The sequence below is a fragment of the Corynebacterium sp. HMSC08F01 genome (assembly GCF_001807545.1).
GTDB lineage: Bacteria > Actinomycetota > Actinomycetes > Mycobacteriales > Mycobacteriaceae > Corynebacterium > Corynebacterium coyleae.
Window position 1 is genome coordinate 1 of sequence record NZ_KV789274.1, and the last position, 57,671, is coordinate 57,671.

The window sequence follows — 57,671 nt, forward strand, 5'->3', positions numbered from 1 at the left end:
GAACGACGTGCAGCAGGTGCAGATGACGTTTCTGCTGTTCATGAACTTTATGGTGACGGCGCCGATCATGGCTATCGGCGGCATCATTATGGCGTTGCGCCAGGATGCGGGTATGTCGTGGCTGGTGGTCACGGCGGTGTTGGTGCTCACCGTGGTTGTCGGTATCACTGCGGCCCTGTTGATGCCGATGTTCCGCAAGATGCAGTCGAAGCTGGACAACATCAACGGTCTGCTGCGCGAACAGATCGCCGGCATCCGTGTGGTGCGTGCGTTCGGCCGCGAGGAGTTCGAGGCGCAGCGTTTCACGGAGGCCAACGAGGACATCTCCAAGCTGAGCCTGAACATCGGGCGGGTGTTTGTGACGATGTTCCCGGCGATCATGTTGATCCTGAACCTGGCCACGGCGGCTGTGTTGTGGTTTGGCGGGCATCGTGTCGACGACGGCCTGGTCGAAGTCGGCTCCCTTACCGCGTTTATGCAGTACCTCATGCAGATCCTCATGGCGGTGATGATGGGCGTGTTCATGCTGATGATGCTGCCGCGCGCGATCGTGTGCGCCACCCGCATCGAGGAGGTGCTTGGGCATGAGGTGAAGGCGCCGGCGACGGTGGGGTCGTCGATAAGCAATGGCGTCGTGCGCTTCGAGGATGTGTCGTACACCTACCCCGGCGCGGAAAAGCCAGTGCTGGAGGGGATCTCGTTTGAGGCGCGTCCGGGCACGACCACGGCGATCATCGGCGCGACCGGCAGTGGCAAAACCACGCTGGTGGGACTGCTGCCGCGGCTGTATTCGCCCACGTCAGGGCGTGTGCTTATCGACGACACCCCGGTGACCACCATGTCTCGCACGGATCTCGTGCGGGCGGTGGCGATGGTGCCGCAGAAGCCGTGGCTGTTTTCGGGAACGGTGGCGTCGAACCTGCGCATGGGCAACCCTGAGGCGACCGACGAGGAACTGTGGGCGGCGCTGCGGACCGCGCAGGCGTCGTTCGTGGAGGATCTGGACATGCCGATCTCCCAGGGCGGCACGAACGTTTCCGGTGGTCAGCGCCAGCGTCTGTGCATTGCGCGGATGCTGGTGGCGGATCCGAAGGTGTATGTGTTCGACGACTCGTTTAGCGCGCTGGATGCCACCACCGAGGCAAACCTCAACGCCGCGATGCGCGAGACGGTTCAGGACCGGGCGGTGATTGTGGTGGCGCAGAAGGTGGCGTCGATACGCAATGCGGACCAGATCCTGGTCATGGAGGCCGGGCGCATCGTCGCCCGCGGAACCCACGAGGAACTGCTGGCGGAATCCGAGACCTACCGTCAGATCGAACGCAGCCAGGCGGAGGTGGACGCATGAGTGAGCACATGACCGAGTTGTCTGATGAGCAACTCGCCGAATACGAAGAGAAAATGGCCGGCGACGACTACTCCGGCAAGGCGCCGCGCAAGGCGAAGAACTTCTGGCCGTCCGCGAAACGCCTGCTCGGGCTGCTCGCCCCCTACAAGGCGGCGCTGACGGCGGTGTTTGTCATGAACGCCCTGTCTGTCCTGTTGGGCGTGCTTGCACCTCGCGTGATGGGTCGTGCCATGGACGTGATCTTCTCCGGCGTGGTATCCAAGCAACTCCCGCCCGGCACCACCAAGGAGCAGGCCGTCGAGGCGATGCGCGCGGCCGGGCAGGACCGGTTCGCAGACATGGCCGGCGCGATGGAACTGACCCCGGGCAGCGGCATCGACTTTGACCGCCTGCGCGACCTGATCGTGCTGGTCCTGGCGCTGTATTTGGCTTCTGCGGTGCTGATGTGGGCCCAGGGCGCGATCCTGAACAACCTGTCCATCCGGGCGGTGTTCAGCCTGCGCGAACGGGTTGAAGCAAAGATCAACCGCCTGCCGTTGTCCTACTTTGATACCCGTCAGCGTGGCGACGTCATGTCGCGCACCACCAACGACGTAGACAACGTTCAGCAAGCCCTGCAGCAGTCGTTGTCCTCGCTGTTCAACGCGATGCTGACCGTGGTGGGCATCCTGGTCATGATGTTCGCCATCTCCTGGCAGCTAGCGCTTGTCGCCCTGCTGGCGATCCCGCTGACCGGTCTGGCCATGGCGGTCGTAGGTACGCGCAGCCAGAAACAGTTCACCACCCAGTGGAGGGCCACCGGCGACGTCAACGGGCACGTGGAGGAGTCCTTCTCCGGCCACGACGTGGCGGTCATCTTCGGCCGCACCGACCAGCTGCGCTCCCAGTTCGACGAACGCAACGAGGAACTCGCCGGCGCTGCCCAGAAGGCGCAGTTCCTGGCCAACTCGATGCACCCGATCATGCAGTTCGTCTCCTACCTGTCGTACGTGGCCATCGCGGTACTCGGTGGTGTGAAGGTCGCCTCCGGTCGCCTCACGCTTGGCGACGCCACCGCGTTCATCCAGTACTCCCGCCAGTTCAACCAGCCGCTCGGCGAAATCGCCGGCATGATGCAGATGCTGCAATCCGGCGTCGCGTCCGCTGAGCGCGTCTTCGAGCTACTCGACGCAGAGGAGGAACCCGAAGACCAGGCCCCGGACCGCAAGGGCAAGCGCGTCGAAGGCCTGGTGGAGTTCGACGACGTCTCCTTTGGTTACGGGACGGATCGCAGCGACGCTCCCCCGCTCATCGAACACCTGAACTTACGCGTCGAACCGGGCCAGACCGCCGCGATCGTCGGACCGACCGGCGCCGGCAAAACCACGCTGGTGAACCTGATCATGCGGTTCTACGACGTCGACGCGGGTGCGATCACCATCGACGGCACCGACATCCGAGACATGCCACGCGCCGCGCTGCGCAGCCGGATCGGCATGGTGCTGCAAGACGCCGTGCTGTTCAAGGGCACGATCATGGAAAACATCCGCTACGGTCGCCTCGACGCCACCGACGAGGAAGTCATCGAAGCTGCGAAGGCCACCTACGTGGACCGTTTCGTGCGCGCACTGCCAGAGGGGTACGACACCATCGTCGACCAAGACGGCGGGTCTATCTCCGCAGGTGAGCGCCAGCTGATCACCATCGCGCGCGCGTTCCTCTCCCAGCCTGCGCTGCTGATTCTCGACGAAGCCACCTCCTCGGTGGACACCCGCACCGAGGTGCTGGTCCAGCAGGCGATGAACGCGCTGCGCTCCAACCGCACCTCGTTCGTCATCGCACACCGCTTGTCGACGATCCGCGGCGCCGACACCATTCTCGTCATGGAAAAGGGCGCCATTGTGGAGCAGGGCAGTCACGCTGAGCTCGTCGCAAAGCAAGGCGCGTATTGGAAACTGCACCAATCGCAATTCGGAGAAGACTAGAAAGTTCTCCCAGCGTTCACCCAGACGTCACCTGGATTGAACCCCGCCCGTATACGGTCACTCGGGTGATCATGAACAGCAACGCAGCGGGCGGAGGCATCGCGCTTAAGGAAGCAGCACCGGAAAACCCGGAGAACACCGCCACCCGGAAGGATGACGCTCCCAAGGATCCACTGGGCTTTTTGCCTCTCGACGGCGCCGCCAAGCAGGCCGCGAACTGGATCGCCGTAGCGCTCGGTGTTTGGCTGCTGCTCAACGGCGTGGGCATGATCGGCGACGGCTTCAAAATGGTTGCCGGCGACCAGGCCAAGGAACTGTTCTCGTTTGCCGAGAACCCGTTCGTCGGCCTTGCCATTGGTGTGGTGGCCACGGCGATTATTCAGTCGTCGTCGACCACTACCTCGATCGTGGTCGGCATGATCGCCGGCGGCCTACCGCTGAGCATTGCGGTGCCGATGCTCTTCGGAGCCAACATGGGTACCTCGGTGACCTCCACCCTGGTCGCGCTCGGCCTGGCGGGTAACAAGACCCAGTTCAAAAACGGTTTCTCCATGGCGACCGTGCACGACTTCTTCAACCTCATCGCCATCTTGATCTTCTTCCCGCTGGAGATCTTCACCGGCTTCTTGTCGCGCACCGCGTCGGCGATCGCGCCGTCGCTGAGCGGCCAGGGCGAAGGTGTTGTCGCCGGTGCCTTCGAGGCCATCGGCGACGGGCTGGATACCATCACCGAACCGCTCGTTGCCCTGGCTGGCAGTCTTGTTTCCCCGCTTGGCGACATGTGGGGCGGCATCGTCCTGTCCATCGTCGGCATCGCACTGATTCTGTGGTCCATCCAGTTCATCGGCAACCTGCTCAACGCCCTGCTGGTGGGCAAGGCCCAGGAGATCCTCTACGCCGCGCTGGGTAAGAACTCGTTTGTTGGTCTGCTCTCCGGCGCCGTGATCACCACCCTGGTGCAGTCCTCCTCCACCACCACCGCGCTGACGGTGCCGCTGGCGGCCTCCGGCAAGTTCGAGGTCCGCACGCTGTTCCCGTTCGTGGTCGGCGCGAACATCGGCACCACCGTCACCGGCCTGATCGCCGCGTTCGCTGTCTCCGGCGCGGACGCCGAAGCCGCCATGGCAGGCGCGCTGGTGCACACCCTATTCAACGTGTGCGCCGCAGCCGTCATCCTTGGCATCCCGTTCATGAGCAAACTGCCGCCGGCCGGTTCTGACTGGCTCGCCGGCCTCGCCGTAAAGAACAAGCTCTACGTCTTCCTCTGGATCGGCGGAGTGTTCTTCGCCATCCCGATCCTCGCCGTTTTCATCTCCAACGCGCTCACCTAAGGAGCAGTCACATGACCGACGCGAACCAGACACCAGACCTGTCGCCAATGGCACAGGAACTCATCCAGAACGAAGCCCCCGACAACGCCCTTGTGGCCCTGCTCAACGAGCTCGAGGAAACCGCCGCTGAACTTCGCGACGAGCTCGCCGCCCGCCACGCCACCAACCAGACACTGCTTAGCGACGACACCGACGCCGACACCGACCACGTGCGCTACAAGAAGGTCAACCCGAACGTCACCCCAGAGCAGGAAGAAGAGCTGGAGAACTTCCCCGAGTACTGGGCCAACGCGAAGGGCTCCTGGTCGAGCCTGTTCAAACTGCTTCGCGAGTTCCGCGTCGAGATGCGAAAGGGCCACAACGATGCCAACGATGCGTAAAACCCTCACCGCCGCGCTCGCGGCCGCGACGGCGCTGACGCTGGGCGCTTGCGCCGGTTCCGGCTCTGGCACTGGCTCCGGTTCCGGTGCCGGCGAGGCGTTCACCATCACGGGGTCGTCGACAGTCGAGCCCATCACCCGCTACATGCTCAACCGCTACGACTTCGACGCCGAGGTCGAGGCAGTCGGTTCGACCGATGGCTTTGACAAGTTCTGCGCCGGCGACGCCGACATCAACGACGCCTCCGTCGCCATTCCCGGCAGCGAATCCTCCATCGACTACCAGGCACAATGCGCCGAGGCCGGCGTGGACTTCTTCGAGTTGCCGATAGGTCTGGACGCCATCACCATCGTTAAACACGCCGACAACGACTGGGCCACCGACCTGACCGTCGAGCAACTCCACGACATTTGGTCGAAGGAATCCACCGTCACCACCTGGTCCGACATCGACCCATCCTGGCCGAACGAGACCATCAACCTCTACGGACGCCCCGCCGGCTCCGGCACCCTCGGTGTCTTCGAGGACATGGTGCTTGGCGACGACACCATCCGCGACGACTACCAATCCACCGACGACATCCAAGAACTGTCCACGTGGGTCTCCGAAGACGTCAACGGCCTGAGCTTCATGGGCATCGGCAACTACCTAGCCACCGAGGGCACAGTGCGCAACAAGATTGACAACGTGCTCGTCGACGGCATCGCCCCCACCGCCGACGAAACCAAGAGCGGCAACTACCCCCTGTCGCGCCCACTGTTCATCTACGTCAACGCGGAATCGGCGAAGCAGGACAACGTCGGCGAGTTTGTCACCACCTACCTCGACAACGCCGAAGCCGTCATGCCGCGCGTGTACTTCTACCAACTGCCCGAGGAGGTCTACGACGCCACAAAGCAGCGCTTCGCCGACGGCACCACAGGTATCGACGAACAGTGGCACGCATTGAACTAACATCACGTCCATGAGCACCCCTTACGGCAACTTCCGCATCGGCGACCAAGAGCGCATGGACGCCATGGACATCCTCGGCCGCGCGCTCGGCGAAGGCCGGTTGGACATGGCCGAGTTTGACAACCGGTGCCAAGCTGTCGCCGAGGCCCAAACGCAGCAGGACCTGCAGCCGATTTTGGGGGATTTGCCGACGGGCCGGGGGCGTGGGGTCGTCGATAAGCAAGTGTCCGACGATGCGGTCCTGTACAGCCAAGCCGAAATCATGCAGGCACGCCGCTCCGGGCGCCGCACCCGCGCCGGCGTGTTCTGGCTCGGCACCATCGGCTCCATCGGCCTGGTGAGCATCTTCGGAGCCGCGGGATCAACTGCGCTGTCCGGCCTGTCGATCCTGCTCATCCCCACCCTGTTCATCCTGCTCTACGTAATGAAGGTTGGGCCCGACTCCTGGTACACCCCCAGCCTGCGCCAACTCGAACAACAGCGCCGCCAAGAAATCAAACGCCGCCAACTCGAAATCGAAGCCGCCCAGGTCCACCAGCAGGCCCTCATGCGCGCGCAACGCAAAGACCAAATCAACCAAATGACCAACGACGCGCTCAACATCGCGCAAGACACCGTCAATCGCTTCCGCCGGAAGTAGACCCGGCCTACAGTGGTAACCCATGAGCGAGCCACTGAAACCGCACCGCCACTTCGACCAGGCGGAAAAACTCAAGAACGTCTTCTACGACATCCGCGGCCCCGTCACCGCCACCGCTGAAAAAATGGAACGTGACGGGCACACCATCCTGAAACTCAACACCGGCAACCCCGCCGTCTTCGGTTTCGAGGCGCCCGACGTGATCATGCGCGACATGATCGCCAACCTGCCCACCTCCCAGGGCTACACCACCTCCAAAGGCATCACCTCCGCCCGCCGCGCAGTGGTCACCCGCTACGAAATGATCGAAGACTTCCCGCACTTCGACATCGACGACGTCTACCTCGGCAACGGCGTGTCCGAACTGATCAGCATGGTCACCCAAGCCCTGCTCAACGACGGCGACGAAATCCTCATCCCCGCCCCCGACTACCCGCTGTGGACCGCCGCCTCCACGCTCGCCGGCGGCAACGTCGTCCACTACCGTTGCGACGAAGAGGACAACTGGAACCCATCCCTGGAAGACATTCGCTCGAAGATCACCGACCGCACCAAGGCGATCGTGGTCATCAACCCCAACAACCCCACCGGCGCCGTCTACTCCCGCGAGATCCTAGAAGGCATCGCCGACATCGCCCGCGAGCACGAGCTCATGGTCCTTGCCGACGAAATCTACGACCGCGTACTTTACGACGACGCCAAGCACATCTCCATGGCCGAAGTCGCCCCCGACCTCCTCTGCATCACCTTCAACGGCCTGTCCAAGGCGTACCGTGTCTGCGGGTACCGCGCCGGATGGATGGTCGTAACCGGCCCGCGCCGCCGCGCCAAGGGATTCATCGAAGGGCTTGATCTATTGTCGGGTACCCGCCTGTGCGCCAACGTGCCCGGCCAACACGCCATCCAGGTCGCCTTGGGCGGCCGCCAGTCCATCTACGAACTCACCGGCGTCGGCGGCCGCCTGCGCAAACAGCGCGACATCGCCGTCCGGAAATTACGAGAGATCCCCGGCATCTCCGTCGTCGAACCCAAGGGTGCGTTGTACTGCTTCCCCAAAATCGACGCCGAAATGTACAACATCCACGACGACGAACGCTTCATGCTCGACCTCCTCAAATCCGAGAAGATCCTCATGGTCCAAGGCACCGGCTTCAACTACCCCACCCCCGACCACTTCCGCGTGGTCACCCTGCCGTGGGCGTCCCAGTTGGAAAACGCCATCGAGCGACTGGGCAACTTCCTGGTGGACTACCACCAGCACTAGGGGTTGTTGGCCTCCGGCCGTCCCTTCCGACGCTCCTTCCCGAAAATAGTTCCCGGCCGGGGAACTATTTGGGGGCTTCGACCCTTTCTCGCCGGCATTCCCCCAGGTCGGCACGCCGTTGAGACAAAATAGTTCCCGGTTTCGCGCTGATGCCGGGAACTATTTTGCACGCCCGCCTGCTACGGGTGTTAAGGCGCGTTCCCTGACACATTCCACAAAATCTGTCAGGGCCAACTTCTGACCAGGCGCGATGCCGGTCGCTGACAGATTCCGCCGCAATCTGTCAGCCGCGAGGGGTTGTGAGTGGCCGACACCTACCCCGACTTACAGCAGCACAAACCCCTTGACCCCAAACGGACGCTGCCATAGTATCGACGAGGAATTGTCCCCGAAGGAAGGAGTAGGCCGTGCTCATGTTCCGTGTTTCCGCCTAACACGAAACAGAAAGTTGAATGAGCATGCCTATTTCCCTAAATAACGTCTCCCTCGAGTGGCCTAACGGAACCTCCTGCTTCTCGGACTTGAATGCCATATTTTCAAGTCACCTGACCGGCTTAATCGGCGATAACGGTTCCGGAAAAACGACTCTGATCAGGGTCATTCTCGGCGAGCTACAGCCGAGCACGGGTTCGGTCGAACGCCCGTCGAAAGTCGCTTACCTACCTCAGGATCTTGGACTGCAACCGGACACTACGGTTTCGGACGTCTTTGGGGTTACCGAAATCATCGAGGCAATCAACGCCGTCGAAGGTGGCCAGTTCAATCCCGAATTGTTCGAGCTCATTGGTGACCGGTGGGATGCTGCTGAAGAGACTCAGGCTGTGCTGTCCGCTCACGGCCTCCCGCTCAACTTGGACAGGCCGCTGTCCACCATGTCCGGTGGAGAGGCTGTTCGTGTTGCACTAGCTGCGCTCATGTCTGACAACCCCGATTTCATCGTGATGGACGAGCCAACAAACAACCTCGATTCGGAAGCAAAAGCCCAGCTGATCCATTCTCTTTCCAAATCCACTGTTCCTGCAATTGTGGTGAGCCACGATCGCGACTTGTTGGATTCCGTGGACGAAATTGCAGAACTTCACGACGGGAAGCTACGTCTTTTCCCCGGCAACTACTCCGCCTACCGCGAAACTCTGGCCAGCGAACAGGACGCAGCGATGCGGGAGGTGCGGGACAAGAAGGCGGTTCACAGTAGGCAGGTTCGGGAGCGTGAGGCGATGCAAACTCGCATTGCCCGGGACGCTCGTCGCGGAAAGAAGTTCGCGGCTAACAAACGCAAACCTGGCATGGCGATGGGGCTGGACAAGGATCGGTCGGAGAAGACTGCTGCTCGGCGTGGTGCGGCTCATGCCGAGTCTGTGGAGTCGTCTCTCGCTGCGTATCGTCACGCACAAGACAAGGTTCGCGACGATCAACATGTGTTCATTGAGCTTCCCGGTACGGCGCTTCCGAACGGAACCCGTGTTATGGAAATCCCAGGGCTCACTGTTGTGGGCCCCGAGCGTGTCCGGATCACTGGGCCGAACGGCAGCGGAAAGACGACCCTGCTCAACTCTGTTGCAGACGGTAGCGCGGGGTATGTGATTAGGAATGTGGGGTACCTCCGGCAACGCATTGTTCTTGACCCCAACCGGTCAGTTTTGGAATTGGTCTCGGAGGCCAACGCGTCTGCTGACCCGCAGTATATTCGGGACCAACTCGCGCAACTGTTGTTTCAGAATGAGACTGTGCACGCGCCTATTGGAACGCTTTCGGGTGGTGAGCGTTTCCGCGTTGAGTTTGCCCGCGTTCTTCTTTCGTCGCCTGCTCCGCAGCTATTGCTTCTCGACGAGCCCACCAACAACATCGATATCTCAACCGTGAACTGGCTTGTCTCCGCTCTTGAGAGTTATGCAGGTGCGGTTCTTCTCGTCAGCCACGACGAAGACTTCTGTGAGCGTATGAACCTTGACAGGGAAGTTTCCATCGATGATCTGACCTGATGGCCCCTGCAGCTCCCGCAAAATAGTTCCCGGCCGGGGAACTATTTGGGGGTATCGGCCCCTTCTCGACGACATTCGCCCAGGTCGGCACCCCGGCGAGGTAAGAAAGTTCCCGGTTTCGCACTGAGGTCGGGAACTATTTTGCACGCCCGCCGGCTACGGGCGTTGAGGCTCCGTCCCTGACAGATTCCACAAAATCTGTCAGGGTCGATTTTTGACCAGGCACGATGCCGGTCACTGACACATTCCGCCGTACTTTGTCAGCCGCGAGAGGTTGTTAACGGCCCCGCCGGCAGACAGCACCCCACCTACACCGGGCGGAAGGTATCCGGCGAGGCGGCCTTCCAGTCGGCGGTCCAGGATGACGGCGGGTCTTCGAGCAGCTGGCCCGGCCGCAGCCATTCGTAGATGGAGGCGTAGGAGCGGGACTCGGTCGGGGAGATGTTGCGGCGCAGCATCTCGGGGGTGAGATCCGCCGGGTCGGTGACTCCCATGGAGGCCATGAGGCGCACGGCGGTGTTGACGGTGGTCTTGTGGTAGTTGTACACCGCCTGGGACTTGTCCTTGACCACAACGGCGCGGTTGCGGCGCGGGTCTTGGGTGGCCACGCCGGTGGGGCATTCGCCGGTGTGGCAGCGTTGTGCCTGGATGCAGCCGACGGCCATCATCATGGCGCGGGCGGAGTTGGTGTAGTCGGCGCCTTGGATCATGCGCATGACGATGTCGGAGCCGCCGGCGACTTTGCCGGACGCGCCGAGTTTGATTTGGTCGCGCAGGCCGGTGCCGACGAGTGCGTTGTGCACGGTCATCAAGCCGTGGGTCAGTGGCATGCCCATGTGGTCTTCGAAGTCGATGGGGGCGGCGCCGGTGCCGCCTTCGGAGCCGTCGACGACGATGAAGTCGGGTGCGGTGCCGACCTCGCGGATGGCCTTGCAAATGGCAAGTACTTCTCGACGACTCGACACACACAACTTGAACCCCGCCGGTTTACCGCCGGACAGTTCGCGCATCTTCGCGATGAACTCGATCAACTCGACAGGGGTGCTGAACACGCGGTGGGCTGCGGGGCTGATGCAGTCCTTGCCCATGGGCACGTCGCGGATTTCGGAGACTTCCTTGGTGATCTTGTCGGCTGGCAGCACGCCACCGATGCCTGGCTTGGCGCCCTGGCTGACTTTCAGTTCGACCATCTTGACCTGGTCGTCGGCGGCGCGGTCGCGGAACTTAGCGGGGTCGAAGTCGCCGTCGTGGGTGCGGGCGCCGAAGTAGCCGGTGCCCATCTGCCAGACGAGGTCGCCGCCGAATTCCTTGTGGTACGGGGAGACGCCGCCTTCGCCGGTGTTGTGGGCGAAGCCGCCCATGGCTGCGCCTTTGTTCAGGGAGCGCACGGCGTTTTTGGACAGGGAGCCGAAGCTCATGGAGGACACGTTCAGCATGGAGATGGAGTACGGCTGGGTGCAGTCCTTGCCGCCGATGAGGGTGCGGGGCGGTTCGGAGGGTTCGTCGACAGGCGCGAGCGTATGTACGAGGTGTTCGTGGTTGGTGGCGTAGACGTCCTGGACGGTGCCGAAGGACGTTTCGCTTTGCATGCCCTTTGCGCGTTCGTAAATTGCGTTGCGCTGATCGCGGTTGAAGGGGCGGCCGTCCCAGTCGCGTTCGATGAAGTATTGGCGCAGTTCGGGGCCGATGTCGGTGAGCAGGGTGCGCATGTGCCCGAGCACCGGGTAGTTGCGCAGGACCGGGTTTTTGGTTTGGGTGAGGTCGTGGATGGCCACGCCGCCCAACGCCGCTGCGACGCTGCCGAGGGCGACCTTGGCAAAGTTTCCTGACTTGTCCTTAGGCATGCGCCCCATCATGCCTTAATAATCTGTAGTTGTTGACAGGCACGCGGTTTCGTCGACTAGAGGGTGCGTCCGGGCGCCCGCATTTCCCATCCGGCATTGCGCCATTGTTGCACGTCCAGGACGTTTCGGGCGTCGATAAGCAATTGCTTTTCGACGACCCCAGCAACCCACTCCGGATCCATCTCCCTAAACTGCCCCCATTCGGTAGCGAGGATGGTCAGCTCCGCGCCGCGCAGCGCCTCTTCGAGCGTGTCGGCATAATCGAGGGTTGGGAAGACCTTGCGGGCGTTGTCCATCGCCTGCGGGTCGAAGACGGTGACGTTCGCGCCGGCCAAGGAGAGTTGGCCCGCCACGGCGAGGGCTGGCGAGTCGCGCACGTCGTCCGAGTTCGGCTTAAACGCCGCGCCTAGCACCGTGATGTTGCGGCCGATCAGGCTGCCGAGTTCCTCGCGGGCCATGTCGACCACCCGCTGGCGGCGTCGCATGTTGATCGCGTCCACCTCGCGTAGGAAGGTCAGCGCCTGGTCGGCGCCAACCTCGCCGGCGCGCGCCATGAACGCACGGATGTCCTTCGGCAGGCAGCCGCCACCGAAGCCGAGGCCGGCACCGAGGAACTTCCGGCCGATGCGGTCGTCGTAACCAATCGCGTCTGCGAGTTGGGTCACGTCTGCGCCGACGATCTCGCAGACCTCGCTCACCGCGTTGATAAACGAGATCTTCGTGGCCAAAAACGCGTTCGCCGACACCTTCACCAACTCCGCCGTCTGCAGGTCGGTGACGATAAACGGGGTGCCGTTGGCCAGCGGCGTCGCGTACACCTCGCGGGCGATTTCCTCCGCGTGGGAGTTCTCGCTGCGGTGTCCTAATACGATCCGGTCGGGCTCGATGGTGTCCTTGACGGCGTATCCCTCGCGCAGGAACTCCGGGTTCCAGGCGATCTCCACGCTGGCGTGACCGCCAGCGTCGGCGGCGAGCTTGTCGGCGCGTTCCTGCAGCGCGGCGGCCGTGCCGACCGGCACCGTGGACTTACCCAGGATCACGTGGTGGCCGTGCAGTTTGGGCACGAGGTCGTCGATAACCGCCTCGACATAACGCGTATCCGCCGCATACGACCCGCGCTGCTGCGGTGTACCCACCCCGATGAAGTGCACGTTGGCAAAGGCGGCAGCCTCGTCGTAATTCGTCGTAAAGCCTAGGCGACCTGCGTCGATGTTGCGCTCCAGCACCTCTGGCAGGCCAGGCTCGTAGAACGGAACCTTGGAGTTCTTCAGCGCCTCGATCTTGTGCTCGTCCACGTCGACGCCGAGCACCTCGTGGCCCAACTCCGCCATGCACGCCGCATGCGTCGCGCCAAGATAACCGGTGCCGATCACAGTCAGTCGCATGGTGGCCATTATGCCGTGGCGATGCGGAGGCTGCAGGGTGAACTTGCAGTACTGGAAATTTGGGCGTTCCGTACGACGTCTATTTTTCAAAATCGACGGTTTCTGCAAAATAATCAGGTGAAGATCCGGCTAGAATTTCAGAATTGAACACTCTGACCCGCAAAGGAGGTTCCAATAATGGGCAACTACAAGAACCTAAAGACGGTGTTTCACAGCTCTCGAGACGGCAGGCAGGCTGCTGAAGCTGAATACGCCGCCAGGTTTACGTCACCAGCTGCGCTGCATTGGAACTTCACAGTGGGCAACCACGATCTCTTCGTGGTACTCACCGCGGAAATCCAATCACTCCTTGAAGAAGTCTGGCGTGCAGAACTCCGGGTTTCCCACAAGTGGTCCACGCTTCCAGGCGCAGCCGCTAGCCATTACCTGACAGGCCTACTCATCGAGGAAATTAAAGCCACGAACCAAATTGAGGGCGTGCAGTCGACCCGTAAAGAAATTGCGGAAGCTCTCACTCGTCCTTCAACTGGACCGCATAAGCGGTTCCGCGAAATGGTTGCCTTTTACGAAACGCTACTCACCCCTCACGCGCGACCCGAGTTTCCAACGACCCCCACATCCCTCCGTGTTGAATACGATAAGTTGCTCGCGGGCGAAATCGACGAGGATGATCGCCCCGATGGACAGCTGTTCCGATCAGGACCAGTGGAGATTCACGACGGCATCAAGGGGGTGCACAAAGGCCCTGTCGGTGAAGACAACATTGAAGAACGCATCCAAACGTTCTTACAGACCCAAAGCAGTGAAACTCATGTCCTCATCAACGCGCTGATAGGTCACTTCATGTTTGAGTACACCCACCCGTTCTACGACGGCAACGGTCGTATGGGACGTTTCTTACTCGCATTTAAAGCTCTCGAGGTTCTTTCCCCACCAACCTCGATGTCGCTTTCCCACCAGTTCTCACTCCAGAGGAAGAAGTATTACGACGCTTTCTTAGAGACGGAGAACGCGATGAACTACGGAGAGGCAACTTTCTTCCTCAAAGCCATGCTTGAGATGCTAATCGACGCCCAGCGCGACTTAGAGGAATCACTGGACCAAAAACATTTCCAGTTACATAGCCTGCACGAAGTCCTCTCTTCTGTAGACCGCGACGAGTACGAATGCGACTTGCTCTACTTGTCTGCGCAAGCGTATCTATTCAGCCCGGATCTACCCTTCTCCCTCAAAGACGCAGTATCAGCAATAGGGCGGTCTTGGAACACGATCCGGCCCGTAGCCGAAAAGCTGGAAGCGGAGGGACTTATCCAATCAGCTTCGAAGAGTCCGCTGACACTCGAGCTCACCGCTCAAGGCCGAGAATACTTACGCCTATCAGAAAGCTGAGCTACCGGAAGTTCAGATACGCCTTCGACGGGGTCGGACCGCGCTGACCCTGGTACTTCGAGCCCAATGCGCCCGAGCCGTACGGGGTATCGGCCGGGGAAGTCATATTAAACAGCGCGAGCTGGCCGACCTTCATGCCGGGCCACAGCGTGATCGGCAGGTTGGCCACGTTGGACAACTCCAGGGTGATGTGCCCGGAGAAGCCAGGGTCGATAAAGCCTGCAGTGGAGTGGGTCAACAGGCCCAGTCGGCCCAGCGAAGACTTGCCCTCGAGGCGACCAGCCAGGTCCGCAGGCAGGGTGAAGCATTCCAGCGTAGAGGCGAGGACGAACTCGCCGGGGTGGAGGACGAAGGCGTCGTCGTCGGCAACTTCGACGAGCGTTGTCAGGTCCGGCATCTCCTGCTTCGGATCAATGTGCGTGTACTTCGAGTTATTGAAGACTCGGAAGAACTTATCCAGGCGCACGTCAACCGAACTCGGTTGGACCATCGCAGGGTCGAAGGGGTCGATGCCGAGGTGGCCGGAGTCGATGGATTCGCGAATGTCGTGATCTGAAAGCAGCACGCCTTGAGAGTCTACTTCCCGTTTTTGGGCCTCGACTAAGCGGTGCTAAAGTCGTGAAAGCTGCCGGCGTAGTTTAGTGGTAGAACATCAGCTTCCCAAGCTGAGAGTGCGAGTTCGATTCTCGTCGCCGGCTCCAAGGTCAAACAGTATTTTCGGGGGATTCTGTCAAGCGGGCGCTGCACAAATGCATGCACTCGGACAAGGGGGACGATAAACCCCGCAGACAACCATGTCGAGCGGGGGTAAACCCCGTTGAGTGGGGAACATGCAGGGTTACACAGCGCACCACTCGGCTGTTTGAACTCCGTCACGGTCGGAGTGGTGTCGGCGCCGCCCGGCGGTAGGGGGTAAGGCTACTAGTCGGTCGGCCTTAAGGTCATGGACAAGAAGGGCGAGCCTTAGCGTTGCATTGTGCATCTTGCCAAATTCAGCTGAGACAGCGTAGCGGTTCTCCTGTTCTCATTAACTGACAGCAGAGTTATCCACAATCAACCTGTGGATAACTGGAAATAGCCGTGTCCTATCCAGCATCAACACGTCTTACTGCCATGTAATTCCACTTTTGTAGGCATCCATCAAAGCGGCTGGTAAGTTTATCGGCGACGGAGATCTTCGGATCGAAGTCACTTCCTCTCCTAGCGGTACGAAGTCCTTACCGCTAGTGCGGTGGGGACATGAACCGTTAGGGGAATGTCCACTCCGAGCTTCGAGAGGAGGATGGGACCATGCCTAGACCGATGCACGGCGACAAGCCAAGCAAGGGAAAGGCCCGGACGTTGATTGAACAAATCGTTGTCCGGGCCTTAGGTGACGTTGTAGGCGATTGGCTCCTCGAAGTGCTGCAACACTTCCGAGAGCACCTACAAGGTTAGTCCTGGAAGCCCTCGCGCTGCTTTTACGGCTCGCGGGGGTTTCCCTTTATTGGCGGACATGAAAGTGGTGGCTCCATGTCGTCCTTCACTTTAGTGTGGTTTGCAGTTTCTGCAAACACTTTGAGCGGCATGTCCCCCCGCAATTCCCCTGAATCGCCCGCATTTCCTCGAAGTTTTAACCGGACTCGCTACCCTCAACCCTGACTAAGGCTGAGGTGAAGAGTTTGGTTATGCGCCTAGCAACGAACGGGTGCAGTTCGAAGTGTGCCCCGCCGTCTTTGCGATTGCGGAAGTCGATTCGCACGATGTCGGCTGCGTCACCACTGAGGGTTGCGCTATCAGTACTGACCTCGATGCCAAAGATATCCCCTTCCGGCGTTCACTGGCGGACATGGGGTTGAGCAGCGCCACGACGGCTTAACGGAAGTACATCTGCGAGTAGTCGATGGCTCGGCCTGGATGACTCAAGCGGAAATTGCCGCGCTCTTCGATGTAACTACGGCTACCGTGAGCACTCACCTGAAGAACATTTACGCCGAAGGCGAGTTGAGCGGGGACCGAACTATTAAAGAAATTCAAACAGTTCGTTCAGAAGGGGGACCGTGACGTTCACCGGACACTACTTCACTACAACCTTGACGCGATTATCGCCGTCGGCTACCGGGTAAAGGGTCCGAGAGGCAACCAGTTCCGGAGATGGGCAAACGAAGTACTCCAGGAATACGTGCTAAAGGGCTTCGCACTCAACGCCGAAAAGCTTAAAGATCCTCGCGGTACGGACTACTTCATATGGCGGAGTGGCTGGAGAAGACCGATGCGTTCATCGAGTTCAACGGCTTCCTGCCGCTTGAAGACCGAGGGAGGATCACCCGCAAGGAGGCTAACCGCTTAGCCAAAGAACGGTACGAACGAGGAGTAACACACCAATCCTCAATTTTCACGCTTCCGTCGTGCACGCCGTGACGGGCTTCTCCGACAGCAGGATCGCGCGGTAGCCGCCACCATCAACCGTGTAGCGCAGGATCTTCCAGTCGGGGTTGTATTCCTGCGCGAGCGCGAGGTCTTCGGGGTTGTGGTTGTGGGCGGTGATGGTGTCGTCGCCAAGTGGTGTGCTCACGCGGAATGTGAGCGTGGTGCCGTCGTGGGCGAGGATGTCGATGGGGAACCAGCAGTATTTTTGGTTCATGGCGCGCAGCACGGGGATGTAGTGCTGGTTGTGGCCGCGGGTGCGTTGGTCGCATTCGCGGTACGTGCAGGTTCGGCGGGTCGCGGGGCGTTTGGGCAGCGGCACGGCGTCGTCGCCAACGCGTACAGCGGCGGCGCTTGGCGAGTATTCGAATGTCGCGCCGGTGTTGGCGACGAATTCGTGGCCCTGCGCAGCGCTATCAAACTTTGCGACGACCACCTCACCCGTCCCATCAAGCGTAAACGCAAAGGTCAGCCCGTCCATGCTGCTGAGGGTGGCTGGGGTCCAGTCGGTGGGCATGCCAAAAGACATGGTGCTCCTTGAAATATCGCTCTTCCGGCGCGGCGGTTGCGCGTGCCGGCGGATCTTCCCTCGGGAGCACCGTGCGCGATGAGCGCGGTTGCTAATCGACGAGCCGAGGGGCCTTATCCGTCAGATTTCTTGATCCAAAACGACACAATATAGACCAAGCGGTCTAGTGTCAAGTGGTGCGGCACCCGCTCCCCTACCCACAGCGGACGATGGGCTGCGGGTCGTAGACGGTGGTCTGGGTTTCACGGGAGAGTTCGTTGCCGGCGAGGTCGTAGATAATGCGGGTATCCGAGGTGGTGAACCCGGGTGCGCCGCCGGACGGCGAGCAGTTCGGGCCGGACACGTTGACCGGCTGCGGGCTGGTCTGGGCCCAGCGGCCGCCGTTGATGGACTGCACGTTGACCGTATTCACGCCCATGAGGCTGACGGTGAGTTGGCCGCCGCCGACGTTGGTGGCGATGCGCACCGGGTAGGGGCTGTCGTTGCGGAACTGCAGGTCGATGGCGCCTTCGTACACGGTGGCTTCGCGGCCGGCCGGGTAGCGGGAGATGTAGTAGGAGTGCGGGGTGTGGGCGACGTCGGTCATGCCGGCGAAGTAGGCCGCGTTGTACAGGGTGGTGGCGAACTGGGAGATGCCGCCGCCGACGGCGGTGTCGGCACGCCCGTTGAGGATGATGCCGGATTCGACGTAGCCCTGGGCGGTGCCGCGGGGGCCGGTGTAGCCGTTGAGGGAGAACGTCTCCCCCGGGTTCACAATCGCGCCGTTGACCGTGTTGGCCACCAGGGCGATGTTGGTGCCCGAAGCACCCGAGTAGCCGCCGGTGGTAAACGAGCCGACCACTTCGTTGAAGGTGGCGTTGTTCGCTTCTTCGGTGGTGAAGTCCGCGGGTACCGGCTTGTAGTCGGCGTCCCAGGAACGCCCCTTGGAACCGAGGACGCGGTCGTTGAAGCCGGCGAGGGTTTTCTCCCAGTCCACAGCGGTGCCATCCACGGAGGGTTCGACGCCGCCGCCGGTGAGCACGCGGGCGTTTTGCATCTCCACTTCGGTGTCGGCGAGCTGCTCGGCAAGGATGCCCTGGGCTGCCTCGACGTTCACCTTCGGGGCGATCTTGCCGTCGACGTTGGGGAAGCTGACCACCTCGCCAAGCCGCTCCTGCGGGATAGCGGCCTTGTGATCATCGCGACCGGTCACGGTCAGCGGGCCGTCCAAGGCGGCGCGCACGGGGCCGTCCATGGCGGCGCTCATCACACCGTCGTCGATGGCGGGCGGCACGGAGGTCGGATCCACATCGATGCCGTCCGGGTTGAGCCAGCCGGTGGTGGTCTCCTCGCGCAGCAGGTCGCGCTCCACCTTCTGGCCGTTGATCGGCTTGGTGGTCTCGGCCTTGCCGGCTTCGACGCGGATGGTGCCGTCGGTGGGGTCGAAGTGCAGTTCGTCGCTGATGCGGTCGAGGGTGCGGTTCAGGGCGGTGTCGTCGATAAGCGGAACCGCGTCGACCTCGTGGGTGGTGAACAGGCCGCGCAGGCGCGAAATCGGGTTGGCGGTTTCGATGCCGGCGGCGTCCACGGTGGCCTGGTAGTCGATGTCCAGGCCAGACTTCGCGGGCACGAACGTGGACGTCTTGTCGCCGGCGCGGACCTCGACGGTTGTGTCAGCAGCGCTGCCGAGTTCACCCTCGAGCTTCGCGCGAGCCTCGTCCGGCTTCATCGCACCGATGTTCACGCCGCCGACGGTGGTGCCGCGCGGGACGTTGCCGCGGTGCATCGCCAGATCCGCCAGGTACACAGCAAGCGCGATGGCGAGGATGCCGAGCAGCACACCGAGCGCGATCTTGCCGCCGCGTCCCTTGCCACTCGCCTTGTGCGAGGTTGCCTTCACCGTAGTCACCCAAACAAGGGTAATGCAGACGTTTGAAAAAGCGGGTTAGAGGTTGTCGTCGATAAGCAATTGCTGCACGCGGGTGGCTGCCTCATCGATGCGGTCTTCGGCGATGTAGCCGTTGCGTACGCACCACACGACGTGGTCGATGATGGCGGGCAGATCCTTACCCGTGGACCACAGCGCCTGGTCGGCGCCGGAGGCGATGGCGCGGGCGACGGCGTCGCGGGTGGGCGCGTAATCGAGGATGCCGCGCATGCCGGACAGGTCATCGGTGACCACGACCCCGTTGAAGGGCACTCCGCCGGGGTAGTCGCCCTCGCGCAGCACGCGGTAGGCCTCGGGGTTCATGGAGCTGGGCACGCCGTCGGGGCCAAGGCCCGGCACGATCATGTGGCCCATCATGACGCTGGCGCGCGGGAACTGCGTCAGCAGCGGGCCGTAGGGGCGCATGTCTAGGTCGCGGACCTGGTTCAGCGGCGGGGTGACGGCGAGTTGGTGGTGCGTGTCGCCGGAGGCGCGCCCGTGGCCGGGGAAGTGTTTGAACGTGGGCGTGACCTGGGCGTCGGTGAGCCCCTGGGAGAACAGTGTGGCAACCCGCACGACTTCGGCCGGGTCGCCGTGGAAGGCGCGGTCGCCGACGATGTCCAGGTCGGTCACGTCGAGGTCCAGCAGCGGCGCGTAGTCCACGTTGATGCCGTGCGCGCGCAGGGAGCGGCCGATGTCCCAACCGGTGCCGCGGATGACCTCCGGCGGGGTGCCGGCCAGCGCGCGCGGCGGCATGAACTCGCCGAGCACGTTGGTGTGGCGCTGCACCCGGCCGCCCTCAAAATCGATGGCGACGGAAAACGACCTGTCGTACTGTTCCCGCAGCGCATTGATGTTGCGGCCCGACTCGGTGAGCAGCCGCGGATCCGCCCAACTCGGGATGATCAGCCCACCGGCGCCCTGGTCGAGCGCAAATCGCGCCTGTTCGTAGTTGGTCACGCCGACCACCATCAGCGACGCCACCCGTGCCCGCAGGTCCTCGGGCACGCGTTGTTGCGCGGGGCTTAACAGCGCAGGAGCTTCTTGCTTATCGACGACCCCACCCTCCGACGCCGTCGACGTCACCGTCACCACCTCTGGGGTCGGGGTGGCTTCCTCCGCGGGCTCGGGGGCGCTACACGCGGCAAGCGCAACGCACGCCGCGAGCGCAACGGCGCGCGTAGTGTGCGCGGCGCGTGCGGCGAAGGCTCGATTCCGCATGTGATTGACCCCTGTATTGCGTGTGAAAACGCCCCTACTCTACTCGCTGCTGGTAGCCTTTTCCGACATGTCCCATACCGTTGACCTCCCCGAGCCACTGAAGCGCCACGCCGCGTCCCCTGTCGTGGCGAGCGCCGTCGTTGGCATTGTGCTCGGTGTGGTTGGTGTGCTGGGTATCGCGGCGGCGTCGGGCCAGTCGACGGTGCCGGAGAATACGGCTGTTTCCGCTGATGATGCGGTGCTTGGCGGGCCGGAGTACGGCTCGCGGAAGTAGGGCTGGGTGGGGTCGTCGAGAAGCGCCCATGTTCTTGGGTGGCTGGTCCTGACCCTGCTTGCGCTGGCGCAGCCGCCGGGACAGGTCGCGGCCGACACCAAGTTTGATCTCGTTGCCAACCCGGCGCGGTTTTTGGCGCGGGCGACGCAGGCGTACACGGATGAGTTTCCGCTAGGCCAGGTGCAAAACCAGGCGTACGGGTACCTGTTTCCGCAGGGCGCGTTTTTCTGGTTGTTTGGGTGGTTGCCGGACTGGTTGACGCAGCGCGCGTGGTGGGCGTTGTTGCTGGGTGTGGCATATTCGGGCACGTTGGTGCTGGCGCGGCGCATCGGGATCAGGGGCACGTGGCCGCCGGTGCTCGCGGCGTTGCTGTACGCGTTGAGCCCAAGGATTTTGACCACGCTGACGGCGATTTCTTCGGAGGCCTGGCCGGTGGCGCTTGTGCCGTGGACGTTGGTGCCGCTGGTGCAGCGTCGCCCGCAGGTGGCGCCGGCGGTGGTGGCGGTGGCGTGCATGGGTGCGGTCAACGCAACGGCGACCATTGCGGCGTGCCTGCCGGCGTTTGTGCTGCTGGTGGCGCTGCGCCGCTTCCGCGAGGCCGCACGCTTCACGCTGGGTGCGGTGTTGGTGTCGGCGTGGTGGATCGGCCCGCTTCTGGTGCTGGGCATGTATTCGCCGCCGTTTACAGACTTCATCGAGTCCGCGCATGTGACCACCGCGTGGCTCAACCCGGTGGAGATCCTGCGCGGCACCACCAGCTGGACCCCGTTCGTGGACACGGAGCGCGCCGCCGGTCACCTGTTGGTTGCGGAGCCGGTGTTCATCATCGCCACCTGCCTGATCGCCGCGTTCGGCCTGGCGGGCTTGGCACGGCGCGACATGCCGTGGCGCTTCCCGCTGCTTGCGGTGTTTGTGGTGGGGTTTGTGGTGTTGGGGTCGTCGCCAATGCTTGCACCGCTTTACGACGACACCCTCGCCCCGCTGCGCAATCTCCACAAGTTCGACCCGCTGGTCCGGCTTCCGTTAGTGCTCGGGGTGGGGTTTGTGGCTTCGCACGTGCGTCGCCCGCAGGCGGTTGGGGTGGCGGTGGCGGCTGCGGTGGCGCTCGCGCCCGCGTGGTCGTTGCGCCTGCTGCCGGAGGGCACCTGGTCGGAGGTCTCCGAGGACTGGGTGGCGGCAGGCGAGTGGTTGGAGGAGCACGCCGCGGGCACGCGCACGCTGGTGGTGCCGGCGCCGTCCTTTGCGCGCCAGCATTGGGGGTGGACGCGCGACGAGCCGATCCAGGCCCTGACCAGCACGCGCTTTGCCTTCCGCGATGCGGTGCCGCTGGTGGATCCGGAGGCGATTCGTGGGCTGGACGGCCAGGTGGCGGTCGCAGATCAGCAGGCGCTGCGCTCTATCGGCGTGGGCGCGGTGGTGGTGCGCCGCGACCTCGAGCGCCAGCCCGTCACGCCGAACCTGGGCGAGCCGGACGCGAGCTTTGGGGAGGTGGATATCTTCCTGCTGGACCCACACGCGGACATCATGGACACCGACCGCGCGCCGATTGCCGTCGACGGCGGCGGCGAGGTCCTCGCGCTGTTGTGGCGCGAACTCGGCTACTTCCCGGCGCGCCTGACCGGCGAGGCCCCCGACATCGTCACCGATACCCCGGCGCTGGCGGTGCGCAACTACGGCACGATCCACGGCCAATCGGGCCACCTTGCCGCCGAGTGGGAAGACACCACCGTGCGCAACCGGGTCAAGGACTACCCCTCCGCCGGCACCCGCACCGGGGTGGACATGGACGGGTTCGCGCGGGCGTCGTCCTCACGCGCGGACGCCGGCGCTTTCGGTGGTCCGGTGCCCGCGAACTCGCTGACCGCAGCCTTCGACGGGCTGGCGGAAACCGCGTGGTGGCCCGCGCCGGGCGATAACGACGCATGGATCGAGTTTCAGACTCAGCAGCCTCAGATTTCGCTCACCGCCACCGCGGACACCACCGTGCAACTCTGCGACGGGCACGACAATTGCCGCAACGTCACCCTGGTCAAGGACCAGCCACGCACCATCACGCGCGGCGACGCCACCCGCCTGGAACTGACCGAACCGGTGGGCATCCGCGAACTCGACGCCGGCATCCGTCGCATCGTGGAGGTCCCCGGCACCGCCGACCGCTACTTCTTCCAGCGCCGCTTCCCCGACACCGATGTCATCCAGCGCCGCTTCACTACCGCCGTGGACAGCGAGTGGGTGCTCTCTCAACCTGCGACGATCGACGGTGAGCGCCACGTCGGCCGCGTGTTCCTCGAGGCCGGCACGCACGAGATTGTCACCCGCGCCGAAACCGTCATGCTCTCGCGCGCGCCGCTGCCCAACCACACAGGCGAGCGCATGATCCTGACCACCCGCGCGTTCAACGAAGGCCTGCGCGCCACCCTCGGCGGCGTCCCGCTCGAGCCCATGCGTATCGACGCCAACGCCCAAGCCTTCCGCGTCCCCTCCGACGCCGCCAGCACGCCCACCGCCGAGTTCGACATGTTCTTCACCGGCGACGGCGCCTACCGGTACTCGCTCGTCGCCGGCACCTTGCTCAGCCTGCTGGTCACCGCCCGGTGCCTGTGGGTGCCGTGGCGCCGCTTCGAACGCTTCACGCCCCCGCCCGGCGGGAACTGGCTGCCGGGCCTGGCCGTCATCGCCGTGGCACCCCTACCCGGCGCGGCCGCCGTGGCGCTTGCGTGGCTGGTGCGCCGCTTCACCGTGATCCCGATGCCGCACCTGGCCGCCGCCACCATGACCGTGTGCGGCCTCGTGCTTGCACGTGCGCCCTGGCCGGCGGCGAACTACGCGGGCTCGTCGACCTTCCTCGTTCTCGCCGCCTGCTTCGCCGTGGCCTGCCTGACCAGCCGCGCGCCGGGTACCTCCACCAATTCGTAAGAGATGTAGGCGACGGCGGTACTCAGGAGGGTGGTCGTCGCAAAGATCAGCAGGAAATGCCCCGAAAACATGGGCACGCCGAGTACGGGGAACACGAAGTACAGCACCGCCATGTGCCACAAAAACACCGAGTAGGACCAGTGGCCGAGTGTGCGCATACTTTTCGACGACAACACCGTCCCCTCAAACCTCTGCCCCAGCGCAAAGGGCGCGACCAGCAGGGCGGCGAACACCGCACCGAGTACCACCCGCACGTTGAACTCCAGCGGGCTCGGGTGCTCCAGGCCGCGCGGGCCGATCACGCCCGCCGCCCACGCCACCGGCAGTGCCAGCAGCACCAACGGCCAACGCGGACCCGCGTAGCGCACCCCGGCGCGCTCTACCTCGGCGAGCACCAACCCGACGGCGAACCACAGCGCATACGACGGCGGCCAGATCTGCAGGTTCAGCACCGCCGGGTCCCCAATGCCGGAGACTGCCCACGGCCACACGAACCCGACCGCCACCGCCACCGCCAGCGCCACGCGCCGCCCACGGGTGCCCAGTCGCAGGTACAGCGGCAACACGATGTAGAAGGCGACTTCGATGCACAGAGACCACATTTGGGTGAGGCCGTCGATAAGCGCGTGCGGCACATAGACCTGCACCAACAGCACATTGGCCACCACCTGGGCTGCGTTGACCCCCGCGAGCGGCGGCAGCGCGAGCAGCACCACCGCCACGCACACCACGTACGCCGGCACCAGCCTCGCCGCTCGCCGCGAGTAGTAGCCCGGCCGCATCCCACCGCGCGCCAACAAAAACGCCGACAGCGCGAAAAACACCGCCACGAAGTAGTCGAAGCGCTCCAACACCGCCGATCCGGTCCCCGTCTGAAAGGCGACGTGCGTGGCCACAATGCCGTACGCGGCCACGGCGCGCAGGCCGTCGAGCTCGGGCAACACAGCGGGTCTTGGATTCACGATGGGGCAAAGTCTAGTCGCCCGGTAGGGTTAGGCGGGTGAACCTGCGTCGTCGATTAGCCATCTGCCTGGGCATCATTGTCGTCTGCGCCGCGCTGAACATCGCCTCCCCCATCGTGATTGCACAGCAGCGCACCCTGCAGCCCGGCGAGCACACCATGCTTTTCGACGACGCCCGCTCCCGCACCGTCACCCTGACCAAACAGCCCAAATCCATGCTGGCTGAGGTAACCGTCGACGGCGATGTCGTAGACAGTTTCCTTATCGACCCCTCCACGACCTTCCCCGCCAAAGGCCGCGCCGGGCTCGGCCCGCTGCTGCCCTACCAGCCGGAACGGCGCACCTACCCACTGTTCGACACCACCTCCGGCCAAGACGTGCCGATGGATTATGTCGGCCCCGGCAACGTGCGTGGCATCCAGACCTATAAGTACACCGCTGCCCTGTCCAACGATTGCGTGCGCACCGTCGACGTCGAGCGCCGCACCGGCCGCATCCTGGATGAGGTCTGGGATTGCCCGCCCGAACAGTGGGTGCTTGCGGAGGAAGCCAAGACCGCAGCTGTCGACGCCGCCCGCCACGACGTCGCCTGGCTGCGCGGCCTGCAAGTCATGGCGGTGCTGACCCGGTTCATCGCGGCCGCAGCGTTCATCGTTGGCCTGGTGGCCTATGCGCGCCGCCGCTAGCAGGTGGTGGGCGCTTTTGTACGGCGCCCTTTTGGTTCTGGCGCTGACCTGGCCGTTTCTGGTCCCCGGGGAGGCATTCGCACTGCGGGACATGATGGTCTTTGACTCGATGTCGCTGACCCGCGCCTCGTTGGGGTGGGGTGACCTGCCCGCCCGCAACGTCCCCCAAGACGCCCTGCTTGGCGTCCTGCCGTATCCGGTGTTGTTCCTGCGTGTGTTCATGGTGTCCGCCGCCGCGGCCGCCGCGTGGGCGGGGTGGAAACTCGGCCGCACCCCGCTGGGCCAGGCGGCGGCGATGACGGTGGCGGTATGGAACCCGTTCGTCGTAGAACGGCTGCTGCAGGGACAGTGGTCGCTTGCCGCCGCGGCCTGGCTGCTGCCCCTGGTGGCGTTGGGGGTGCACCCGATGTCCGGGCTTGCGCACTGGCTGGCGTCACTGACACCGACCGGCGCCATCGCCGCCGCGTGCGTGGCCCGCAGCCCCCTGACCACCGTGCTGACCTGCGCCCCCTGGGTGGTCGCGGGCATCTTCGCCGGGGCAGGTGGCACCTCATCAGCCATCTCCGCGGAGGTGTTCGCCCCGCGCGCCGAAGGGCACACTGGCACCCTCGGCGCGATGCTGGGCCTTGGCGGGATCTGGAACGCCCACGCCGTGCCCGCCTCCCGCGAGGCCGGCTTCGCTCTGTTCGGCATCGCACTGTTCGTGCTGCTTGCGCTGGCGTGGCGTGAAGTACCCCGCCGCCTACTCGTGCTCGCCGGGGTCGGCTTCTGCATCGCGCTCGCATCTTGGGCGGGCCTGCTGGGGCCGGTGGTCGCGCACGTCCCCGGGGCCGGCCTGCTTCGCGACGGCCAAAAGTGGCTCATCCTCACCATCCCCGCCCTGGTCACCGCCGCCGGCGCCTTGAGTCCCCGCCGCGCGCTCGCCGCTGCCACCTTCGCACTCCTGCAGGTCCCCGACGCGCCCGTCGCCGTCGCCGCACTCACCCCCACCACCGTCGAGGTCCCCGCCATCAACCACCACGGCCGCGACGTCCTCTTTGAATCCCGCCCGACGCTCACGCTTATCGACGACCACCCCACCGTCGACCCCGCCCCCAAAGCCATGAACGTGGTCGAATCCGGCGCGCTGACCGTCGACGGCGTCGTCGTCGACGCGCCCTCGCCGCGCTGGGTCGCCGCCCAAGCCGCCATCGACGACACGGATGCACTGCGCGAGATGGGTATCGGGGTGGTTGTGCGTTCGGATGGGCGGGTCGTCGATACGCAAGCGCCCGCGAACCCGCTGCCACCTGCGGGGATCGCACTGTTCGCACTGTGGCTCGCGGTGCCAGCAACGCTGCGCCGCAACCGATAGTTGGAACCTCCCATGATTGAAGGCTTGCATGAATTGCGGCGTTCACCTAAAGTTAACTCCAGATGAACAAAAGGTTACGCACCGCAGAATCAAGGAGGTATAGCCGTGGCCAACAACAACATCGATTTCAGCATCATCCGCGAGCGCGCCCTGCGTAACATCCGCGAGGACCTGCTCGTCGAGTTCGCCGGACAGTACGACGCACTCGAGATCAACGACGCCTTCGACGCCGTCGTCCGCGCACACAAGCGCACCGCAACCGTCGAAGACTTCATCCCCGTCCTCGTCGAAGCAGAAATGCGCGACCGACTCCGCGACGGCGAACTCTTCCCACAGGCCGCCGCATAACTCACAGCAAAACCCAACGCCCAACCCCTTTGCATCGGTTGGGCGTTTTGCTATGTTCGACACTTAACACTGTCGGTAGCGGAAGCACACCGGCACCCAGCGAACGTCAACCCCACGCGCCCGGGGAAAAGGGAGCACACACCGGCGCCTTGTGGCCGTATCAAGGCTGAAGCGGTTCGATTCCGCTCACACGCACAACGCATGCGGCCTGCACGACGCACACGGGCACAACCCCCACCACAGGGTTGCACCGAGCACGATTTACTACCACGACGTTGGGGGTGACCCGGACACTTTCGTGAGGGTTGGGAACGGGGACAGAACTTTCAAGGAGGCACACATGCTGCTCGCAGAAGCACTCGCACGCCGCGCCGAGGCGCAAGACCGCCTGAACAAACTGCAGGAACGCCTCGTCCAAGGCGCCATGATCCAGGAAGGCGACACACCCGTCGAGGACCCCGCCGAACTGCTCAAGGAAGCCGCCGAGCTGCTCCAAGAGATTGAGACGCTTGTGCGCCGCATCAACCACACCAACGCGCAGACCGCCTTCGAAGGCGCCACGCTTACCGACGCCATCGCGCGCCGCGACGCCCTCCTGCGCTCCCGCCGCCTCTACGCCGCAGTTGCCGACGCCGGCACCATGACCAACGCCCGCTACTCCCGCTCCGAGGTGCGCTTCGTGCCCACCATCGACGTGAAATCGCTCCGCGAGATGGCCGACAACGCCTCCAAGGCCTACCGCGAACTGGACACCAAGATCCAACAGCTGAACTGGACCACGCAGCTCATCTAAGTTCTGCCAGTAACTCCCGCGAGCACGGCCGCGAACCTACGGCCGGTCTCCTCCCACGAAAAGCGCTGCGCCCACCGCCTGGCATTGCCCGCCAGCCCGGCGCGGCGCTCAAGTGTTTCGCGGGTAACGTCGGCGAAATCTTCGCCCGACTGCACGAGCCGGCCGGTTTCGCCGTCGCGGATCGAATCCGCCACCCCACCCGCCGACGCGTACGCCACCGTGGGCACACCATGCTGCGCGGCCTCAATCACCGCAATACCCCAGCCTTCCTTCCGCGACGGCAACAGATGCACATCCGCCCGCTCCAGCAACGCGTGCTTGTACGGCTCAGACACATGCCCGTGGAACACCACGTCGCCACGCCCCTGCGCATACGCCCGCAGCTCGTCCTCCCACCAGCCCGAACCAACCACATCCAGCACCGCGCCCGGGATGCGCGCCGCCGCGTCGATCGCCTCCTCGATCCGCTTGTGCGGCACCAGCCGAGAGAGGGTGAGCAGGTGGGTGCGGTGGTCGTCGTAAAGCGTGGGCACATGCGCAGGCACCGGATCGACGCCATTTTCCACAATCTCAATGTCACCCTCGCGCACGCCAAGCGCCACCAAATCGCTTCTCGACGCCTCCGACACCGTCACATACCGCGCCCGCCGATACACCCGCGGCGCCACCTTCGACTCCAAAAACCACCCCAACCGGCCAATGACCGGACCCGCCACCGGCCACTGCTCCTTATGACAATGATGCGTCAGCAACACCACCGGCCTGCGCGTAAACAAGCGGGCGAAAAACGGAATGCCGTTCTGCGTATCCACCACCACATCCGGCCGGTTACGCCAGATAGAAAAGGGCGCCGCCAGGTACACGCTGAACTTCCCGCCGGCACGCTCGTAGCGCACCCCGTTACGCCTGGACCGCCGCGGCGCATCCGTATGCTTCGCCGTTCGATACACCACCTCGTGGCCCTGCTCGGCCAAGTACTCCCCAACGCGTTCAAGGTAGCGCTCCGAACCGCCGCCCTGCGGGTGGGTGGAGTCGCGCCAACACAACAACAACACCTTCACGGCGCAATGACCTCGAGCCCAACTTCACGGGCGGCCTCGGCGAGCCTGTCGTCGTACGTCAACACCGCATCCGCCTCCACATCCAACGCAGCCTGTAAGTGAATCGCATCCAACGTACGCAAATACGGCATCGGCAACATACTCGCCGCTCGTAGTGTCCCCCGGCCAAGTTCCGCGATCGAAATTCCCCGCAAGATCATCGTAGCCTCCCCCTGCGGCCGGCCGAGGCGCACCGCCAAGCGCCGCAGCTCAATCTCCAACAAGTCCGACGACACCACCTCGTATTCGCCTGCCTCGAGCCACAGCCGCATCGCGTGCGTGTGCGGCTCCAACTTGAGCAGACAGCCCATCGCCGACGTGTCGGCGTACACCCTGCGCATGTCAGTACCTGTCCGCGCGCATATCGTCGAGCGCATCCGCCAGCGACTCGCCCTCCACCTGCGGTACCGGAAGGTCGAGCCAACCACCCACCCGGGTCGCCGGACGGGTAATGGCCAGGCGTGGCTGCGGGTCGTCGAGAGGCATCAGGCGCCCGACCGGCTCGCCGTTGTTCGTCACCACGAAACTGCGCCCTGCACGCACCTCACGCAGGATCTTCGCCGAATCATTGCGCAGCTCGCGCTGGGAGATCCTGCGCTCCACCAGCGATTCGTCCCATTCCGGATGTGCCATACGCCGAAGCGTAGCACGGTTGCTACAGTGCTAACATTGCGCGAATGCACCACACCCGCCGGATGGCCACGCTCCGCCGCTCACTGCGGCTGCTGCGCTCGTTTCCCTACGAGCAGTTCCGCCCGCGCGTGTTCTACTCCTCCCTGGCGCGCGATACGCGCATGCTTATCGACGCCCTCGCCAACGACCTTTCCCTACCCCCCATCACCAACCACTCCGTCCTCGACGTCGGCGGCGGACCCGGCTACTTCGCCGAAGCATTCGCAGACTGCTTCTACGTCGGTCTAGAGCCCAGCGTGTCCGAGCTGTCCGCCGCCGGCCTGTCCGGGTTTGGCTCCGTACGCGGCGACGGCGCAGCCCTGCCATTTGCCGACGACTCCTTCGACGTCGTGTACTCCTCCAACGTCGCCGAGCACATCCCGAACTGGCAGACCATGGGCGAAGAAATGCTACGCGTAGCCAAACCCGGCGGGCTTGTGGTGCTCAGCTACACGGTGTGGCTCGGGCCATTCGGCGGGCACGAGACAGGCCTGTGGCAGCACTACGTAGGCGGGGAGTACGCGCGTCGTCGATACGCAAAAGTGCACGGGCACGAACCGAAGAACCGCTTCGGCGAAACACTCTTCGCCGTCTCCGCACGCGAAGGCCTCGAATGGGCCGAAGCCACCGGACGCCTCGCCGCCGCCTTCCCCCGCTACCACCCAGCGTGGGCGTGGTGGGTCACCCGCGTGCCGGTGCTGCGCGAGTTCGCCGTCTCAAACCTCGTCCTCGTCCTGCGCGGCTAATACTGGGGCCTCAACAGCAGAGTGCGCTGTATTCGATCCATCTTCTTCATCACACCGAGTGTTTGGGGAGACATTGCATGGACCAAGGCATACATGTCTGCCAACCGTTCCTGGTGGTCAACGTTAAGAATCTGTTCCTGATGACTTACACGGTTCCGGAGCCGACGCAACTGTTCTAAAGCAACCGCCACCGCATACCCATCCTCAACTTGGGCGGGAACTGGAGGTGAAATGCTCGAGCGGTGCCTTTCAACAAGCTTCGATGTCAACCCTGGGAAACCACTCACCAGTGCATGAATCCAAAGATTCTCTTTTGCTGAAAATCCTGTCGCGAAATCCGCACGATTGGCCGGCGGATGCAACGGGAAAAGAGCACTTAGATTCCCAAACGAGAGCTGCGAAACCCTGTCATCCAATGTCACCGGAGCCTTAAATCGGGGATGATTCCGAGGTCTGCGCCGAGCGCTACGTTCCGCTGCATTCCGTGCGTCCGTTGCCATGCGCTCCACTACTTTTCTAAGTGGACGAGCCGGGTTCTCAAGCCAATCTTCAGTACTGCTTTGCGCTTGGTTCCACGACCTTAAAGATGCGTCAATACGATTTCTCAGCACAGGCTCGAAGACCGAAAGCGCCTCATACCAAGCCGAAGCAATTGCACTTTGCCACAGATACAAGGATTGAACTGAGCGATCAGAGATGCTGTCCGCGCTTCTCCCAGTCTCTCCCACAATAACCATGCGGTATGACCGAACACGAGCGTCACTCAATCCCCCAAGCATTTCACCCACCATGCCGTGAGCATAACAAAATGCCCGCCTCGCGGCGGGCATCCTGCAAAATTAACAACAGATCTTGTCTGAAGTTTTCCACGGGCGATGTTACAGCATCACCCGTGGGCGGGCAAGGGGTTACTTCGCGGCGTGGATGCGCTCGTCGAGCTTCTTCAACTGGTCGAAGATCTCCTGCGGGATGCGGGAGCCGAGGCTCTCGAGGTAACGGCGGGAATCCGCGACGTCTTCCTTCCACAGTTCCGGATCGGCGGTGAGTGCCTCGCGGATGTCCTCGATCGGGGTGTCCAGGCCTTCGAGGTCCAGGTCCTCGGCGCGGGCGGTGTAGCCAACGACGGACTCTTCGGCCTCGACGTTGCCCTCAATGCGGTCGATGACCCACTTGAGCACACGAGAGTTCTCGCCAAAGCCCGGCCACAGGAAGCGACCGTCTTCGCCGCGACGGAACCAGTTGACCAGGAAGATCGACGGCATGCGGTCGCCGCCCTTCTTACCCATGTCGAGCCAGTGCTGGAAGTAGTCGCCCACGTTGTAGCCCATGAACGGCAGCATCGCCATCGGGTCGTGGCGCAGGGAGCCGACGTTCGCCTCGGCAGAGGCTGCGGTCTGGCCGGAGGAGAGCATCGCGCCGATCATGGTGCCATGCTCCCAGTCGTGCGCCTGGGTGACCAGCGGGACGGTGTCGGGGCGGCGGCCACCGAAGAGGATGGCATCGATCTTCACACCCTGCCAGTCCTCGAACTCCGGCGCTGCGGTCGGGCACTGCTCGATGGCCACGCAGTAGCGGGAGTTCGGGTGGGCGGCCTTGCTGGTGGAGTCCGGGTTCCAGTCTTCGCCGCGCCAGTCGATCAGGTGCGCCGGCTTTTCGCCGTCCATGCCTTCCCACCAGACGTCGCCGTCGTCGGTAAGAGCGACGTTGGTGAACAGCACATTGCCCGGCTCCATGCTCTTCATGGCGATCGGGTTGGAGGCGAAGTTCGTGCCAGGGGCGACGCCGAAGAAACCGTTCTCCGGGTTGACGGCGTATAGGCCGTCTTCGCGCAGCTTCATCCACGCGATGTCGTCGCCAACAACCTCTGCCTTCCAGCCCGGCAGGGTCGGGGTGAGCATGGCCAGGTTGGTCTTGCCGCAGGCGGACGGGAACGCGGCGGCAACGTGGTACTTCTTACCCTCCGGGTTGGTGAGCTTCAGGATGAGCATGTGCTCAGCCATCCAGCCCTCTTCCTTCGCCATTACAGATGCGATGCGCAGGGCGTAGCACTTCTTGGCCAGGATGGCGTTGCCGCCGTAGCCGGAGCCGTAGGACCAGATTTCCTTGGTCTCCGGGAACTGGGAAATGTACTTAGTGTCGTTGCACGGCCACGCCACGTCTTCCTGACCCGGCTCGAGCGGGGCGCCAACGGAGTGGAGGCAGTGGACGAAGTTGTCACCCTGGATCTTGTCCAGCGCCTGGGTGCCCATGCGGGTCATGATGCGCATGGACATAACCACGTAAGCGGAGTCGGTGAGCTGCACGCCAAGCTTCGGGTCCGGGTCGGAGATCGGGCCCATGCAGAACGGGACAACGTACATGGTGCGGCCACGCATGGATCCGGCGAAGTGCTCGAGCATTTCTTCCTTGAGCGCTTCGGGCTTCATCCAGTTGTTGGTCGGGCCGGCATCTTCTTCGTTTTCGGTGGCGATGAAGGTGCGGGACTCGACGCGGGCGACGTCGGAGGGGTTGGAGCGCGCCAGGTAGGAGTTGGGGCGCTTTTCCTCATTGAGTTTGATGAGCGTGCCGGCGGTGACGAGTTCGTCGGCCAGGCGGTTCCATTCCTCGTCGGAGCCGTCTGCGAAGACCACCTTCTCCGGCTCGAACAGGTCGACGGCTTCGTTAATCCAGTCGATGAGGTGTTCGTTGTCGGTGGGCGCTTGGCCCTCCAGTCGCTTGACTTCGGCGGTCATGTGCACTCCTTGTGTAACTGGTTATTGCCAGTGCGTGGCGCACGGCAACCCCAATAATCGTTGCGTTTTGTCCCAAGAGTATCGAAATGTGTGTTCTTCAAGCCAAACCTTGGGCACTTCCACAGCATAGTGGATATAACCAGTACGCCCGAGCACTCATAATACTTTGGGCGGGGGTAACGCGCTACCCCCGACAGGGGTGCATGCGTATCGACGACACGGGGGTGACAACCCGGCCCCTCACCCCTCGCCGGGACACTTGCGTTTGACCTGTTCATATGGACAATAAACACGATGAATAATTCTGAAAACACGCGGTCGGGCACGGGCGAGTTGCCCGCTGGCCGCCCTTTGCAAACTGATTTTGAAACCGGCCTGGATTACCCGCGTCTGGGCTCCGTGACCTTTCGCCGCGGCACGCTGACCGACAACCAGGAGGCTCTGTTCAACGAGCACTGGCCCCGCCTGGGCAAGGTGCTGGCGGAGGGGTCGGACGAGCGCATTGATATCGACGACTGGTTTGGCCGCTCCGGCCACCCCACCATCGTGGAGATCGGCTCCGGCACCGGCACGTCCACCGCGGCGATGGCTCCGCTGGAGGCGGACACCAACGTGGTTGCTGTGGAGCTGTACAAGCCGGGGTTGGCGAAGTTGCTGGGCGCGGTGGTGCGCGGTGGCATCGACAACATTCGTATGGTGCGCGGCGACGGCGTGGAGGTGCTGGCCCGCATGTTTGGCGAGGAATCCCTGGACGGCGTGCGCATCTTCTTCCCGGACCCGTGGCCGAAGGCGCGCCACCACAAGCGCCGCATCATCCAGTCCGGCACCCTCAACCTCATCGCTACGCGTCTGAAGCCGGGCGGCGTACTGCACGTGGCCACCGACCACGCCGGTTACGCCGAGTGGATCGACGAACTAGTCAATGTGGAGCCCATGCTGGAGTACAAGGGCTGGCCGTGGGACGAGGCGCCGATGCTGACGGACCGCCAGGTGATCACCAAGTTCGAAGGCAAGGGTCTGGACAAGGATCACGTGATCCGCGAGTACCTGTGGGAGAAGAAGTAATGGACCTGCAGGCAATGACCCACCCCTACACCCCGGGCGCACCGGCCGGGCCGGAGAGCTACCTGCTGGTGTGGGACGCCCCGAACCTTGACATGGGCCTCGGCGCCATCCTGGGTGGTCGCCCGACTGCAGCGCACCGCCCGCGTTTCGACGCCATCGGCCGCTGGCTCATCGACCTCGCCGCCGACCGCTCCGCAGACCTCGGCTACGACGTCGAGCCGGAAGCCACCGTGTTCACCAACGTCTCCCCCGCCGGCGCAGACTCGATCCGCCCGTGGGTGGAAGCACTGCGCAACGTCGGTTTCGCCGTCTTTGCCAAGCCGAAGAGTGAGGAAGACTCGGATGTGGACGGTGACATGATCGACCACATAGAGCGTCGTCGAGAAGAAGGCGTGCTCCAAGGCGTTGTCGTCGCATCCGCAGACGGGCAGAACTTCCAAGAACTCCTGCACGAACTTATCGACGACAACATCCCCGTCACCGTCCTCGGCTTCCACGAACACGCCTCCTGGGCCGTGAACTCCCCCGACGTCACCTTCGTAGACCTCGAAGACATCCCGGGCGTGTTCCAAAACCCGCTGCCGCGCGTCCACCTGGACAAACTGCCGGACGAGGGCGCCTGGCTGCAGCCGTTCCGCCCGCTCAAGGCGCTTTTGCACAACCCGAAAGACTAGGAGCCCGCCGTGTTTTACAAGTGGGGCCACTTCGCCTACCGCCACCGCCGCATCATCCCGGTCATCGTCATCGCGTTGATCCTGCTGATGCAAGTGCTGTTCGGATCCAAACTCGCCGACCGCCTCTCCCAAGAAGGCTGGGAAGACCCGGGCGCGGATTCGACGACGGCGGCGCAGATCGAATACGACACGTTCGGCCGCGACAACTCCGGCGACGTGATCCTGCTGGTGACGGCGCTGGATGGGGTGGACAGGCCGGAGGTCGTCGATAAGGTGAATGCACAGTTGGGGGAGCTCAAGGCGCAGCACCCTGACCAGATCGCGCACATCACCAGTTACTTCGAGCGTCCCAACCCGCAACTGGTCAACGCCGATCACACCAAGGCGTTCGCCGCGATCGGGCTGAAGGGCGACGGCGAGCAGACGCTGAAGGACTTCCGCACCATCCAGCCCGCGCTCGAGGCGCTGGAGGTCCCTGGCGGCACCGCCCAGATCGCCGGCGCCACTGCCGTGGCCGACGCGTTGGACACCGGCATGGCCGACGACATCGCGCGCGCCGAAAAGATCGGCCTGGTGTTCGTCGCCATCATCCTGCTGTTCGTCTTCGGCGGCGTGGTGGCCGCTGCGATGCCACTGATCGTGGGCATCCTGTCCATCATCGGCTCCCTGTCGCTGCTGGCGGTGCTGGCGCAGTTCCAGCAGGTCAATATTTTCTCCCAGTCGATCATTACGCTGCTCGGCCTGGGTCTTGCCATCGACTACGGGCTGTTCATGGTGTCGCGCTTCCGCGAGGAACTCGACCGCGGCCTGGACACCGAAGAGGCCGTCGCCGTGACCACCAACACGGCCGGCAAGACGGTGTTCTTCTCCGCCCTCATGGTCGGCGTCGCGCTGTCCGGCCTGCTCATGTTCCCGCAGGCGTTCCTCAAGTCGGTTGCCTACGGTGCGATCAGCGCGGTGGTGCTCGCCGCCGTGATTTCGGTGGCGGTGCTGCCGGCGCTATTCAGCATGCTGGGCACCAAGATCGATTTCCTGTCCGTGCGTCGTCGCAAAGAGCGCAGCATGGAAGATACGGTCTGGTACAAGATCCCCGCCTGGGCGATGCGCCACGCCCGCCCCGTTGTCGTCGGGGTGGCGGCGCTACTCATCGCCCTAACCGTGCCGATTGTCGGCATCGCGTTCGGCGGCATCAACGAAACCTACCTGCCGCCCAACCAGGTCACCCGCCAAGCGCAGGACGAGTTCAACGAAGAGTTCCCCGCCTTCCGCACCGACCCGGTGAAACTCGTGGTCCAGGGCGCCGACAACGCGCAGCTCGGCCAGATCGTCATGCAGACCCGCGAGATCGACGGCTTCACCCGCCCGCTCAAGCCCGACTACCCCACCGAAGGCGACATCACGGTGCTGTCGGCGCCGTTGGAGAACAGGGACGGTGGGGCGGACGTCGTCAAGCAATTGCGTCAGATTGACGTGCCGGAGGGCGTAACCACCTACGTCGGCGGCACCCCCGCCATGGAAGTCGAATCCATCGAAGCGCTGCTGGAGCGCCTGCCGTGGATGGGCGTTTACATGGTGCTCGCGACGTTTTTGCTCATGGCGCTCGTGTTCGGGTCGTTGATCCTGCCGGCGAAGGCCGTGATCATGAACATCCTCGGCATCGGCGCCACCCTCGGCTTCCTCACCGCCGTGTTCGTCGACGGGCTCGGCGCAGAGGTGCTCAACTTCACGCCGGGTCCGCTGATGAGCCCGATCCTGGTGCTCATCGTCGCCATCCTCTATGGCCTATCCACCGACTACGAGGTGTTCCTGGTCTCCCGCATGGTGGAGGCCCGCCAGGACGGTGCACGTACCGACGACGCCATCAAGGACGGCACCGCCCATACCGGTGGGATTATCACCGCCGCGGCCGCCATCATGATCGTGGTCGCCGCCGCGTTCGCCCTGTCGGACATCGTGATGATGAAGTACATCGCCTACGGCATGATCTTCTCGCTCGCCCTCGACGCGACAATCATCCGCCTGCTGCTCGTGCCCGGCGTGATGCACCTGCTGCGCGAGGACAACTGGTGGGCGCCACGCTGGGTCAAACGTGCCGCGGGTGCACTCGGCGAGGGCTCTGGCGTATCGACGACACCACCCACCGAAACCCCCATCGAGCACATGGTCGTTGACACCCTGCCCGGCCGCGCCGGCGTCTCCGTCGAAGAGGACGCGACGCTGGTGCCGTTCAGCGAACTCATGCGCGACATCGAGCAGCGCCGCGCCCTCGAGCAGCTGAAGAAGAAAGAACTTGAACGCTAGGACCTGGCTGCGCTGGCTCGCCCCGGTCGTTCTGGTCGTGGTGGTGCTGGTCGTGCTTCGCGACCAGATGCCGTTCTTCGGCGACGCCTGGCGCGCCGTCCGGTCTGCTTCGCCGCTGCCGCTGTTGGGCACGGTGGTCACCGCCTTGCTGGCGTTGGTGGCGATGGCCGGGGTGATGCAGATCCTGCTCAACGTCGAAGGCCGCATCACGGGGGTGGCGCGCACCAACGCGATCGTGTTCGCCTCCAACGCGTGGTCCACCACCGTGCCCGGCGGTCCGGCGTTGTCGGCGTGGCTGACGTACCGGGTGCAGCGCTCGTGGGGTGCGTCGACGGGGCTGTGCGGGTGGTTCTTCGTCGTCTCCGGTGCGCTGTCCACGGTATGGCTGGTGCTCATCGGCATCGTCGCCGTGGTGCTGCTGGGTGCCGACCTGTCGGTGACGTCTCTCGTGTTGTCGCTCGTGGCGGCCGCGCTGACCATCGCCGCAGTGTTCTGGGCGACGCTCAACCCCGCGGTGCTCAAGCGCTGGGTGCGGTTTCTGCCCTCGCGCGTGCACGAGCGCGCTGTGTCCGTGATCGACCAGGTCTCCGCCATCCGCATCTCCGCCCCAGCCTTCGCAGGTGCGGCCGGGCTGTCGCTGTGTAACCGGCTGCTCGACCTTGCGACGATGGTGTGTGCGGTGTGGGCGGTGGGGTCGTCGTCAAGTATTTCGCTGTCGGGGATTTGCTTGGCGTTCATCATGACCAAACTCGCGGGATCCGCCCAGGTCACGCCCGGCGGCTTGGGCACGGTGGAGCCCGTTGCGGTGGGCATGCTCGTCGCCGGGGGGCTCTCGCTTGCCGACGCCACCGCCGCCACCGTCATCTACCGCGCCATCTCGTTTGCGCTCGTGACCGCCATCGGCTGGATCGTCTATTCCGCCTTCTACCTGGGACGTGTGGATAAACCAACGGCATAATCGCGAGTTATCCACAGGGCCGTTGCGCAAGTTTGGCCGGCGCTTTAGGTTGAAATGCATGACTTCATTTACTGCTCTCGTGGACACGCTGGCCAGCGCCGTTGATGCGCTCGCCGGTTTCGACGAGCAGTACGCCCTCCAGGCAGGCCTCGACCCGGCACAGGTTCGCGAGTGGGCCGCGCTACACACGGTGTACTTCGGCCGCACCGCCTACACCCGCAAGCAGGCGGTGGCGCTGGAGCGGGCACGGGGGTTCTCGCTGCACCAGTTGGTGGCCATCGAGCGCCGCCTGAAGCGCCTGCCAGTCAACGAGCGTTGGGCGCCGCGGCTTGCGCTGCTGGAGGTGCGCGGCGACTACCGGGCGGTGCAGAAAGCCGCACGCGAATTGCTTCCCGACGACGACCGCACCCCCGAAGACGCCTTCCGCTTCTCTGCCTCACGCGGCGGGAAGCGGAAGTTCTCCGGCTGCGGCGACGAACACGTGCTGGCAGCACTGGAAAAGCAGTTGCGCTCCGGGCTGGACGCGTCGAAGCCGGCGGGCCCGCAAATGTTCGCCCGGTTCGCCGACATGCTCACCGCGGGCGGCGGGGTGCAGGTGCAGGCGCCGCGCCCGATCGTGGCGGTGCCGGCGGACCAGCACGTGACAATCCTCGCCGACCACGGCGACGACGTCCTGCTCGCACTTTCCGACGGCACCACCATCACCGGCGCCGAATACGTCGCGGCATTGTTAGGCGAGACGTTTCCGACCGAGGTCGCGCTCGTGCACCCGGAGGCCGGGCCGGTGAACCTGTATCGCACGCAACGCGTGGCCAATGCGAAACAGCGCGACCTGGCCCGCATGGCCACCCCGATGTGCCCCGTGCCCGGGTGCCGGATAGCTGCAGATCTGTGCGAGTTCCACCACATCACGGCGTGGTCGCAAGGCGGGCAGACCAACCTGGCCAACCTGGTGCCGCTGTGCAGGTACCACAACCGGGTCAACCACGACGACCCCCGCCACACCAACCGGCGCGGAAGGATCGAACGGATCCGGGGCCGGCCGGTGTGGGTTTCACCGCGCGGGTACCCGGTGTTTAGGCCCGGCGGAATCATGGACGCGCTGTTCGGGCGCTACCATCTGCGAGTATGACGAAACGAATCACACGCCCCACCGCGATCGCGGCCGACTACGTCGCCATCGCGGTATTCGCGCTGCTCGCACGCGCCGCCCACCAATCCGAAACCATGCCGTTCAACTTCACCGGCTGGCTATCCACCCTGTGGCCGTTCGCCCTGGGTGTGACGCTGGGATGGCTGATCGCCCGTGACAACAAGGGCGGCATCATCTGGCCGGTCACCGTGATCACCGGCCTGGTGATCTGGGGCATCCGCAACGGTTCGATCCCCCACTGGTCGTTCATCATCGTGGCGACGACCATGTCCGCGCTGCTCATGCTCGGCTGGCGCGGAATCGCAAAACTCTGGTCGAAGAAAGCCTAGAAGCTAGAGCCGAAGTTCCAGAGCGGATCACCCGTCTGGATGCCATTGATGAACCAGATGATCATGCTGACAAGGTCGCCGAACAGGTCGAGGGTGGAGGAAAGCATAGAAGAAGGGCCTTTCTTACAGGGGGCTGATGGTGTGCTTCTTAGGAAGGTCGAATTCTTGTTTGGTGGCCAGTTGGCGAAGGGCTCGTCGTAAAGCAATGCGTGTTTGATTGGGCTCGATCATCTGGTCGATGTACCCACGCTCCGCAGCCACGTACGGGGAAGTCATCTCCTGGTCGTAGAAGTCCATGAACATCTTCTTCATGGCCTCACGCTGATCAGGGTCCTCGATGGCGGCGAGCTGCTTGCCCTGCAGCATCACCACCGCCGCCGCCGAACCCATCACGGCGATCTGGGCGGTGGGCCAGGCGAGGTTGATGTCGCCGTTGAGGTTCTTCGACCCCATCACCGCATACGCGCCGCCGTAGGCCTTGCGCACAACCAGCGTCACCTTGGGCACGGTGGCTTCCACACCGGCGAACGCGAACTTCGCGCCACGGTGGATCAGGCCTTCGCGCTCCTGCTCCACGCCAGGCAGGTAGCCGGGGGTGTCCACGACATAGACGATGGGGATGTTGTAGGCGTCGCAGGTGCGGATGAAACGCGCGCCCTTGTCGGCGGCGTCCGCGTCGATGCAGCCAGCGGCGTACATCGGGTTATTGGCGACGAAGCCGACCGCCTTGCCGTCGATGCGGCCGAAGGCACAGATGAGGTTTTCGGCGTAGCCGGCTTGGATTTCGACGAGGTCTTCGTCGTCGCCAAGTTGCACGAGCAAGTCCATCATGTCATAGCCGGCGTTCGTGTCGTCGGGCATGAAGGAATCGAGTGCGGAGTCGTCCAACTCCTCGTCCGCGGGGGCCGTCACGACGGGGGCCGCGTCGAAGGTGGAGGTGGGCAGGTGGGCCAGCAGGTCCTTGACGTAGTCGAAGGCGTCCTCCTCCGTAGCCACCACGGCCTGGATGTTGCCGGCCTGCTCCTGTACGCGCGCACCGCCGAGTTCGGCGGACGTGATGTCTTCGCCGGTGACCTCGCGGATCACGTTCGGGCCGGTGACGTACATCTCGGACTCGCCGTCAACGGCGATGACAAAGTCCGTGGTCACCGGGGCGTAGACGGCGCCGCCGGCGGACTTGCCCAGCATGATCGAGATCTGCGGGACGCGGCCCGACAGCGGCAGCTGGCGCTTGGCAATCTCGGAGTACATGGCCAGCGACGTCACCGCGTCCTGGATGCGGGCGCCGCCGGAGTCCTGGATGCCGATCACGGGACACGAGATCTTGATGGCGAACTCCATGACCTCGGTGACCTTGCGACCGAACGTCACGCCAACGGAGCCGCCGTAGACGGTTTTGTCGTGGGCGTAGACGGCGACGAGGCGGCCGTCGATGCGCCCGTAGCCGGTGACCACACCGTCGGAGTAGACGGCGTCCGGGTCGCCGGGGGTGCGGGCGAGCGCGCCGATTTCGACGAAGGAGCCCTCGTCGAGCAGGGCGTCGATGCGTTGGCGCGGGGTGGTGCGGCCGGCGTCGTCGCGACGCTTGCGCGAGCGTTCCGAGCCCGGATCCTGCGCTTTGTCTAGCCGTTCGCGCAGGTCGGCGAGTTTGTCGGCGGTACTCATCGCTTCCCTTCGATCCATGCGTTCATATGCTTACCGACGATGCCCACCGCCGGCTCGTCCACAACCGCCAAGTGGTCACCGGGCAGGTGGACGATGGTCAAGTCGCTCACGATAGCGCCCCAGCCGCCGTCCTCGTCAATGTGGGCGTAGTTCGGCTCGAGCTGGATGGCGCCGTCGTGCATGCGTTCGGCGCGGAACAGCAACACCGGCACGTCGACATCGGCCCAGCGGGTGAAGTCGAGGTGATTGAGGATCTGGTTGTCCACAAACGACGCACGCTGGTGCTCCAGGACGCCGGCGGCCAGGCCGTGCTCGGAGGCGTCCGTGCTGGCCAGGAACTCAGTGAGCATGGTCAGCAGCGCGTCTTCACCGGCGGTTTCGAGCAGCTCGTAGGGCACCTCGAAGTCCAGGCCGTAGGTTTCCTTGGCAAAGGCGGCGTAGCGGCCCCAACGCGCCTTGGTTTCCTCGAGCGTGTCGGGGATCGGCTCGGACGGCTGGGGGGTGTCCAGCAGTGCGATGTAGTCGATTTTGTCGTTGCCCAACTGGGATGCGACCTCGTAGGCCAGGGCGCCGCCGAAGGACCAGCCGGCGAGGATGACCTTGCGCTCGCCTGCGATGCGCTCGATGTCCTTGACGTACTCGGCAGCACGCTCCTGCAGGGAGCCTTCCAGGCGTTCGACGCCGTAGACCGGGACGTCCTCGTTCAGGCGGCGGGCCAGCGGTGCGTACACTGACGACGACCCGCCGGCCGGGTGGAAAATATAGACAGGGTTCTTGGCGGCGTCGCCATCTCGGAAAACGCGGATGTTGCCGTCGACCGGGGTCTCCAGACCCTCGCGGACCTTGTTCGCAAGCGGTTCGAGCGTCTCGGCGCCCAGCACATCCTCGGCGGTGACCTCGATGCCGGAGCGCTCGGTCAGGTGCGCGGCGATCTCGCCCGCCTGCTCCTTACTAATTTCCGGCAACTCCGACGTCACACCAGCAGCCGCCGCACCGGCGTACTTTGCCCAGGCACCGAACACCATGCGTTCGGACGCGTCGCGCGGGGCGACGCCCACGCCCTGGGTCTTTTCGGCAGCAGCGGCCGGGTCGCGCGCCTCGTCGTTGACAGCCATCGGCTGAGGCGCATCGGTGCGGCCTGCGACGGCGTCTTCGACGATGCGGATGACATCGGCGACGGAGGCGTCGCGAAGCGTTTGCACCTGCAGCGGTGGGATCTGGAAGTCGTTTTCCACCCGGTTTTTGATGCGCATGCCCATCAGGGAGTCGAGGCCGAGGTCGATCAGCGGCAGTTCGTCGGGCAGGTCCTCGGGGTCGTAGCCCATGGATTCGGACACGATGCCACGCAGGCGCTCGGCGACGGTCTCGCCGGAGGTGGGGTCCCAGCGCACGGCGTCGATGTCGTCGTCCTGGTCCTCGTCAGAGGCGGCGGCCGGGGTGTCGTCGATACGCGTGGGCTCCATGACGCCCTGAACCGGGGCGCGGTCGATGGTGGAGGCGAAACCCTCCGCAACCAGCGCGGAACCGTCGTACACCTTGACGGACACGCCGCCGAGCGAGGACGCCACCACAGTGGTCACCTCGCCGTCGGCGGGCAGGTAGCCGTGCTCTTCCGTAGCGACGACACGCGCACCCTCGGCTACCTCGGCCGCAGCGGACTCGATGAGTTGGTGCGGGCTGAAGACCTGGTCGGCGGCGGTCGCGAACGCGACCTCGCCGCTCGGCAGCGTCACACGGGAGCCCAAAAGCGACGTGCTTGCCGACGACGGCCTCGCCGGCGTCCAGTGATCCACCTGCTTAAACGCCATCTTCGGCGCGTCGATGACCTTGCCTGCGCCGTAGAAGGCGCCGAAGTCCACCGGCACGCCGCCGGCGTAGAGCTTGGCGGCGAGGTCCAAAAGCGACTCGAGCTCGTCGACCTTGCGCTTGGTGGTGAACAGCAGCTGGGCGTCCGGCTGGCCGGCGGCGAAGGCGGTGTTCATCATGCCCATCAGTGCAACCGGGTTCGGGGTGATCTCTACCAGTGTGGTGTGGCCGGCGGCGAACGCGGCTTCGGTGGCGTCCTGGAAGTAGACCGGCTGGCGGGTCATGCGGAGGAAGTAGGCGTCGCCGTGGATGGTCTGGCCGGGCTGGTAGACCTCGCCGCGGTCGACGGACGAGAACAGCGGGACACGCAGCGGTCGGGCGTCCAGGCCTGCGATTTCGCCGGCGAGCTCGCCCATGATCGGGTCAAGCGCGCTGGTGTGGCCGGCGCCGCGCACGTTGAGTTTGCGGGCGAACTTCTCCTCAGCGGTGAGTGCCTCGACGATGTAGTCGACGGCCTTCGACGGCCCGCCGACGGTGGTCATGCCGGGGCCCGCGTAGACGGCTGGCTCAACGCCTGCAGCCTGCTCATGCTTATCGACGAACTCCGCCAGCTCCTCGCGCGACAACTCCACAACCGCCATCGCGCCTTCTTGGTCGGTGCCGGCGATCATTTTTTCGCCCTCGCCCATGAGGCGGGCGCGGGCGGTGGCGATGAGGATGCAGTCCTCGTCGCTCAGCCCGCCGGCACCGTAGGCTGCGGCAATCTCGCCCATGGACATGCCCATGGTGGCGGCCGGGGTGATGCCGACGGAGGCCAGCAGGTCGGTCTGGGCGATCTGGATGGCGGTGATGGTGACCTGGCCGGTTTCGGTGTCGTAGGTCAGTTCGTCGTTATCAATGATCTCGAGCATGGACCAGCCGGCTTGGAACTTGACCATCTCGTCGAGTTCGCGCATACGGCGGGCGAACAGCGGCGAGCGGGCGATGAGTTCCTTGGCCATCTTGCGGTGCTGGGAGCCGAAGCCGGAGTAGACGAAGACGGGGCCCATGGGGGTCGGTGCGTCGGCGGATGCGATGCCGGGGCCGATCTTGCCGGCAGCGACCTGGCGCAGGCGCTTGACGGCGTCTTCGGTGGTGGTGGCCTGGACGACGGCGGCGGAGCGGCCGTGGTTGCGCTTGGCCAGGGAGCGCGCCACCGGGATGAGGTCGGTGTCGGGGCGGCCTTCGAGGAAGTCGGCGAGCGCGCCGACAGCTTCCTTGCGACGAGAGGGCAGCAGGCCCGACACCGGCAACGCCGCCGCAGCCACGCCCTCGAAGGACGGCTCGGTTTCGGGTGCCTGGGTGTCGTAGTCGGCCGGGTCGAAGTCGGCGACGACCACGTGCGCGTTCGTGCCGCCGAAGCCGAAGCCGGACACGCCGGCGATGCGGCGGCCGGAGTAGCGCGGCCACTCGCGCGGGTCCTGGACGACCTCGATGCGCTCGGTGTCGAAGTCGACGTAGCGGTTTGGGGCGGTGAAGTTAATGGACTCCGGAATCGTGTCGTGCTTGAGCGCCTCGATCACCTTGATCAGCGCGACGACGCCGGCGGCGGATTCGGAGTGGCCGATGTTGGACTTCGCCGACCCCAGCAGCAGCGGCGAGCCAGCGTCGCGTCCGCGGCCGAGGACTTCGCCGAGTGCGGTGGCCTCGATCGGGTCGCCGAGGATGGTGCCGGTGCCGTGGGCTTCGACCACGTCGACCTGCAGCGGATCCACGCCGGCGTCGTCGTAGGCGCGGCGCAGCACGTCTACCTGGGCGTCCGGGTTGGGGGCGGTCAGGCCGTTGGAGTGGCCGTCGGAGTTGGTGGCCGAGCCCTTGATCACGGCGATGATGTTGTCGCCGTCGGCGATGGCGTCGTCGACACGCTTGAGCACGATGAAGCCTGCGGCGTCGGCGCGGACGATGCCGTCGGCGTCGTCGGAAAACGCGTGGATGCGCCCGGTCGGCGAGATCACGCCCAACTCCGAAAACGCAAGCGAGGCAAACGGGTTGGCCAGGATGTTCACGCCGCCGGCTAGGGCGACGTCGGCTTCGCCGTCGCGAAGCGCGCGCACCGCGTGGTGCACCGACACCAGCGACGAGGAGCAGGCGGTGTCCACGTTCATGGACGGGCCGCGGAAGTCGTAGGCATAAGAGATGCGGTTCGGGATGACCGCGGAGGATGCGCCGGTCAGCGCGTACGGGTGCGCCTCGGCTGGGTCGGCGACGATGAGCATGCCGTAGTCGTTGTTGGACGAGCCGACGAACACGCCGACGGGTTCGCCGCGCAGCTTGCTGGGTGCGAGGCCTGCGTCTTCGAGGGCTTCCCACGCAACTTCGAGCATGATGCGTTGCTGCGGGTCCATGTTTTGGGCCTCGAGTGGGGAGACGCCGAAGAATTCGTGGTCGAAGGAGGCGATGCCGTCCATGTAGCCGCCGTCGGTGTTTTCTTCCGACATTTTGGTGCGGACGACGGGGTCGCCGAGGTATTCGTTCCAGCGTGGTGCGGGAAGTGGGCCGGTGGCGGAGCGGCCTTCGATGAGCATTTGCCAGAATTCGGCGTTGTTTTTGGCGCCTGGGAAGCGGCCGGCGGAGCCGATGATGGCAATGTCGTGGGTGCCAGGGGTCGCAGTTGCTTGACGACGACGCCTTACCGGCCCCTCCGCCTTCACCGCCGTCAGCGCCGCGGCGATCGCGGCGACGGTCGGGTACTGGTAGGCGATGGTCGGGTCTACGCGGCGGCCGAGGAGCGTTTCCAGTTCGCCGGAGAGGATCACGGCGTCGCGGGATGCGAGGCCGTAGGTCTCCAGCGGCGTGGTCGGGTCGACGTTATCTACGCCGGTGGCGCGCTCAACCCAGCTGGTGAGCCACTGAATCAGATCATGCTCGTTCATAACAGCTCAGACTATCGCCCACCGGCGGGGTTTTGTTACTGCGTTGCAGCGTGTTCGCGATCGGTGAATCGTTTCGCGTTGACGCGGCGGGCGATCTTGCCTGCCGAGGAGCGTGCGATCTCGCCCGGACCGTAGAACTCGACGACCTCCGGGGCGATGCCGTGCTTGGCGGTGACGGCGGAGCGGATGGCGTCGATGGCGGCTGCGTCGCCGTCGGCGGAGGCGTTGTCGGCGCGTTCGACCATGATGATGAGGCGCTCGACGTCGTCGCCAGGCACTGCGAATGCGGCGACGGAGTCCTTGCGCACGTGGTCGGTGGCCTCCATGACGGTGGCTTCGATGTCCTGCGGGTAGTGGTTGCGTCCCGCCACGACCACGAGGTCCTTGACGCGGCCGGTGATGTACAGGTGGCCGTCCAGCATGGTGCCCAGGTCGCCGGTGGCGCACCAGTTGTCCTTCGGCATGCCGTCCTGGATGGTTTCGCCGATGGTGTTGTGGAACGTCGCGGCGGTCTCCTCCGGGCGGTCCAGGTAGCCGGCGGCGACGTTCTTGCCGTGGACCCAGATTTCGCCGATGGTGCCGTCTTCGACCTCGTTGCGGGTCTCCGGGTCGACGATGGCGAAGTGCATCCAGTTCACCGGCTGGCCGTTCGACGCGGTAGCCACGCCGCCTTCCGCCGGGACGGCCTTGCCCTCTGCGAGTGCGTCGCGGTCGAACTCGATGAACTTCGGGCGCTCATCGGTGCGGTCGGTGGACACCAGCAGGGTGGTCTCGGCCAGGCCGTAGGACGGGCGCAGCACGGAGCGGTCGAGCCCGGAGGCGCTGAACGCGTCGATAAACGCGGTCACGCCCGCGCGGGTAACCGGCTCGGAGCCAATGATGATGCACTCCACGGCGGAGAAGTCGTACTGGTCCGCAGATTCCGGCGCGGCGTAGCGGGCGGCGAGGTCCAGCGCGAAGTTGGGGATCACGGTGTAGACGTGGATGTCGGCGAGGTCGTCGTCGCGACGCGACAGGCGCTCCACCCAACGCTTCGGCTGCTGGATGAAGTCGCGCGGGGCGAAGATCTCAATCTCCTGGCCCAGCACGACGCCGATCATGGCCACGATCATGCCCATGTCGTGGTGCAGCGGCAGCCAGGTCGGGATGCGCATCGGTGTTTCGAACTTCACCGCGTCGTTGATCTGCAGAACGTCGGTGACCAGCGCCTCGTTGGTGATCATCACGCCTGCCGGGTTGCGGGTGGAGCCGGAGGTGTACTGCAGGAAGCAGATCTGGTTCGCGGTGTCCTCCCCCGGCACCGGCGGGATTGGCTGGTAGGACTCGGCGAGCGTGTCCGGCAGGGAGTCCACGGCGATGACGCGGGGACGCTCGGTGCCGGGCAGGTCGGCGAAGTAGCGGCGCACAGCGGGGGCGGCGGCGGAGTTGGTGAGCACGATCTGGACGCCGGCGTCGCCAAGCACTGCGCGCAGGTGGCCCTCGTGGCCCGGCTCGGTCGGGTCGTACAGCGGCACCGGCACCTGGCCCGCGTAGAGCGCACCCATGAAGCCGAAGACGTACTCGGCGGAGTTCGGCGCCATCAGCGCGACGCGTGCGCCCGGCTCGCCGACCTGGGCGAGGCGTGCTGCGACGGCCTTGATGCGGGTGTTGACCTCGGAGCGGGTGAACGTTGTTTCCACACCAGCTGGGTCGGTGGAAAAGTCCCACGCGCGGACGTTGATCGCGTCGCCGCCGCCGGCCTGCAGTTGGGCCTGGTGGATCATTTCGGCGAGTCGGGGCAGGGTGAAGTGTTCTGGCAGGGCGATGTCGCCGTCGGGGCCGATGAATTGGGCGGTCAGTTGCTGAAGATCCATCGAAAAACTCCTTGTTTTACACCTGTATTCGAGTTACAAACTCTCTACCACGTCACGGACCCAATTGACAGCCCACTCGGGCACTGTCGAGCCCGGAATCACGTCCGGATTTGTGGCATATAGTGCATGATTGCCGTTAGCCGAAATGAGTGCGTTTGCGCGTTCGATCGCGTTGCCTACACCCAGTGGGGCGTCGCAAACGGTGTCGTTCGGCGCGCAGATTTCGTAGGCACGATCCTCCACGAGACCGAAGCCGCCGGGGCGTGGTCCGGTCATGGTGGCGCCGGGGGTGACGGCGTCGGCGACGCGCTGCAGCGGCTGCAGGACGATCTCCGCGCCGGTGCCGTGCACTTCGGCGCCGGGGTTGATGCCCACGCCGTTTTCTCGGCGTCCGTCGGCGATCATCATCGCGCCGAGCAGACGGTCCGGGTTGATCGGACCCTCGCTATTGCCTATCGACGACGCCACGTCCCCCACAATCACCGCACCCTGCGAAAAGCCCGCAATGATGAACTTTGTCGACGAGCAGGTGCGCGCCACGAAGTCCAGTTCGCCTCGCAGTTTCGCGGTGCCCTCGGCGCGGGAGTCGTCGTAGGTCATCTCGGCGCGGCCGTGCGCGGTTTGGATGTTGCGGAACTGCGCGGTGTACGGGACGGTGAACACGCGCACGTGGTTGATGTCGTACATCTCCTGCAGCGGGCGGGTGATGGACAGCATGAAGCTGGCCGGGTTGGCCTGGGGGTTGAACGGGTCGTCGTCTGCCGCGGATTCCCAGGTGCCCGGTACGGAGATGACTTCGACGGCGGGGCACCAGTCGGGCTCGTCGATACGCTCGGGCGCGCTGGTTTCCGGCGGTTTGCTCGCAGAGGGCAGCCCGTCGTCGCTGGTGGTGCGCCACTGGTAAATGCCCAGGCCGATAAGCGCCAGCACCACAATCACGGCAGCGACGACGACAACGTTGCGCGATCGGCGCATGAAAACTCCTTACACGTGCGGGGTTAGCCGCACAGGTTGGCGCGAGCGGTGTCGCTGAGCAGGGTCGCTACGGTGCCTGCGTCCATGTCGGTGCGGCGCTGTTCGACCAGTTGCCCGGCGACGGCGTCGCGGGTGATCGTATCGTCGTCGCACACGGTAAACCCGGTTGCTGTGAGTTGGTCTTCAAGACCGTCGACGTTCACCCCGTTTTGCCTGAGGTGATCCAGAAACGCCTGCTCCTCCGGCGCGTATGAAGGCACCTGGGTGGGCACGGTTTCCACTTCCCGTGCGGGTTGGTCGCCGGCGCCATTGCGTGACGACGACCCCGGCGCCGCAGCCGACGACGCCGTCGCGGATTCCGTCGCGGACGCGGTACCCGACTCAGTGGCCGAGGTGGCCGTTTCCGTGGCTGAGGTGGCCGCAGTTTCGGTGACGTCCTCGGAGTCCACGGTGGCTCCACCGCAGGCGGTGAGGGCGGCGGTGCAGGTGATCGTCGTCAAGCAAAGGGCGAATTTGCGCATTACTTCTTCCTTACGTTGACCACACCGTTGACCTGCTCAACCGTGCCGTGCTGGAAGTCGATGGTCAGACCGCCAGCCGGGATCTTCGCCATGTCCTTCACCGGCCAGCCGAGTTCGCCCTGCTCGTAGCCACGCTTGCCCCACTCGTTGAAGATGTCGCCCTTGAGAATCGTGTGGGCGCCGGTGGCAGCGGACCAGTAGATGTTGCCGTGCTCGAACTCCTGGAAGAAGCCGCCCTTGATGGCGATCTCATTGGACTTCGGGTAGCCGAGCTCGGAGGTGGCGGTGCCGATCTCGCCGTACTTCTCGCCGATCGCACCGTGGACGATGTAGTGCTTGCCGTCCGGGTTGCGGGTGAGGTAGCCGCCCTGGAACTTCTGCACGTAGCCGTCGCCAACCTTGTTGGCCTCGGCAACCGGGTACTTCAGGTCGCCGGTCTCGTAGCCGTTGGCACCCCATGCCTTGAACATGTCGCCCGGGATGGCGTAGGCGCCGGTGTTCGCGGTCCAGTAGACGGAGCCGTTTTCGAAGTGGACGAAGCGGCCCTGTCCGTCCGGTGCCTGGAGCTCGCCGGTGGTGGGGAAGCCGAGCCAGCCAGCGGCGCCGCCGAGCGCGTTGTACTTGGCCAGGATTGCGCCGTACAGGGCGTGCGCGCCGGTGTTCGGGGACCAGAACGCAGTACCGCCGCGGAAGTCCTGGGCCTTGCCCTTGCCGTCCTTGCCCGCGTTGTACTCGTCGTTGACACAGGTGCCGATGACGCCGGACTTGGTCTCTTCTGCGATCGCACCGATCGGGTTGCACTTGGAGCCACGGTCAGCCTCCGGCACGTCGAGGGCGTTAGCGATGTACGGCCATGCCTGTGCCATCTCGAACTGCCAGTACTCCCACGAGTGCACGCCAGAGGGGCGGAAGCGCACGATCGGCTTGACGGAGGTGCGCGAGGCGTAGTCCACGAACGTCTGGGTGGACAGGCGCGAGATGACCTCCAAGCCCATGCCGGCAGCGTTCGCGCGGCCCTTGGCCACGGATTCAGCGTTGCCGTAGTCGTCGCGGCCCGAACCGGAGGAGACGTAGACCGTCATGTCCTTCAGGTTCTCAATGCCCAGCTTCGGGTCGTGGTCGATCCAGTCCTGGGAGCCCAGCGGGCCCCACATGGCCTCGGCGCTGTAGCCGCCGGCATCCAGCTGCGCGGCCTTGATCGCGGACGGCATGCCGGTGGTCGTGGTGTCCAGGTAGCCGGAGAACGAGCCGACAAAGTTAAACAGGTGCGGGTTGCGCTCAGCCAGGTTGACTGCGGCGGTGCCACCCATGGACAGGCCGACAACGGCGCGCTTGCCGTTGGAGCGGAACTCGTTGTTCAGCACCGGGACGAGCTCCTTGGTCAGGAACGTCTCCCACTTGTAGTGCTTGCCGTTGTTCTCCCGCTGCCAGTCGGAGTAGAAGGAGGACTCGCCGCCGACCGGGAGGATGACGTTGACGTTCTTGTCGGCGTAGAACTGCTCGATGTTGGTTTCGATGGTCCAGCCGTTTTCGTCGTCACGCGCGCGCAGGCCGTCGAGCGCCCACACTTCCGGGAACTTCGCGGTCGGGTTGGAGTGCCAGTCACGTGCCAGCAGGATCTGCACCTGGATGAGTTCCTTCGGCATGGCCGCGGACTTGATGAATACGGCTACGCGACGGCTGGTGATCCACTCGATGCGGTCCACCTTCACGCCCTCCGGCAGGCCGGGGATCTCGGGGTTCTTCTCCACCTCGATCGGAGTGCGCTTTGGCGGGTCGGACGGGCGCAGACCGTCGGAGATGCCGCGGTTCGACGACAGCGACGAAAGGTCCGAGGACTGTGCTTGGGCGGTGACTGCGGCCGACGGCGCCAGCGTGAGAGCCAGCGCGGCAGGCAGCAGGGCTGCGGTGAGCCTGGTGGGGGTGATCCGGTTGTCTCGCATGAGTCTCCTACCTCGTCGGGCTACTTGTGTCACAAGAGTATCGCCCTAAATCTTAAGTTTCACTTGAGGGTTTAATCGAGCGCGACACGCGGGGCGTTACTGCAAACACTTCCGCAAACACCTCTACAAACAACAAAAGGCGCGTGCGGAACACATCCGCACGCGCCCTCACCTGGCCGGAAATCCGGGAACTACCAGGCGTTCATCACATTCAGAATGCGCGGCTTGGTGGCCTCGAGCTGGCTGCCAAACTGATCCCAGTTGTGCAGGCCGGTCGGGGTGAACACGGCAGTGTGCTTCACGCCGGTCACGGTGGCCTTGGCGGACCAGGCGCGCGTCGTCGCGTTGGCAACGCCCTCGAGCGCGATGCCGGCGGCTTGGTGCTGCGGCAGGTACTTCGCGTCGGCCGGGCCCGGCACGGCGGAGCCAGCGGAGACGTACACGTCCTTGCCGCGCAGGTTGCCCATGTTCAGGAACGGATCGTTTTCAAAGCGGCGCGGGTTCAGCGAGGAGCCCCACATGGCGTTGACGTTGTACATGCCGCCATCCAGGAGCGCGGCGCGCAGCGCGGTCTGACCACCCGGGATGGTGGTGGCCAGGTAGCCCGAGTAGGACAGCACCTGACGGAACTGGTTCGGGTGCAGCGCAGCCAGGTTGACCGCGGCGGTGCCACCCATGGACAGGCCGAGGATGGAGTTGTTCGTCGGCGACACGCCGAAGTGCTGCTGCAGGTACGGCGGCAGCTCCTTGGTCAGGAACGTGTCCCACTTGTAGGTCACCGGGTTGTTGAAGTCGTAGGTCGCCGGGGCGTTCCAGTCGGTGTAGAACGACGACTGTCCACCCACCGGCAGCACGAGGGTGATGTTGTGGTTAACAAAGGTGCGTGCCGCGTTGACGTCGTTGAGCCACGCGTTGGTGCGCTCCGTCGCACGCAGGCCGTCGAGCATGTACAGGCCCGCGTTGCCGCCGCGCTGTGCGGGCTGGATCTGAACCGGGATGTGGCGGTTCATAGCGGCCGACCACACGTTGCAGCGCTGGACCCAGTAGCCCACCCGGTCCCAGGTGCAGCCGGGGCGCAGCCAGTCGCGGTTGGCCGCGGCGGCCTGTGGCGCGCTCACGATGGAGATCGCGCTGAGGATCGCGACCAGCACCGCAGTGAGTTTGCGGCGCACGGAGGTTCGAGTGTTCATGCATTCCCCTCGAGACGTGTTTTCAGGCAAAAGACACGTTCACGTTACCAACCCGAAACATAGTCCGCTATTCACTTGGTCGGCCAGGCGATTTGTCGGGTGGGGCTGGTGTGACTGAGGTAGTGCGTGGGGTCGTCGTCAAGCGTGAGCGTGCGGCCCGGGCCCAACGAGTAGCGGACGTTGGCCCAGAAGCGGTCCCAGCTCATGGGTTCGCGGGAGGTGGCCAGCAGGTCGGCGATGTCGTCGCTACGCAATGCTTCGCGCGCGTCCTGCGCTTTTTGCTTATCGACGAACTGCGGCAACTTGTCCAAATCCGCATCCGTATCCGCCACCTGCCACTCCAGGCCCAGTTCCTTGTCGTGGCCGATGCGCCCGTCCGGCACGCGTGGCATACGAGCGGCGATTGGAGTGGCCAGGCCGACCGTGTCCAGGATGCGGGTGTTCAGCGGCGCGTTCATGCTGGTCATACCAAGGTTGACCATGTAGGCGGTCAGTTCCAGATCGCGCTGGTCGGTTGCGTCGGGCTGGCGCTCGCGCACAAACCACTTGTAGCGCGTTGGATCAGAGCTCACGACGGCCAGGCTGATCTGGGCGGCGTCCTCGTCGAGGCCTTGCTCGATGGCCTCGTTCCAGTCCCACATGAGTTTCGAGCCGAGGAAGTCTTCGGCGTACAGGGGTGGGTCGCCGGCGTCGCGGCCGACGGCCATGGTCCAGAAGTCGCGCTCGTCGACAATGCCGAGTTCCTTTTCGCCGTTGTTGTATGGCTCCCAGTCGATGGGATGCGCGCGCAGGACGATCACGCTGGCCCACACGACAAGCGCGGTGCCGACGGCGGCGGTGACCTTGGTGTACGGCACCGCCATCACTGGCAGCAGCAGCGCGAACAGGGGCAGCAGCCACATGCGGCCGTGCATGAAGTCGCCGCCGACGCGCAGTACGTACAGCATGTGCGCGAGTGCAACGCCGGTGGTCAAACACACAATTGCTAATCGACGCCCCCTCGCACCCCACAACAACCACACCGCCACCGCAGCAGCGCCGAGGAGAGGCAGGGCCAGCCAGTAGTAGCCGAAGAAGTCCGCAAAGTACTCCCAGCCGCGGGCCCATTCAGAGCCGCTGGCGGACTTGGCCACCGCGGTGTGCGGGGTGATCAGGCCGTAGTAGCCCATGCGGAACAGTTGGTAGCCGGCGGGAACCGGCAGCGCTACGGCGAGGATGCCTAGCGTTTTGCGAGGGCTAAACGCGATGAGCATGATGCCTGCCACCCCGCCGTAGAGCGCGAGTTCGGGGCGCACCAGCCAGGACAGGCCGGACCAGAACGCGAGGAAGTAGCCGGCGTAGGGTGCGCGGCGTTTGACGGGTTCGGCCCACGCGACGAGTGCCGCCCACCAGATGGCAATCCACAGCAGCGACATGCCCCACTCGAGCCCGGAGGTGGCAAAGTCGCGCGCGGGCGGCAGCGCAACATAAATGATGATGCCGAACGGGATGACGGGGCCGACCCTGCCCCAAAACTTGCCGGAGGCGTACGCGGCGGTAGCGGCGGCTGCGGCGGTGCACAGCAGCGCCAGCCACATGGCGATGCTTTCCAGGCGCGCATCCGTGAGCCACCCGAACAGCGTGATCAGGTACTGCCACAGGGTGGAGGTGTTGGCCTCGACGCGCTCGCCGGCGTTGAACACGGGACCGTTGCCGGCCAACAGGTTGCGCACGGTGCGCAGGACGATCAGACCGTCGTCGGACATCCAGCGGCGGGTCCAACCGCCCCAGAATGCGGCAACGCCCGCCACCACGGCTGCGGCGAGCGCGGAGATGCGGGCGTTTTTAGTCATTGCGCAGATGTTACTGCGTTTTGTCCTACCAACCTAAGTTCGGCACAACGTAGACCGCCATGACGATGCAGAAGATCCAAGCTGCGGCGAGAAGCTGCAGCACTCGGTCCTCGAGGGCGATCTCGTCGGGTGCACCGCCCTGGCCGCCGTCGACCACGGAGGCGTAGCGCAGGATCGCGATCACGAACGGCACCATGGATACCTGGTACCAGATGGCGGCGGTGCCCTCGACGGAGTTGGAAAGCTGGAAGCCCCACAGTGCGTAGGACATGACCACGGCGGTGGCGGACAGGGTCCAGACGAAGCGCAGGTAGGTTTCGGTGTAGCCCTGCAGCGAGCGGCGGATCTCCGCGCCGGTTTCCTTGACCAGCAGCAGTTCTGCATAGCGCTTGCCGGAAGCCATGAACAAGGAACCGAACGCGGCGACCAGCAGGAACCACTGCGACAGCTCGATGTCGGCAGCGACACCGCCGGCCATGGTGCGCAACATGAAGCCGGAGGACACCAGGGCGATGTCAATCACCGGGATGTGCTTCCAGCCGAAGCAGTAGCCCAGCTGCAGCGCAATATAAATACCGATGACCCAGGCCAGTGCAGCGCCGTCGGTGGCCAGCAGCGACAGGCCGAGCGCCGCCACGATAAGCAGCGCGGCCATGGCATAGGCCAGGTTGATCGGCAGCATGCCGGAGGCGATCGGGCGGAAACGCTTCGTCGGGTGGCGTCGGTCCGACTCGACGTCGCGGGCGTCGTTGATCAGGTAGATCGAGGACGCACCGAAGCAGAACACGATGAACGCCAGCAGGATGTCCACCACGGTGTGGCGGGTGAACGCTTCCGCGCCGGCAGCCAACGGTGCCGCCAGCACGAGGACGTTTTTCACCCACTGCTTGGGGCGCAGCCCCTTGATCATCGCGTCGACGAGGTTCTTCGGTGGGGTTTTCTTCATCACCTGGTCCACACCTGAGGTGTGGGGTTCAGACTTCAGCAGCGGCTCGTCGATAGGTTCTTGCGTGTGTGCCACTTAAATCCTCTTCTCCGCTTCAATCACGGCCTTGGCCGTCCCCGCGCCGAGCAGTGCGCCGGCGAGGGTGTCGGTCGGGTAATGGACGCCGAGCACGTTACGCGACAGCATCATTACGGGCACCAGCAGCCACGGCCACTTCTTTCCGGTGATGTTGGCCAGGTGCGCGGCGGCGGCACCCGTGTTCGCGGCGTGCGAGGACGGGAACGATAGTTGGGAGGGCGTTCCCACCCCGATCTTCACCCGCGGGTCATTCGGGCGTGGGCGTCGCACGATGCGTTTGAGCACCACGGTTGCAGCGTGCGCGGCGAAGGTGCCGACGCCAAGTGCGAGCCACTTTGAGCGCCGTTGCTTATCGACGTCCCCAATGCTCGTTGCGATGGCGCCAGCCATCGCAACACCCAACCATCCAAGGTCGTGCTCACCGAAGTATGAGAGCACACGGGCACCTTTGGCGGTGGCGGGAGAATAGAGCGCGTCCTGGATGGCGACGAGCAGGTCTGTTTCCTTACTGGGCATCGAACACCTTCCCCCAGTTGTCGTGGCTGGTCAGGTCTTCGCGCGCGTCGCGGTAGATGCGCTTGAGTTCCGGCCAGCGCTGCTTGATGTCGGCGCGCAGCTGCTTTTGCTCTTCAACAAGTTTGTCGGCGAGGGCCTTGTCGCGCTTGCGGAAGGCCACGCCGGTGCCGCCGGCGGTAGACACGGTTGCCGAGTCCACGCGTGCCAGGGTGTACCAGCGGGCTTCCTCCGCGGTGAGGTTCAGCTGCGGGGCATCCCAGTGGGCGCGGTCTTCGTCCTTACGCAGGTGCAGCAGCGCCTTGACGGCCCACGGGATCTTCTTCACCTTGGCCAGGCGGCCGCCCATTTTGTTGGTCGGCACACCCGGCGCGCCGGTGGGTGCGGGCAGTTCGGTCGCGGACGGCAGGACCTGCGCGTCGGAGTACTCGCTGCGGATCTTCTGGATGCGCGGCAACGAGGATTCGAGGATGTCGAAGAGTTGGTCCGGGCCCTTCAGGAAGTCACGCATTGCCTCGTTTTGGATGGCGATGGTGGAGTACTCCATGCAGAAGTAGTGCTTCGCCGTGGACTTCTGCATGTTCTTCAGCATCGCCTCGGGGTTGTCCGGTCCGTAGATGGAGGCGACGATGAGGCGGTTGCGCATGTGGAAGTAGGCCTGCCAGTCGATGGCGTCGTCCTTGTCGGCCCAGGCCATGTGCCAGATGGCAACGCCCGGCCAGGTGACGGTTGGGAAGCCCGCTTCCTTGGCGCGCAGGGCGTACTCGTTGTCGTCCCACTTAATAAACAGGGGCAGCGGCAGGCCCATCTTCTCTGCGACGACGCGCGGGAACAGGTTCATCCACCAGCCGTTGTAGTCCACGTCGATGCGGCGGTGCAGCGGGCGCGAGGTGGTCTTACGCGGATCCAGATCCTCTTCCTCAGTGCCCACGTAGCCGAGTGGGTACTTGGCAAAGTCGTGGTCGTACACGGCGTGCTTGGCTGCGGAGAACATGAAGATGTTCGGGTCGACGGTTTCGCCGGTGGTGCGCAGCTGGGAACGGTCCTGCAGGTTGAGCATCTGGCCGCCGACCAGGATCGGCTGCTTGGCGTAGCGCGCGGCCTGCACGGAGCGCACGATGGAGTCCGGCTCGATGGCGATGTCGTCGTCCATGTACAGGATGAACGGCGCGTCGGTGCTGTTGAGCGCCTCGTACATGATGCGCGAGTAGCCGCCGGAGCCACCCAGGTTGCCCTGGTGGAAAATTTGCAGTTTGCCACCGAGATTCTTCTCCGCTTCGGCGAAGTCCGGCTCGTCCGCCGGGTGCTGGTTGCCCTGGTCGGGCATGAGCACATTGCTAATCGACGCCTCCACGTACGGGTCCTCAGCCAACGCATGCAACGCGTTGACCGCATCCCGGGGACGGTTAAACGTGGGGATGCCAACGGCGACTTGTTTGGGTTGGGGTGGGACCACGGTGCCGTCGTCAAGCACTTGCTCTTGCGGCTCCTGCGGGGAGCACCACGCCGCATCGCTGATGCGCGTGTCCTCTTCGGCGGTGATGTCGAACCACAGCCAGCCGCCGTCCTCGAAGTTGCCCAGCTTCAGCGGGATCTCCGTGTAGCCGGTCGCGTCCACATTGGTCACGCTGATGCGGGTGCCGTCGTGCTTCGAGCGGTACACCGAAATCGTCGCACGACCCTGAACCGTCATCGCCAGGACGACGGTGTCCAGCTGCGACCAGCGGCGCCAGTAGCTCGCCGGGAACGCATTGAAGTAGGTCTCGAAGGAAACCTCGTTGCCCGCAGGAACCTCAAAACTCGTCCGGTCCGACCAGCGCAGGCGCTGCT

The 57,671-nt window shown here is 64.4% G+C and carries 45 protein-coding genes, 1 tRNA gene, 1 pseudogene and 1 riboswitch (1 of these 48 running past the window's edge); of the genes and pseudogenes, 24 read left to right on the top strand and 23 right to left on the bottom strand.

The genetic code is table 11. The annotated features are described in order from the left end of the window. The 8 genes from HMPREF3171_RS00805 to HMPREF3171_RS00840 form a co-directional block, all read left to right on the top strand. Positions 1–1,348, top strand: a 1,348-nt coding sequence (locus HMPREF3171_RS00805; RefSeq protein WP_070482209.1) for an ABC transporter ATP-binding protein, incomplete at its 5' end; no start/stop codon positions are given. Then, positions 1,345–3,312 carry an ABC transporter ATP-binding protein gene (locus HMPREF3171_RS00810; protein WP_305764009.1) on the top strand — a complete coding sequence of 656 codons (1,968 nt, stop codon included), beginning with the start codon at positions 1,345–1,347 and terminating at the stop codon, positions 3,310–3,312. The genes HMPREF3171_RS00805 and HMPREF3171_RS00810, both read left to right, overlap by 4 nt. Before the next feature lie 71 nt (positions 3,313–3,383). Continuing rightward, entirely contained in the window at positions 3,384–4,643 is a 1,260-nt protein-coding gene (locus HMPREF3171_RS00815) for a Na/Pi symporter (protein WP_070482268.1), read from the top strand. An 11-nt stretch (positions 4,644–4,654) separates the two neighbouring features. Further along, on the top strand, positions 4,655–5,023 hold the full coding sequence (locus tag HMPREF3171_RS00820; protein ID WP_070482210.1) for a hypothetical protein: 369 nt from the start codon (positions 4,655–4,657) through the stop codon (positions 5,021–5,023). Then, the gene (locus HMPREF3171_RS00825) at positions 5,016–5,978 is read left to right on the top strand and encodes a substrate-binding domain-containing protein (protein ID WP_070482211.1); all 963 of its coding nucleotides are present in this window, start codon (positions 5,016–5,018) and stop codon (positions 5,976–5,978) included. Before HMPREF3171_RS00820 ends, HMPREF3171_RS00825 begins: the two co-directional genes overlap by 8 nt. 10 nt (positions 5,979–5,988) lie before the next feature. Beyond that, the gene (locus HMPREF3171_RS00830; RefSeq protein WP_070482213.1) at positions 5,989–6,618 is read left to right on the top strand and encodes a DUF1707 SHOCT-like domain-containing protein; all 630 of its coding nucleotides are present in this window, start codon (positions 5,989–5,991) and stop codon (positions 6,616–6,618) included. Between the two features lie 22 nt (positions 6,619–6,640). After that, entirely contained in the window at positions 6,641–7,882 is a 1,242-nt protein-coding gene (locus HMPREF3171_RS00835; protein WP_070482215.1) for a pyridoxal phosphate-dependent aminotransferase, read from the top strand. Positions 7,883–8,340: 458 nt separating this feature from the next. Further along, positions 8,341–9,864, top strand: a complete 1,524-nt coding sequence (locus HMPREF3171_RS00840) for an ABC-F family ATP-binding cassette domain-containing protein (protein ID WP_070482270.1) — start codon at positions 8,341–8,343, stop codon at positions 9,862–9,864. 308 nt (positions 9,865–10,172) lie between these two features. Here the strand turns inward: HMPREF3171_RS00840 and HMPREF3171_RS00845 are convergent, their stop codons facing one another. Beyond that, the gene (locus tag HMPREF3171_RS00845) at positions 10,173–11,708 is read right to left on the bottom strand and encodes an FMN-binding glutamate synthase family protein (RefSeq protein WP_246815283.1); all 1,536 of its coding nucleotides are present in this window, start codon (positions 11,706–11,708) and stop codon (positions 10,173–10,175) included. Between the two features lie 56 nt (positions 11,709–11,764). Beyond that, positions 11,765–13,093: a UDP-glucose dehydrogenase family protein gene (locus tag HMPREF3171_RS00850; protein ID WP_070482272.1), complete on the bottom strand. Its 1,329-nt coding sequence runs from the start codon at positions 13,091–13,093 to the stop codon at positions 11,765–11,767. Positions 13,094–13,270: 177 nt separating this feature from the next. Between HMPREF3171_RS00850 and HMPREF3171_RS00855 the strand changes: the two genes are divergently transcribed. Next, positions 13,271–14,482, top strand: a complete 1,212-nt coding sequence (locus HMPREF3171_RS00855) for a Fic family protein (RefSeq protein ID WP_070482219.1) — start codon at positions 13,271–13,273, stop codon at positions 14,480–14,482. A 1-nt stretch (position 14,483) separates the two neighbouring features. On the opposite strand, the gene dcd is transcribed toward HMPREF3171_RS00855, so the two are convergent. Beyond that, a complete protein-coding gene (dcd, locus tag HMPREF3171_RS00860) occupies positions 14,484–15,047 on the bottom strand; it encodes a dCTP deaminase (protein ID WP_070482221.1) in 564 nt (187 codons plus the stop codon). 62 nt (positions 15,048–15,109) lie between these two features. Between dcd and HMPREF3171_RS00865 the strand changes: the two genes are divergently transcribed. Both HMPREF3171_RS00865 and rhuM read left to right on the top strand, forming a co-directional pair. Further along, positions 15,110–15,183, top strand: a tRNA-Gly gene (locus tag HMPREF3171_RS00865). Positions 15,184–16,544: 1,361 nt separating this feature from the next. Beyond that, positions 16,545–16,811, top strand: a pseudogene (gene rhuM, locus HMPREF3171_RS12230) (RhuM family protein); the annotation flags it as partial. A 45-nt stretch (positions 16,812–16,856) separates the two neighbouring features. Here rhuM and HMPREF3171_RS00870 read toward each other — a convergent pair. The 3 genes from HMPREF3171_RS00870 to HMPREF3171_RS00880 all read right to left on the bottom strand — a co-directional run bounded on the left by HMPREF3171_RS00870 (position 16,857) and on the right by HMPREF3171_RS00880 (position 20,544). Beyond that, entirely contained in the window at positions 16,857–17,417 is a 561-nt protein-coding gene (locus HMPREF3171_RS00870; RefSeq protein ID WP_070482223.1) for a hypothetical protein, read from the bottom strand. 13 nt (positions 17,418–17,430) lie between these two features. Further along, positions 17,431–17,552, bottom strand: a riboswitch (SAM riboswitch). A 58-nt stretch (positions 17,553–17,610) separates the two neighbouring features. After that, on the bottom strand, positions 17,611–19,236 hold the full coding sequence (locus HMPREF3171_RS00875; RefSeq protein ID WP_441294359.1) for a VanW family protein: 1,626 nt from the start codon (positions 19,234–19,236) through the stop codon (positions 17,611–17,613). 105 nt (positions 19,237–19,341) lie between these two features. Next, positions 19,342–20,544 carry a glycoside hydrolase family 3 N-terminal domain-containing protein gene (locus HMPREF3171_RS00880; protein ID WP_070482225.1) on the bottom strand — a complete coding sequence of 401 codons (1,203 nt, stop codon included), beginning with the start codon at positions 20,542–20,544 and terminating at the stop codon, positions 19,342–19,344. Between the two features lie 67 nt (positions 20,545–20,611). Here HMPREF3171_RS00880 and HMPREF3171_RS00885 point away from each other — a divergent pair, with 67 nt between their 5' ends. Together HMPREF3171_RS00885 and HMPREF3171_RS00890 are read left to right on the top strand one after the other, a co-directional pair. Continuing rightward, complete coding sequence (locus tag HMPREF3171_RS00885; RefSeq protein ID WP_070482275.1) at positions 20,612–20,818, top strand: DUF2613 domain-containing protein; 207 nt, start codon at positions 20,612–20,614, stop codon at positions 20,816–20,818. A 6-nt stretch (positions 20,819–20,824) separates the two neighbouring features. Next, entirely contained in the window at positions 20,825–23,734 is a 2,910-nt protein-coding gene (locus tag HMPREF3171_RS00890) for an alpha-(1->3)-arabinofuranosyltransferase domain-containing protein (RefSeq protein WP_070482226.1), read from the top strand. Here the strand turns inward: HMPREF3171_RS00890 and HMPREF3171_RS11510 are convergent. Beyond that, a complete protein-coding gene (locus HMPREF3171_RS11510) occupies positions 23,641–24,696 on the bottom strand; it encodes an acyltransferase family protein (protein ID WP_246815284.1) in 1,056 nt (351 codons plus the stop codon). The genes HMPREF3171_RS00890 and HMPREF3171_RS11510 overlap by 94 nt on opposite strands. A gap of 38 nt (positions 24,697–24,734) precedes the next feature. On the opposite strand from HMPREF3171_RS11510, the gene HMPREF3171_RS00895 reads away from it, so the two are divergent. From HMPREF3171_RS00895 to HMPREF3171_RS00910, 4 genes are all read left to right on the top strand, one after another. Next, on the top strand, positions 24,735–25,382 hold the full coding sequence (locus tag HMPREF3171_RS00895) for a porin PorA family protein (RefSeq protein ID WP_070482228.1): 648 nt from the start codon (positions 24,735–24,737) through the stop codon (positions 25,380–25,382). A gap of 91 nt (positions 25,383–25,473) precedes the next feature. After that, entirely contained in the window at positions 25,474–26,736 is a 1,263-nt protein-coding gene (locus tag HMPREF3171_RS00900) for an MmpA family trehalose lipid delivery protein (RefSeq protein ID WP_246815285.1), read from the top strand. A 105-nt stretch (positions 26,737–26,841) separates the two neighbouring features. Continuing rightward, a complete protein-coding gene (locus HMPREF3171_RS00905) occupies positions 26,842–27,084 on the top strand; it encodes a three-helix bundle dimerization domain-containing protein (protein WP_244268645.1) in 243 nt (80 codons plus the stop codon). A 340-nt stretch (positions 27,085–27,424) separates the two neighbouring features. Continuing rightward, on the top strand, positions 27,425–27,877 hold the full coding sequence (locus HMPREF3171_RS00910; protein WP_070482232.1) for a DIP1984 family protein: 453 nt from the start codon (positions 27,425–27,427) through the stop codon (positions 27,875–27,877). Here HMPREF3171_RS00910 and HMPREF3171_RS00915 read toward each other — a convergent pair. The 3 genes from HMPREF3171_RS00915 to HMPREF3171_RS00925 are packed head-to-tail and all read right to left on the bottom strand — an operon-like array spanning position 27,874 to position 29,610. Next, positions 27,874–28,938: a glycosyltransferase family 4 protein gene (locus HMPREF3171_RS00915; RefSeq protein ID WP_070482234.1), complete on the bottom strand. Its 1,065-nt coding sequence runs from the start codon at positions 28,936–28,938 to the stop codon at positions 27,874–27,876. The two genes, HMPREF3171_RS00910 and HMPREF3171_RS00915, sit on opposite strands and share 4 nt — an antisense overlap. Next, entirely contained in the window at positions 28,935–29,318 is a 384-nt protein-coding gene (locus HMPREF3171_RS00920) for a type II toxin-antitoxin system VapC family toxin (protein ID WP_070423308.1), read from the bottom strand. Before HMPREF3171_RS00920 ends, HMPREF3171_RS00915 begins: the two co-directional genes overlap by 4 nt. Position 29,319: 1 nt before the next feature. Next, positions 29,320–29,610 carry a type II toxin-antitoxin system Phd/YefM family antitoxin gene (locus HMPREF3171_RS00925; RefSeq protein WP_070453229.1) on the bottom strand — a complete coding sequence of 97 codons (291 nt, stop codon included), beginning with the start codon at positions 29,608–29,610 and terminating at the stop codon, positions 29,320–29,322. Between the two features lie 44 nt (positions 29,611–29,654). Here HMPREF3171_RS00925 and HMPREF3171_RS00930 point away from each other — a divergent pair, with 44 nt between their 5' ends. Then, the gene (locus HMPREF3171_RS00930; protein ID WP_070482236.1) at positions 29,655–30,395 is read left to right on the top strand and encodes a class I SAM-dependent methyltransferase; all 741 of its coding nucleotides are present in this window, start codon (positions 29,655–29,657) and stop codon (positions 30,393–30,395) included. Here HMPREF3171_RS00930 and HMPREF3171_RS12165 read toward each other — a convergent pair. Further along, the gene (locus tag HMPREF3171_RS12165; RefSeq protein ID WP_210385586.1) at positions 30,392–31,186 is read right to left on the bottom strand and encodes an Abi family protein; all 795 of its coding nucleotides are present in this window, start codon (positions 31,184–31,186) and stop codon (positions 30,392–30,394) included. The two genes, HMPREF3171_RS00930 and HMPREF3171_RS12165, sit on opposite strands and share 4 nt — an antisense overlap. A gap of 117 nt (positions 31,187–31,303) precedes the next feature. Next, the gene (locus tag HMPREF3171_RS00940) at positions 31,304–33,127 is read right to left on the bottom strand and encodes a phosphoenolpyruvate carboxykinase (GTP) (RefSeq protein ID WP_070482238.1); all 1,824 of its coding nucleotides are present in this window, start codon (positions 33,125–33,127) and stop codon (positions 31,304–31,306) included. Positions 33,128–33,421: 294 nt separating this feature from the next. On the opposite strand from HMPREF3171_RS00940, the gene trmB reads away from it, so the two are divergent. From trmB to HMPREF3171_RS00970, 6 genes are read left to right on the top strand one after another with little or no spacing between them, the layout of a single operon-like run. Then, the gene (trmB, locus tag HMPREF3171_RS00945; RefSeq protein WP_070482239.1) at positions 33,422–34,192 is read left to right on the top strand and encodes a tRNA (guanosine(46)-N7)-methyltransferase TrmB; all 771 of its coding nucleotides are present in this window, start codon (positions 33,422–33,424) and stop codon (positions 34,190–34,192) included. After that, positions 34,192–34,866: an NYN domain-containing protein gene (locus HMPREF3171_RS00950; RefSeq protein WP_070482241.1), complete on the top strand. Its 675-nt coding sequence runs from the start codon at positions 34,192–34,194 to the stop codon at positions 34,864–34,866. The genes trmB and HMPREF3171_RS00950 overlap by 1 nt, the downstream gene beginning before the upstream one ends. Before the next feature lie 9 nt (positions 34,867–34,875). Further along, positions 34,876–37,167, top strand: coding sequence for an MMPL family transporter (locus tag HMPREF3171_RS00955; RefSeq protein WP_070482242.1), 2,292 nt, complete (start codon positions 34,876–34,878; stop codon positions 37,165–37,167). Continuing rightward, positions 37,157–38,125: a lysylphosphatidylglycerol synthase transmembrane domain-containing protein gene (locus HMPREF3171_RS00960; RefSeq protein WP_070482244.1), complete on the top strand. Its 969-nt coding sequence runs from the start codon at positions 37,157–37,159 to the stop codon at positions 38,123–38,125. Before HMPREF3171_RS00955 ends, HMPREF3171_RS00960 begins: the two co-directional genes overlap by 11 nt. 58 nt (positions 38,126–38,183) lie before the next feature. Then, on the top strand, positions 38,184–39,257 hold the full coding sequence (locus HMPREF3171_RS00965; RefSeq protein WP_083291890.1) for an HNH endonuclease signature motif containing protein: 1,074 nt from the start codon (positions 38,184–38,186) through the stop codon (positions 39,255–39,257). Next, positions 39,254–39,607 (top strand): DUF3054 domain-containing protein, encoded by a 354-nt coding sequence (locus tag HMPREF3171_RS00970; RefSeq protein ID WP_246815286.1) that lies wholly within the window; start codon positions 39,254–39,256, stop codon positions 39,605–39,607. Before HMPREF3171_RS00965 ends, HMPREF3171_RS00970 begins: the two co-directional genes overlap by 4 nt. A gap of 123 nt (positions 39,608–39,730) precedes the next feature. Here HMPREF3171_RS00970 and HMPREF3171_RS00975 read toward each other — a convergent pair whose 3' ends face one another. The 11 genes from HMPREF3171_RS00975 to HMPREF3171_RS01025 form a co-directional block, all read right to left on the bottom strand. Beyond that, positions 39,731–41,272, bottom strand: a complete 1,542-nt coding sequence (locus tag HMPREF3171_RS00975) for an acyl-CoA carboxylase subunit beta (protein ID WP_070482247.1) — start codon at positions 41,270–41,272, stop codon at positions 39,731–39,733. Next, positions 41,269–45,990: a type I polyketide synthase gene (locus tag HMPREF3171_RS00980; RefSeq protein ID WP_070482249.1), complete on the bottom strand. Its 4,722-nt coding sequence runs from the start codon at positions 45,988–45,990 to the stop codon at positions 41,269–41,271. The genes HMPREF3171_RS00975 and HMPREF3171_RS00980 overlap by 4 nt, the downstream gene beginning before the upstream one ends. A 35-nt stretch (positions 45,991–46,025) precedes the next feature. Then, positions 46,026–47,843 (bottom strand): FadD32-like long-chain-fatty-acid--AMP ligase, encoded by a 1,818-nt coding sequence (locus HMPREF3171_RS00985; RefSeq protein WP_070482254.1) that lies wholly within the window; start codon positions 47,841–47,843, stop codon positions 46,026–46,028. A gap of 33 nt (positions 47,844–47,876) precedes the next feature. Beyond that, positions 47,877–48,818, bottom strand: coding sequence for a cutinase family protein (locus tag HMPREF3171_RS00990; protein ID WP_070482256.1), 942 nt, complete (start codon positions 48,816–48,818; stop codon positions 47,877–47,879). Between the two features lie 23 nt (positions 48,819–48,841). Further along, positions 48,842–49,339 (bottom strand): hypothetical protein, encoded by a 498-nt coding sequence (locus tag HMPREF3171_RS00995; RefSeq protein WP_070453272.1) that lies wholly within the window; start codon positions 49,337–49,339, stop codon positions 48,842–48,844. Next, entirely contained in the window at positions 49,339–51,282 is a 1,944-nt protein-coding gene (locus HMPREF3171_RS01000) for an alpha/beta hydrolase-fold protein (protein WP_070423322.1), read from the bottom strand. Before HMPREF3171_RS01000 ends, HMPREF3171_RS00995 begins: the two co-directional genes overlap by 1 nt. Before the next feature lie 191 nt (positions 51,283–51,473). Next, the gene (locus tag HMPREF3171_RS01005; RefSeq protein ID WP_070423323.1) at positions 51,474–52,472 is read right to left on the bottom strand and encodes an alpha/beta hydrolase; all 999 of its coding nucleotides are present in this window, start codon (positions 52,470–52,472) and stop codon (positions 51,474–51,476) included. Between the two features lie 71 nt (positions 52,473–52,543). Then, on the bottom strand, positions 52,544–54,304 hold the full coding sequence (locus HMPREF3171_RS01010; RefSeq protein WP_070482258.1) for an arabinofuranosyltransferase AftB family protein: 1,761 nt from the start codon (positions 54,302–54,304) through the stop codon (positions 52,544–52,546). 25 nt (positions 54,305–54,329) lie between these two features. Next, positions 54,330–55,325, bottom strand: coding sequence for a decaprenyl-phosphate phosphoribosyltransferase (locus HMPREF3171_RS01015; RefSeq protein ID WP_070482259.1), 996 nt, complete (start codon positions 55,323–55,325; stop codon positions 54,330–54,332). Continuing rightward, positions 55,326–55,844 (bottom strand): phosphatase PAP2 family protein, encoded by a 519-nt coding sequence (locus HMPREF3171_RS01020; RefSeq protein WP_070423326.1) that lies wholly within the window; start codon positions 55,842–55,844, stop codon positions 55,326–55,328. Beyond that, on the bottom strand, positions 55,834–57,671 hold the 3' portion of the coding sequence (locus HMPREF3171_RS01025; protein WP_141743301.1) for a glycosyltransferase. Its footprint extends 112 nt past the window's final position; only the last 1,838 of its 1,950 coding nucleotides appear in the window; the start codon falls outside the window, past its right edge; its stop codon occupies positions 55,834–55,836. The genes HMPREF3171_RS01020 and HMPREF3171_RS01025 overlap by 11 nt, the downstream gene beginning before the upstream one ends.

Coding starts and splice junctions, on each gene's coding strand:
- HMPREF3171_RS00910 (WP_070482232.1), top strand. CDS start 27,425: ATGCTGCTCGCAGAAGCACTCGCACGCCGCGCCGAGGCGCAAGACCGC.
- HMPREF3171_RS00950 (WP_070482241.1), top strand. CDS start 34,192: ATGGACCTGCAGGCAATGACCCACCCCTACACCCCGGGCGCACCGGCC.
- HMPREF3171_RS00870 (WP_070482223.1), bottom strand. CDS start 17,417: ATGTCTTTTGGCATGCCCACCGACTGGACCCCAGCCACCCTCAGCAGC.
- HMPREF3171_RS00965 (WP_083291890.1), top strand. CDS start 38,184: ATGACTTCATTTACTGCTCTCGTGGACACGCTGGCCAGCGCCGTTGAT.
- HMPREF3171_RS00985 (WP_070482254.1), bottom strand. CDS start 47,843: ATGGATCTTCAGCAACTGACCGCCCAATTCATCGGCCCCGACGGCGAC.
- HMPREF3171_RS00855 (WP_070482219.1), top strand. CDS start 13,271: ATGGGCAACTACAAGAACCTAAAGACGGTGTTTCACAGCTCTCGAGAC.
- HMPREF3171_RS12165 (WP_210385586.1), bottom strand. CDS start 31,186: ATGGTGGGTGAAATGCTTGGGGGATTGAGTGACGCTCGTGTTCGGTCA.
- HMPREF3171_RS00850 (WP_070482272.1), bottom strand. CDS start 13,093: ATGCGACTGACTGTGATCGGCACCGGTTATCTTGGCGCGACGCATGCG.
- trmB (WP_070482239.1), top strand. CDS start 33,422: ATGAATAATTCTGAAAACACGCGGTCGGGCACGGGCGAGTTGCCCGCT.
- HMPREF3171_RS00940 (WP_070482238.1), bottom strand. CDS start 33,127: ATGACCGCCGAAGTCAAGCGACTGGAGGGCCAAGCGCCCACCGACAAC.
- HMPREF3171_RS00995 (WP_070453272.1), bottom strand. CDS start 49,339: ATGCGCAAATTCGCCCTTTGCTTGACGACGATCACCTGCACCGCCGCC.
- HMPREF3171_RS00990 (WP_070482256.1), bottom strand. CDS start 48,818: ATGCGCCGATCGCGCAACGTTGTCGTCGTCGCTGCCGTGATTGTGGTG.
- HMPREF3171_RS00815 (WP_070482268.1), top strand. CDS start 3,384: ATGAACAGCAACGCAGCGGGCGGAGGCATCGCGCTTAAGGAAGCAGCA.
- HMPREF3171_RS00925 (WP_070453229.1), bottom strand. CDS start 29,610: ATGGCACATCCGGAATGGGACGAATCGCTGGTGGAGCGCAGGATCTCC.
- HMPREF3171_RS01005 (WP_070423323.1), bottom strand. CDS start 52,472: ATGAACACTCGAACCTCCGTGCGCCGCAAACTCACTGCGGTGCTGGTC.
- HMPREF3171_RS00830 (WP_070482213.1), top strand. CDS start 5,989: ATGAGCACCCCTTACGGCAACTTCCGCATCGGCGACCAAGAGCGCATG.
- HMPREF3171_RS01020 (WP_070423326.1), bottom strand. CDS start 55,844: ATGCCCAGTAAGGAAACAGACCTGCTCGTCGCCATCCAGGACGCGCTC.
- HMPREF3171_RS00920 (WP_070423308.1), bottom strand. CDS start 29,318: ATGCGCAGGGTGTACGCCGACACGTCGGCGATGGGCTGTCTGCTCAAG.
- HMPREF3171_RS00970 (WP_246815286.1), top strand. CDS start 39,254: ATGACGAAACGAATCACACGCCCCACCGCGATCGCGGCCGACTACGTC.
- HMPREF3171_RS00820 (WP_070482210.1), top strand. CDS start 4,655: ATGACCGACGCGAACCAGACACCAGACCTGTCGCCAATGGCACAGGAA.
- HMPREF3171_RS01010 (WP_070482258.1), bottom strand. CDS start 54,304: ATGACTAAAAACGCCCGCATCTCCGCGCTCGCCGCAGCCGTGGTGGCG.
- HMPREF3171_RS00885 (WP_070482275.1), top strand. CDS start 20,612: ATGTCCCATACCGTTGACCTCCCCGAGCCACTGAAGCGCCACGCCGCG.
- HMPREF3171_RS00825 (WP_070482211.1), top strand. CDS start 5,016: ATGCGTAAAACCCTCACCGCCGCGCTCGCGGCCGCGACGGCGCTGACG.
- HMPREF3171_RS00980 (WP_070482249.1), bottom strand. CDS start 45,990: ATGAACGAGCATGATCTGATTCAGTGGCTCACCAGCTGGGTTGAGCGC.
- HMPREF3171_RS00880 (WP_070482225.1), bottom strand. CDS start 20,544: ATGCGGAATCGAGCCTTCGCCGCACGCGCCGCGCACACTACGCGCGCC.
- HMPREF3171_RS00930 (WP_070482236.1), top strand. CDS start 29,655: ATGCACCACACCCGCCGGATGGCCACGCTCCGCCGCTCACTGCGGCTG.
- HMPREF3171_RS00835 (WP_070482215.1), top strand. CDS start 6,641: ATGAGCGAGCCACTGAAACCGCACCGCCACTTCGACCAGGCGGAAAAA.
- HMPREF3171_RS01000 (WP_070423322.1), bottom strand. CDS start 51,282: ATGCGAGACAACCGGATCACCCCCACCAGGCTCACCGCAGCCCTGCTG.
- HMPREF3171_RS00900 (WP_246815285.1), top strand. CDS start 25,474: ATGATGGTCTTTGACTCGATGTCGCTGACCCGCGCCTCGTTGGGGTGG.
- HMPREF3171_RS00975 (WP_070482247.1), bottom strand. CDS start 41,272: ATGAGTACCGCCGACAAACTCGCCGACCTGCGCGAACGGCTAGACAAA.
- HMPREF3171_RS00840 (WP_070482270.1), top strand. CDS start 8,341: ATGCCTATTTCCCTAAATAACGTCTCCCTCGAGTGGCCTAACGGAACC.
- HMPREF3171_RS00810 (WP_305764009.1), top strand. CDS start 1,345: ATGAGTGAGCACATGACCGAGTTGTCTGATGAGCAACTCGCCGAATAC.
- HMPREF3171_RS00845 (WP_246815283.1), bottom strand. CDS start 11,708: ATGCCTAAGGACAAGTCAGGAAACTTTGCCAAGGTCGCCCTCGGCAGC.